Origin of the sequence: Variovorax sp. 3319 (assembly GCF_031456585.1) — a bacterium.
Classification (GTDB): domain Bacteria; phylum Pseudomonadota; class Gammaproteobacteria; order Burkholderiales; family Burkholderiaceae_C; genus Variovorax; species Variovorax paradoxus_P.
Window position 1 is genome coordinate 1 of sequence record NZ_JAVDUZ010000008.1, and the last position, 54,711, is coordinate 54,711.

At 66.0% G+C, this 54,711-nt stretch carries 56 protein-coding genes and 1 riboswitch (1 of these 57 only partly in view); of the genes, 39 read left to right on the forward strand and 17 right to left on the reverse strand.

Features of this window, described 5'->3' with window-relative positions:
• The coding region (locus tag J2X67_RS16625) for an AMP-binding enzyme (protein ID WP_409050510.1) at window positions 1-606 on the forward strand (606 nt) is incomplete at its 5' end.
• A 140-nt stretch (window positions 607-746) separates the two neighbouring features.
• Entirely contained in the window at window positions 747-1,247 is a 501-nt protein-coding gene (locus J2X67_RS16630; protein WP_309954456.1) for a LapA family protein, read from the forward strand.
• Here the strand turns inward: J2X67_RS16630 and J2X67_RS16635 are convergent, their stop codons facing one another.
• Window positions 1,248-1,553 (reverse strand): c-type cytochrome, encoded by a 306-nt coding sequence (locus J2X67_RS16635; RefSeq protein ID WP_309954457.1) that lies wholly within the window; start codon window positions 1,551-1,553, stop codon window positions 1,248-1,250.
• Between the two features lie 106 nt (window positions 1,554-1,659).
• On the opposite strand from J2X67_RS16635, the gene J2X67_RS16640 reads away from it, so the two are divergent.
• Window positions 1,660-1,908 (forward strand): TIGR04438 family Trp-rich protein, encoded by a 249-nt coding sequence (locus tag J2X67_RS16640; protein ID WP_309954459.1) that lies wholly within the window; start codon window positions 1,660-1,662, stop codon window positions 1,906-1,908.
• An 81-nt stretch (window positions 1,909-1,989) separates the two neighbouring features.
• Here J2X67_RS16640 and ilvD read toward each other — a convergent pair whose 3' ends face one another.
• Window positions 1,990-3,684, reverse strand: a complete 1,695-nt coding sequence (gene ilvD, locus J2X67_RS16645) for a dihydroxy-acid dehydratase (RefSeq protein WP_281151149.1) — start codon at window positions 3,682-3,684, stop codon at window positions 1,990-1,992.
• A 105-nt stretch (window positions 3,685-3,789) separates the two neighbouring features.
• Here ilvD and J2X67_RS16650 point away from each other — a divergent pair, with 105 nt between their 5' ends.
• The 7 genes from J2X67_RS16650 to J2X67_RS16680 all read left to right on the forward strand — a co-directional run bounded on the left by J2X67_RS16650 (window position 3,790) and on the right by J2X67_RS16680 (window position 11,302).
• A complete protein-coding gene (locus tag J2X67_RS16650) occupies window positions 3,790-4,728 on the forward strand; it encodes a LysR family transcriptional regulator (protein WP_309954461.1) in 939 nt (312 codons plus the stop codon).
• A 45-nt stretch (window positions 4,729-4,773) separates the two neighbouring features.
• The gene (gene lgt / locus J2X67_RS16655) at window positions 4,774-5,595 is read left to right on the forward strand and encodes a prolipoprotein diacylglyceryl transferase (protein WP_309954463.1); all 822 of its coding nucleotides are present in this window, start codon (window positions 4,774-4,776) and stop codon (window positions 5,593-5,595) included.
• 121 nt (window positions 5,596-5,716) lie between these two features.
• Window positions 5,717-6,385 (forward strand): GntR family transcriptional regulator, encoded by a 669-nt coding sequence (locus J2X67_RS16660; RefSeq protein WP_281151146.1) that lies wholly within the window; start codon window positions 5,717-5,719, stop codon window positions 6,383-6,385.
• Between the two features lie 49 nt (window positions 6,386-6,434).
• The gene (locus J2X67_RS16665; RefSeq protein WP_309954466.1) at window positions 6,435-7,907 is read left to right on the forward strand and encodes a malonyl-CoA decarboxylase; all 1,473 of its coding nucleotides are present in this window, start codon (window positions 6,435-6,437) and stop codon (window positions 7,905-7,907) included.
• 78 nt (window positions 7,908-7,985) lie between these two features.
• Window positions 7,986-8,975, forward strand: coding sequence for a tripartite tricarboxylate transporter substrate binding protein (locus J2X67_RS16670; protein WP_309954467.1), 990 nt, complete (start codon window positions 7,986-7,988; stop codon window positions 8,973-8,975).
• Window positions 8,975-9,754, forward strand: coding sequence for an enoyl-CoA hydratase/isomerase family protein (locus tag J2X67_RS16675; protein WP_309954469.1), 780 nt, complete (start codon window positions 8,975-8,977; stop codon window positions 9,752-9,754). The genes J2X67_RS16670 and J2X67_RS16675 overlap by 1 nt, the downstream gene beginning before the upstream one ends.
• Window positions 9,755-9,766: 12 nt before the next feature.
• Entirely contained in the window at window positions 9,767-11,302 is a 1,536-nt protein-coding gene (locus J2X67_RS16680; RefSeq protein ID WP_309954471.1) for a malonyl-CoA synthase, read from the forward strand.
• A 24-nt stretch (window positions 11,303-11,326) separates the two neighbouring features.
• Here J2X67_RS16680 and J2X67_RS16685 read toward each other — a convergent pair whose 3' ends face one another.
• Window positions 11,327-12,388 (reverse strand): phenylacetaldoxime dehydratase family protein, encoded by a 1,062-nt coding sequence (locus J2X67_RS16685; RefSeq protein WP_309954473.1) that lies wholly within the window; start codon window positions 12,386-12,388, stop codon window positions 11,327-11,329.
• A 16-nt stretch (window positions 12,389-12,404) separates the two neighbouring features.
• The gene (locus J2X67_RS16690; RefSeq protein WP_309954475.1) at window positions 12,405-13,451 is read right to left on the reverse strand and encodes a carbon-nitrogen hydrolase family protein; all 1,047 of its coding nucleotides are present in this window, start codon (window positions 13,449-13,451) and stop codon (window positions 12,405-12,407) included.
• A gap of 176 nt (window positions 13,452-13,627) precedes the next feature.
• On the opposite strand from J2X67_RS16690, the gene J2X67_RS16695 reads away from it, so the two are divergent.
• On the forward strand, window positions 13,628-14,596 hold the full coding sequence (locus tag J2X67_RS16695; RefSeq protein ID WP_309954477.1) for a helix-turn-helix domain-containing protein: 969 nt from the start codon (window positions 13,628-13,630) through the stop codon (window positions 14,594-14,596).
• Window positions 14,597-14,621: 25 nt separating this feature from the next.
• Here the strand turns inward: J2X67_RS16695 and J2X67_RS16700 are convergent, their stop codons facing one another.
• From J2X67_RS16700 to J2X67_RS16715, 4 genes are all read right to left on the reverse strand, one after another.
• A complete protein-coding gene (locus J2X67_RS16700; RefSeq protein WP_309954478.1) occupies window positions 14,622-15,047 on the reverse strand; it encodes a universal stress protein in 426 nt (141 codons plus the stop codon).
• Window positions 15,048-15,152: 105 nt separating this feature from the next.
• The gene (locus tag J2X67_RS16705) at window positions 15,153-15,974 is read right to left on the reverse strand and encodes a sulfite exporter TauE/SafE family protein (RefSeq protein ID WP_309954481.1); all 822 of its coding nucleotides are present in this window, start codon (window positions 15,972-15,974) and stop codon (window positions 15,153-15,155) included.
• Between the two features lie 282 nt (window positions 15,975-16,256).
• On the reverse strand, window positions 16,257-16,601 hold the full coding sequence (locus J2X67_RS16710; RefSeq protein WP_309954484.1) for a cell division protein ZapA: 345 nt from the start codon (window positions 16,599-16,601) through the stop codon (window positions 16,257-16,259).
• Window positions 16,598-16,822, reverse strand: a complete 225-nt coding sequence (locus tag J2X67_RS16715) for a DUF904 domain-containing protein (protein WP_093023459.1) — start codon at window positions 16,820-16,822, stop codon at window positions 16,598-16,600. Before J2X67_RS16715 ends, J2X67_RS16710 begins: the two co-directional genes overlap by 4 nt.
• A gap of 162 nt (window positions 16,823-16,984) precedes the next feature.
• A riboswitch (cobalamin riboswitch) is annotated at window positions 16,985-17,234 on the forward strand.
• Window positions 17,235-17,326: 92 nt separating this feature from the next.
• Between J2X67_RS16715 and J2X67_RS16720 the strand changes: the two genes are divergently transcribed.
• From J2X67_RS16720 to J2X67_RS16770, 11 genes are read left to right on the forward strand one after another with little or no spacing between them, the layout of a single operon-like run.
• Window positions 17,327-19,270, forward strand: a complete 1,944-nt coding sequence (locus J2X67_RS16720) for a TonB-dependent receptor domain-containing protein (RefSeq protein ID WP_309954487.1) — start codon at window positions 17,327-17,329, stop codon at window positions 19,268-19,270.
• A 51-nt stretch (window positions 19,271-19,321) separates the two neighbouring features.
• Window positions 19,322-19,906, forward strand: a complete 585-nt coding sequence (locus tag J2X67_RS16725; protein WP_309954488.1) for a bifunctional adenosylcobinamide kinase/adenosylcobinamide-phosphate guanylyltransferase — start codon at window positions 19,322-19,324, stop codon at window positions 19,904-19,906.
• A gap of 2 nt (window positions 19,907-19,908) precedes the next feature.
• A complete protein-coding gene (locus J2X67_RS16730) occupies window positions 19,909-20,775 on the forward strand; it encodes an ABC transporter substrate-binding protein (protein WP_409050514.1) in 867 nt (288 codons plus the stop codon).
• Between the two features lie 16 nt (window positions 20,776-20,791).
• A complete protein-coding gene (locus J2X67_RS16735) occupies window positions 20,792-21,802 on the forward strand; it encodes an iron ABC transporter permease (RefSeq protein ID WP_309954493.1) in 1,011 nt (336 codons plus the stop codon).
• Window positions 21,799-22,581: an ABC transporter ATP-binding protein gene (locus J2X67_RS16740; RefSeq protein WP_309954494.1), complete on the forward strand. Its 783-nt coding sequence runs from the start codon at window positions 21,799-21,801 to the stop codon at window positions 22,579-22,581. Before J2X67_RS16735 ends, J2X67_RS16740 begins: the two co-directional genes overlap by 4 nt.
• 24 nt (window positions 22,582-22,605) lie before the next feature.
• Complete coding sequence (gene cobO, locus J2X67_RS16745; protein ID WP_309954496.1) at window positions 22,606-23,175, forward strand: cob(I)yrinic acid a,c-diamide adenosyltransferase; 570 nt, start codon at window positions 22,606-22,608, stop codon at window positions 23,173-23,175.
• 4 nt (window positions 23,176-23,179) lie between these two features.
• Window positions 23,180-24,121, forward strand: a complete 942-nt coding sequence (cbiB, locus tag J2X67_RS16750; RefSeq protein WP_309954498.1) for an adenosylcobinamide-phosphate synthase CbiB — start codon at window positions 23,180-23,182, stop codon at window positions 24,119-24,121.
• Window positions 24,118-25,143 carry an aminotransferase class I/II-fold pyridoxal phosphate-dependent enzyme gene (locus J2X67_RS16755; protein WP_309954500.1) on the forward strand — a complete coding sequence of 342 codons (1,026 nt, stop codon included), beginning with the start codon at window positions 24,118-24,120 and terminating at the stop codon, window positions 25,141-25,143. Before cbiB ends, J2X67_RS16755 begins: the two co-directional genes overlap by 4 nt.
• Window positions 25,144-25,173: 30 nt before the next feature.
• A complete protein-coding gene (locus J2X67_RS16760) occupies window positions 25,174-25,527 on the forward strand; it encodes a CidA/LrgA family protein (protein ID WP_309954502.1) in 354 nt (117 codons plus the stop codon).
• Window positions 25,524-26,255 carry an LrgB family protein gene (locus J2X67_RS16765; RefSeq protein WP_309954504.1) on the forward strand — a complete coding sequence of 244 codons (732 nt, stop codon included), beginning with the start codon at window positions 25,524-25,526 and terminating at the stop codon, window positions 26,253-26,255. Before J2X67_RS16760 ends, J2X67_RS16765 begins: the two co-directional genes overlap by 4 nt.
• 53 nt (window positions 26,256-26,308) lie before the next feature.
• A complete protein-coding gene (locus tag J2X67_RS16770; protein ID WP_309954506.1) occupies window positions 26,309-26,776 on the forward strand; it encodes an OsmC family protein in 468 nt (155 codons plus the stop codon).
• Window positions 26,777-26,798: 22 nt separating this feature from the next.
• Here the strand turns inward: J2X67_RS16770 and J2X67_RS16775 are convergent, their stop codons facing one another.
• Window positions 26,799-27,713: a LysR family transcriptional regulator gene (locus tag J2X67_RS16775; protein WP_281151123.1), complete on the reverse strand. Its 915-nt coding sequence runs from the start codon at window positions 27,711-27,713 to the stop codon at window positions 26,799-26,801.
• Between the two features lie 181 nt (window positions 27,714-27,894).
• On the opposite strand from J2X67_RS16775, the gene J2X67_RS16780 reads away from it, so the two are divergent.
• The 10 genes from J2X67_RS16780 to J2X67_RS16825 all read left to right on the forward strand — a co-directional run bounded on the left by J2X67_RS16780 (window position 27,895) and on the right by J2X67_RS16825 (window position 40,836).
• On the forward strand, window positions 27,895-28,776 hold the full coding sequence (locus tag J2X67_RS16780) for an alpha/beta hydrolase (RefSeq protein ID WP_281151122.1): 882 nt from the start codon (window positions 27,895-27,897) through the stop codon (window positions 28,774-28,776).
• 151 nt (window positions 28,777-28,927) lie between these two features.
• Entirely contained in the window at window positions 28,928-30,178 is a 1,251-nt protein-coding gene (locus J2X67_RS16785) for an efflux RND transporter periplasmic adaptor subunit (RefSeq protein WP_309954508.1), read from the forward strand.
• A 40-nt stretch (window positions 30,179-30,218) separates the two neighbouring features.
• Entirely contained in the window at window positions 30,219-33,503 is a 3,285-nt protein-coding gene (locus J2X67_RS16790; protein ID WP_309954510.1) for an efflux RND transporter permease subunit, read from the forward strand.
• A gap of 18 nt (window positions 33,504-33,521) precedes the next feature.
• On the forward strand, window positions 33,522-35,021 hold the full coding sequence (locus J2X67_RS16795; RefSeq protein WP_309954512.1) for an efflux transporter outer membrane subunit: 1,500 nt from the start codon (window positions 33,522-33,524) through the stop codon (window positions 35,019-35,021).
• An 84-nt stretch (window positions 35,022-35,105) separates the two neighbouring features.
• Entirely contained in the window at window positions 35,106-36,545 is a 1,440-nt protein-coding gene (locus J2X67_RS16800) for a cobyric acid synthase (RefSeq protein WP_309954514.1), read from the forward strand.
• Entirely contained in the window at window positions 36,542-37,588 is a 1,047-nt protein-coding gene (gene cobT, locus J2X67_RS16805) for a nicotinate-nucleotide--dimethylbenzimidazole phosphoribosyltransferase (protein ID WP_309954516.1), read from the forward strand. The genes J2X67_RS16800 and cobT overlap by 4 nt, the downstream gene beginning before the upstream one ends.
• Before the next feature lie 5 nt (window positions 37,589-37,593).
• A complete protein-coding gene (locus J2X67_RS16810) occupies window positions 37,594-38,388 on the forward strand; it encodes an adenosylcobinamide-GDP ribazoletransferase (protein ID WP_309954518.1) in 795 nt (264 codons plus the stop codon).
• Window positions 38,385-38,936 carry a histidine phosphatase family protein gene (locus J2X67_RS16815; protein WP_309954519.1) on the forward strand — a complete coding sequence of 184 codons (552 nt, stop codon included), beginning with the start codon at window positions 38,385-38,387 and terminating at the stop codon, window positions 38,934-38,936. Before J2X67_RS16810 ends, J2X67_RS16815 begins: the two co-directional genes overlap by 4 nt.
• A 39-nt stretch (window positions 38,937-38,975) precedes the next feature.
• On the forward strand, window positions 38,976-39,890 hold the full coding sequence (locus J2X67_RS16820) for a helix-turn-helix domain-containing protein (RefSeq protein ID WP_309954521.1): 915 nt from the start codon (window positions 38,976-38,978) through the stop codon (window positions 39,888-39,890).
• Between the two features lie 49 nt (window positions 39,891-39,939).
• On the forward strand, window positions 39,940-40,836 hold the full coding sequence (locus J2X67_RS16825) for an SDR family NAD(P)-dependent oxidoreductase (RefSeq protein WP_309954523.1): 897 nt from the start codon (window positions 39,940-39,942) through the stop codon (window positions 40,834-40,836).
• A gap of 29 nt (window positions 40,837-40,865) precedes the next feature.
• Here the strand turns inward: J2X67_RS16825 and nth are convergent, their stop codons facing one another.
• Complete coding sequence (nth, locus tag J2X67_RS16830; protein ID WP_309954525.1) at window positions 40,866-41,513, reverse strand: endonuclease III; 648 nt, start codon at window positions 41,511-41,513, stop codon at window positions 40,866-40,868.
• A 140-nt stretch (window positions 41,514-41,653) separates the two neighbouring features.
• On the opposite strand from nth, the gene J2X67_RS16835 reads away from it, so the two are divergent.
• Window positions 41,654-42,841 carry a PLP-dependent aminotransferase family protein gene (locus J2X67_RS16835; protein ID WP_309954527.1) on the forward strand — a complete coding sequence of 396 codons (1,188 nt, stop codon included), beginning with the start codon at window positions 41,654-41,656 and terminating at the stop codon, window positions 42,839-42,841.
• 4 nt (window positions 42,842-42,845) lie between these two features.
• Here the strand turns inward: J2X67_RS16835 and J2X67_RS16840 are convergent, their stop codons facing one another.
• Window positions 42,846-43,073: a hypothetical protein gene (locus J2X67_RS16840; protein ID WP_309954529.1), complete on the reverse strand. Its 228-nt coding sequence runs from the start codon at window positions 43,071-43,073 to the stop codon at window positions 42,846-42,848.
• A gap of 61 nt (window positions 43,074-43,134) precedes the next feature.
• Between J2X67_RS16840 and J2X67_RS16845 the strand changes: the two genes are divergently transcribed.
• Window positions 43,135-43,458 (forward strand): DUF6172 family protein, encoded by a 324-nt coding sequence (locus J2X67_RS16845; RefSeq protein WP_309954532.1) that lies wholly within the window; start codon window positions 43,135-43,137, stop codon window positions 43,456-43,458.
• A 112-nt stretch (window positions 43,459-43,570) separates the two neighbouring features.
• On the opposite strand, the gene J2X67_RS16850 is transcribed toward J2X67_RS16845, so the two are convergent.
• Genes J2X67_RS16850 through mfd form a run of 3 tightly spaced genes read right to left on the reverse strand, consistent with a single transcriptional unit; the run spans window position 43,571 to window position 48,824 of the window.
• Window positions 43,571-44,638 carry an Ldh family oxidoreductase gene (locus J2X67_RS16850; RefSeq protein WP_309954534.1) on the reverse strand — a complete coding sequence of 356 codons (1,068 nt, stop codon included), beginning with the start codon at window positions 44,636-44,638 and terminating at the stop codon, window positions 43,571-43,573.
• Window positions 44,635-45,345 (reverse strand): phosphoserine phosphatase SerB, encoded by a 711-nt coding sequence (serB, locus tag J2X67_RS16855; RefSeq protein WP_309954535.1) that lies wholly within the window; start codon window positions 45,343-45,345, stop codon window positions 44,635-44,637. Before serB ends, J2X67_RS16850 begins: the two co-directional genes overlap by 4 nt.
• Complete coding sequence (gene mfd / locus J2X67_RS16860) at window positions 45,342-48,824, reverse strand: transcription-repair coupling factor (RefSeq protein ID WP_309954537.1); 3,483 nt, start codon at window positions 48,822-48,824, stop codon at window positions 45,342-45,344. Before mfd ends, serB begins: the two co-directional genes overlap by 4 nt.
• 116 nt (window positions 48,825-48,940) lie before the next feature.
• Here mfd and ispD point away from each other — a divergent pair, with 116 nt between their 5' ends.
• The gene (gene ispD / locus J2X67_RS16865) at window positions 48,941-49,654 is read left to right on the forward strand and encodes a 2-C-methyl-D-erythritol 4-phosphate cytidylyltransferase (protein WP_309954539.1); all 714 of its coding nucleotides are present in this window, start codon (window positions 48,941-48,943) and stop codon (window positions 49,652-49,654) included.
• Window positions 49,651-50,142, forward strand: coding sequence for a 2-C-methyl-D-erythritol 2,4-cyclodiphosphate synthase (gene ispF / locus J2X67_RS16870; RefSeq protein WP_309954541.1), 492 nt, complete (start codon window positions 49,651-49,653; stop codon window positions 50,140-50,142). Before ispD ends, ispF begins: the two co-directional genes overlap by 4 nt.
• A 12-nt stretch (window positions 50,143-50,154) precedes the next feature.
• Here the strand turns inward: ispF and J2X67_RS16875 are convergent, their stop codons facing one another.
• Together J2X67_RS16875 and ompR are read right to left on the reverse strand one after the other, a co-directional pair.
• The gene (locus J2X67_RS16875) at window positions 50,155-51,564 is read right to left on the reverse strand and encodes an ATP-binding protein (protein ID WP_309954543.1); all 1,410 of its coding nucleotides are present in this window, start codon (window positions 51,562-51,564) and stop codon (window positions 50,155-50,157) included.
• 76 nt (window positions 51,565-51,640) lie between these two features.
• A complete protein-coding gene (gene ompR, locus J2X67_RS16880) occupies window positions 51,641-52,372 on the reverse strand; it encodes a two-component system response regulator OmpR (RefSeq protein WP_126749638.1) in 732 nt (243 codons plus the stop codon).
• Between the two features lie 172 nt (window positions 52,373-52,544).
• On the opposite strand from ompR, the gene J2X67_RS16885 reads away from it, so the two are divergent.
• Window positions 52,545-52,901, forward strand: coding sequence for a hypothetical protein (locus tag J2X67_RS16885; protein ID WP_309954546.1), 357 nt, complete (start codon window positions 52,545-52,547; stop codon window positions 52,899-52,901).
• Between the two features lie 52 nt (window positions 52,902-52,953).
• Window positions 52,954-53,661: an SIMPL domain-containing protein gene (locus J2X67_RS16890; protein ID WP_309954548.1), complete on the forward strand. Its 708-nt coding sequence runs from the start codon at window positions 52,954-52,956 to the stop codon at window positions 53,659-53,661.
• A 55-nt stretch (window positions 53,662-53,716) separates the two neighbouring features.
• Here the strand turns inward: J2X67_RS16890 and J2X67_RS16895 are convergent, their stop codons facing one another.
• A complete protein-coding gene (locus J2X67_RS16895; RefSeq protein ID WP_309954550.1) occupies window positions 53,717-54,487 on the reverse strand; it encodes a 3-hydroxybutyrate dehydrogenase in 771 nt (256 codons plus the stop codon).
• 26 nt (window positions 54,488-54,513) lie between these two features.
• Here J2X67_RS16895 and J2X67_RS16900 point away from each other — a divergent pair, with 26 nt between their 5' ends.
• Window positions 54,514-54,711, forward strand: partial view of an alpha/beta hydrolase gene (locus J2X67_RS16900; RefSeq protein ID WP_309954552.1) — the start only. Its footprint extends 795 nt past the window's final position; the window shows 198 of its 993 coding nt (coding positions 1-198); its start codon is at window positions 54,514-54,516; its stop codon lies off the right edge, out of view.

Consider the following 54,711-nt stretch of genomic DNA (forward strand, 5'->3'; position numbering starts at 1 on the left):
GGCGCGGGCGGCATGCTGGTCATCAAGCGGCCCTGGCCCTCGATGATCCGCACCATCTGGAATGACCCGGAGCGCTTCAAGAAGAGCTACTTTCCGGAAGAGATGGGCGGCACCATTTACCTCGCCGGCGACGGCGCGGTGCGGTCCGCTGGCGGACCCTCCGGTTCCGGGGCCGACCGCGGCTACTTCCGCATCACCGGGCGCATCGACGACGTGCTCAACGTGTCGGGCCATCGGCTCGGCACGATGGAAATCGAATCGGCGCTCGTCGCCAAGACCGACCTGGTGGCCGAAGCGGCGGTGGTGGGCCGGCCGGACGACGTGACGGGCGAGGCGGTGTGCGCCTTCGTCGTGCTCAAGCGCAGCCGCCCGACGGGCGAGGAGGCCAAGCAGATCGCCAACGAGCTGCGTGCCTGGGTGGCCAAGGAAATCGGGCCGATTGCCAAGCCGAAGGACATCCGCTTCGGGGACAACCTGCCCAAGACGCGCAGCGGCAAGATCATGCGGCGCCTCTTGCGCAGCATTGCCAAGGGCGAGGCCATCACGCAGGACACTTCCACGCTGGAAAATCCGGCCATTCTGGAACAGTTGTCACAGACCAATTGATTCGATCTGTAGGACATGGCCGTTAGTGGAAAGCAGGAGCCTGTGCGGCTCACGGCCTGAGGTACAACCAGCGAAGTCGCCGTGCGCCGGGGTGTGCATGGCAGGTTCCGTTGTGTTCGATCTGTCCGAAGGAGGCCCCCATGGGTGTGAGATCTGCTTTCCTGTTTGCCATTCTGCTGCTGATCGCGGCCCTTGCCGCGCTCAACTGGGGCACGCTGTCGGCGCCCGTACCGGTCTCGCTGGGGTTCATGACCGTTTCAGCGCCGCTGGGCCTGATGATGCTGGGGCTCACCGTGGCCCTGGGCATCTTCTTCCTGGTTTATGTGCTGTACCTGCACAGCTCCGTGCTGCTGGACGCCAAGCGCCACAACAAGGAAATGCAGGTGCAGCGCGACCTTGCCGACAAGGCCGAGGCTTCGCGCTTTACCGAACTGCGCAATTTTCTGGAAGTGCAGGAAAACAAGCACATGGCGCATAACGCCGAGCGCCATGCCGCGTTGCTTGCGCGGCTGGGGCAGGTGGAGAGCGTGATCCGTCAGCGCTCCGAGCAATCGGACAACACCGTGGCCGCGCACATCGGCCAGCTCGAAGACCGCATCGAGCGCCGGCCGCTGCCCACGGACATCGATCCGCGGATTTGATCAGCGCGTTGTCAGCACCCAGGCCGCGAGCTTCTTGGCGTCTGCTTCGCTCACCTGGTTGTTGGCCGGCATCGGCACCGGCCCCCACACGCCAGAACCACCCTTGATGATCTTTGCCGCGAGCATGTCCGCAGCGCCGGCATTGCCCTTGTACTTGGCGGCCACGTCCTTGAACGCGGGGCCAAGCACCTTGCGGTCGACCGCGTGGCAGCTCATGCAGTTTTTCGACGTGGCCAGCGCCAGGTCGGCGAAGGCGGGCGCCGCCAGGCCAAGGCCCAGAAGCGCGAAGGACAAGAGTCTTTTCATGGGGCTTATTTCGTAATGGCTGGGTTACATTCGATCTAACGCGATTGTAGGTAACGCCGTGTACCGGCGTCCGGAAGCGCTTCCAATAAAACCCGAGGGATTCGCGATGCTTTTTCTGCTGTTGGGCCTGCTGGGCATAGGCCTGAAATACTTCGAAGTGGGCATGGTCGCCGGCTGGAGCTGGTGGATCGTGCTGTCTCCGTTTGCGCTCGCCGTGGCGTGGTGGGCATGGGCCGATTCGTCGGGCTATACAAAGCGCAAGGTCATCGAGCGCGAAGAGCGGCGCAAGCAGGCGCGAATCGATCGCCAGCGCAACAACATGGGCCTGCCGCCCAACAACCGCCCGAAGCGCTGACACTTCACGCGCGGCATCACCACCGCGTGAGTGTGCGGCCCGAGCCATGGGCGGGCCGGCCGCCCATGTTCGCCCGCTTATTCAGAACTTGTCGAGCACTGCGCCCGAGCTGGCGCTCGAAGCATTGAACGCGAACTTGGCCTGCACGCCACGCGTGTAGCGCGGAGCCGGCGGCTTCCAGCCTTCGCGACGCTTGGCAAGCTCTGCTTCGGGCACGTTGAGTTCGAGCACCAGCTTGTGCGCGTCGATGGTGATCGAGTCGCCTTCGTTCACGAAAGCAATGGTGCCGCCGGCCGCTGCTTCGGGTGCGACGTGGCCGACCACCATGCCCCAGGTGCCGCCAGAAAAGCGGCCGTCGGTGATGAGGCCCACGCTCTCGCCAAGACCCGCACCGATGAGCGCACCCGTGGGCGCCAGCATTTCGGGCATGCCCGGGCCGCCCTTGGGCCCCAGGTAGCGCAGCACCATCACGTCGCCCGCCTTGATCTTGCCGTCAAGAATGGCCTTGAGTGCCGACTGCTCGTCATCGAACACGCGCGCAGGGCCGGTGATCACGGGGTTCTTCAGGCCGGTGATCTTGGCGACCGCGCCTTCGGGCGACAGGTTGCCCTTGAGGATGGCCAGGTGGCCTTCTTCGTACATCGGGTTGTCGATGGGGCGGATCACGTCCTGGTCGGCGCGCGGCACGTCGGGCACGTCCTTCAGCACTTCGGCAATCGTCTGGCCCGTAATGGTGATGCAGTCGCCATGCAGCAGGCCCGCGTTCAGCAGCACCTTCATCACCTGCGGAATGCCGCCGGCCTGGTGCAGGTCGACCGCAAGGTACTTGCCCGAAGGCTTCAGGTCGCAGATCACCGGAACCTTCTTGCGCATGCGCTCGAAATCGTCGATGGTCCATTCGACTTCGGCCGCGTGCGCAATGGCCAGGAAGTGCAGCACGGCGTTGGTCGAGCCGCCCGTCGCCATGATGACGGCAACTGCGTTCTCGATGGCCTTCTTGGTCACGATGTCGCGCGGCTTCAGGTCTTTCTTGATCGCCTCGATCAGCACCTTGGCCGATTCCTTGGCCGAGTTGGCCTTTTCGTCGTGTGGATTGGCCATGGTCGACGAGTAGGGCAGCGAAATGCCCAGTGCCTCGAACGCGCTGGACATGGTGTTGGCCGTGTACATGCCGCCGCACGAGCCGGTGCCCGGAATGGCGCGCTTCTCGATCTCCAGCAGGTCTTCGTCGCTCATGTTGCCGGCGGCGTTCTGGCCTACGGCTTCGAACACGCTCACGATGTTGAGGTCTTGCCCCTTGTACTTGCCCGGCAGGATGGTGCCGCCGTACACGTAGATTGCCGGCACGTTGGCGCGGAGCATGCCCATGAGGCCGCCCGGCATGTTCTTGTCGCAGCCGCCAACCACCAGCACGCCGTCCATCCACTGGCCGCCCACGCAGGTCTCGATGCAATCGGAGATGACTTCGCGGCTCACCAGCGAGTACTTCATGCCTTCGGTGCCCATGGCCATGCCGTCGGAAATGGTGGGGGTGCCGAACACCTGTGCGTTGCCGCCTGCCTCTTCGATGCCCGCAATGGCTGCGTCGGCCAGCTTTTGGAGGCCCGAATTGCACGGCGTGATGGTGCTGTGGCCGTTGGCCACACCGACCATCGGCTTCTTGAAGTCGCTTTCTTGGTAGCCCATGGCGTAGAACATCGAGCGGTTGGGCGCGCGGCTCTTGCCTTCGACGATGTTCGCGCTGCGGCGGTTGATCTGGATTGGCTTGGTGTCCATGGTGGGTGTCTCTTCTCGTGGGAAATTCTCGGGGAAGCCCAAGTATCGGACTTCTCATTGATTCATTCCAATCCGTTTTTATGCGCAGATTGATATGCTCGGCATATGAAAGAAGCCTTGATCGACCTGCGTGCCTGGCGCCAGTTCGTGGCCGTGGCCGAAGAGCTGCATTTCGGACGCGCCGCCGAGCGCCTGCACATGACGCAGCCGCCCGTCACGCAGGCCATTGCCCAGCTCGAAAAGACATTGGGAGTGGTGCTGTTCGACCGGACGCGCCGGCGCGTGGCGCTTACGCCCGCCGGTGAGGCGTTGCTGCCCGACGTGCGCGAGCTGCTGGCCCGTGCGCAGGCGCTGCCCGAGAGGGCCCGCGCCGCGGCGGCGGGGCAGGTGGGCAGGGTTCGCATTGCTTTTGTCTCCACCATCGGCTTCGAGAAACTGCCGGCCTGGGTGCGCGAATTTCGCGTGCTGTGCCCCGAAGTGGCCCTGGAGCTTGTCGAGGCCACGGGCGACGTGCAGCTCGAAGCCTTCGGCCGCGGCGAGATCGATGCCGGACTCATGCTCCATTCGCCCGGAGCCGCGCCGCCCGGGCTGGCGCGGCTGCCGGTGGAGCAGGAGCCGCTGGTGCTGGCCATGCCGGCGCAGCATGCATTGGCGAGTGCAACCCCCGTGCCGTTGGCCCAGGTGCTGGCGGAACCGCTGGTGATCTTTCCGCGCCGCATCGTGCCTTCGCTGCACGACGCGATCTTCGGTCTTTATCACTCGGCCGGCCGTACACCGGCCGTGGCGCAAGAGGCCATCCAGATGCAGACCATCGTCAACCTGGTCTCGGGCGGCATTGGCGTGGCCTGGGTGCCGCACAGCGTGATGCAGTTCAGGCGTTCGGGCGTGGTCTACCGCCAGGCGCAAGAGTTCAAGGGGCCGGGCCGCGGCCGGGTGGCGCTGCCTGCGTGCGAAACCAGCCTGGTGTGGCCCGCGCACGCAATGCATCCGGCGCTTGCGCGGTTCGTGGAGTTCGTCCGCGAGCGGACACACACGCGAGGTTGACCGGGGCGCCGAGCAACGCCACATCGCCGGGGCACAATCTGCGCCATGCTCATGTACCCGCAGATCAATCCCGTCGCCCTGCAACTGGGGCCCGTTGCCATTCACTGGTACGGCCTTACCTACCTGGCCGCGTTCGCGCTGTTCTATTTTCTTGGCACGCGCCGCCTGCGGCACGAACCGTATCGCTCGCTCGTCGGTGCGGGCGCGTGGCAGCGCAAGGACATCGAGGACATTCTTTTTCTTGGCGTGATGGGCGTCATCGTGGGCGGGCGGCTCGGCTATTGCCTGTTCTACAAGCCCGAGTTCTATCTTTCGCATCCGCTCGAAATCTTTTATGTGTGGCAAGGCGGCATGAGCTTTCATGGCGGCCTGCTGGGTGTGATCGCCGCAATGATCTGGTTTGCGCGCTCTCGCGCCCGGCCGTTCTGGCAAGTGATGGACTTTGTCTCGCCCTGCGTGCCCACGGGCCTTGCAGCGGGCCGCGTCGGCAATTTCATCAACGGCGAACTCTGGGGCCGATTCAGCAGCCCCGACCTGCCATGGGGCATGGTGTTTCCGCAGAGCGGCTCGATGCTGCCGCGCCACCCCTCGCAGGTTTACCAGTTCCTGCTCGAAGGGCTGCTGCTGTTCGTCATCATGTGGCTGTACGCGCGCAAGGAGCGCAAAGAGGGGCAGGTGGCCGCGGTGTTTCTCATCGGTTACGGCGCGCTGCGTTTCATTGCCGAGTACTTCCGCGAGCCCGACGACTTTCTTGGCCTGCGTGCACTCAACCTGAGCCAGGGGCAGTGGCTCAGCGTGCCGATGGTGATCTTCGGCATCGGCCTGTGGATCTGGGCCGCGCGGCGCCCGCGGCCGGCTACGGCCTGATCGGCAAGCTCTCAGGGTAAGCCCGGGCCGCGCGTCGGATGCGCGGCCTTGCGCTGCATGGGTTGCGGGCCCACAATTATGCGTAATTACACGAAATTACGCTGCCTCGCAGCACCCCGCCATGCGCCTCGTTCCCAACTCGCTGCACGACGAAGTCGCCGCAACGCTCCGCGAGCAGATCTTCGCGGGCGACCTGGCGCCGGGCAGTTTCCTGGACGAAGCGGCGCTGTGCGAAAGGTTGTCGATTTCGCGCACCCCTTTGCGTGAAGCCCTCAAGGTACTCACGGCCGAAGGCCTGCTGCGGCACGAGCCGCGGCGCGGCTGCTTCGTGCGCGAGGTAACCGAGCGCGATCTCGACGAAATATTTCCGGTCATTGCCTTGCTCGAAGGCCGCTGCGCCTACGAGGCCGCGCGCAACGCAAGCGATGCCGAGCTGCACGAGCTCGATGCCCTGCATGAACGGCTGGTGCGCCATGCCAAGGCCAAGCGTATCAACGACTACTACGCCACCAACCACCTCATTCACGAAGCGATCATCCAGCTGGCCGACAACAAGTGGCTGGCACAGGTGATCGGCGACCTGCGCAAGATTCTCAAGCTCGCGCGGCTCCAGCAACTGCACGCACCGGGGCGGCTCGAGCAAAGCCTGTCGGAGCACCTGGCGGTTTTTGCGGCGCTCAAGGCACGCGACAGCGAAGGCGCGGATGCCGCCATGCGCACGCACCTTACGCGCCAGCGCGAGGCGTTGCGCGAGGTGGCGCGGCAACAAAAATCCAGGGTGATGTCATGAACAACACAAAAAGCGGCATCTCCCGACTCAACCGAATTGGAGTTTGCCGATGAGTGCGACCGAATGGTTCCAGGCGCGGCTGCGCTCTGGCGACAAGTCAGACAACAAGGTGCCCGTGGCGCCTGAGGGGGCCGCCCGCAGCGTGCCCAAGACGGCCGCAAAGCCCGCCGTGCGCTCGACAGCCGAGCGCATGCAGGCCACCTTGCGCAAGGCCGACGAGGCGTTGTCGCCGCGCGCCTTGCGCCGTGTGCTCACGGCGCTGCAATCGGTCATCGATCCGCGCGTGAGCGAGGTCGAGGGCGGCCGCAGGGCACATGCCATTGCGCGCGAATACGCTGCCGCCACGCCAGAGGAGCGCCGAGACTACTGGGCACTGATGAGCGAGCATTTCGCGGCCGATCCGCAAAAGCTCAAGTCCGCGCGCGACCAGCACCAGGCTGCCGTGGGCACACCCGACGAAGGGCAGGCCGAGCTGAAGCTGCGGCGTGCGCTGGTGTCGCCCCGCATGCGGCTGCTGCAGCGCTTTGCGGTCGAGCCGGAGGGCATGCGCTTCCTGGTCGACCTGCGCGCCGAGCTGCTGCCTTTTCTCAAGTCCGACAAGCGGCTGATTGCGCTCGATGCCGAGTTGGAGCACCTGTTCTCCACCTGGTTCGACGTTGCGTTTCTCGAACTGCGCCGCATCGACTGGCATTCGCCTGCCTCGCTCATCGAAAAGCTGATTCGCTACGAGGCCGTGCACGACATCAAGAGCTGGACCGACGTGAAGAACCGGCTCGACGACAGCGACCGCCGCTGCTATGGCTTCTTCCATCCGCGGCTGCCCAACGAGCCGCTGATCTTTGTCGAGGTTGCGCTGGTCGACCGCATCAGCGACGGCATCATGCCGCTGCTCGACGAAGCCGCCGTGCCCATTCAGCCCGCCAAGGCAACCACCGCGATCTTCTATTCGATCAGCAACACCCAGAACGGCCTGCGCGGCGTGAGCTTTGGCGATTCGCTCATCAAGCGCGTGGTCGAGACGCTGCAGGACGAATTGCCGCGCCTGAAGACCTTTGCCACGCTCTCGCCGATTCCCGGCTTTCGGGCCTGGCTCAACAAGAATGCGGCGGAGCTGCTGCCGCGCCTGGACGAAAAGCGCGAGGCCGAGCTTGGCCGCCTGGTCGGATCGCTGCCGCCCACGGCCGACCGCCTGCTTGCGGCGGTGGACGGCGCGGCTGCGCTCGATGCAAAGTCGCCGCTGCGCCAATGGCTGCTGCAGGCCGCGGCCGAGTATTTGGGCCACACGCTGATCGACGGCACGCCGGCCGACCCTGTGGCACGCTTTCACCTGGGCAACGGCGCCCGCGTGGAGCGGCTCAACTGGGCCGGCGATCCGTCGCCCAAAGGGCAAAAACAGTCTTATGGCCTCATGGTCAATTACCTCTACGATCTCAAGCGGCTCGACAAGCATCGCGCATGGTTGGCCGAGGGCAAGGTGGCAGTTTCGGGAGATGTCGAAAGCCTGTTCTTCAAAAAAGGCTGAGTTCTGAAAGAAAAAGTCCGGCGCGCGAGGTGCCGGCGGCCGCATGGGGCGGCATTCCACAACGACAGGAGATGACAGATGACTCAGGGTTTTCAACGACGCGACGTGCTGCGTCTGGGCGCAGCCGGTGCCGCCGTTCTGTGCGGCGGTGCGGGTGCGCAGGGAGGTAACTGGCCCACTCGGCCGGTGAACATGGTCGTGCCGTTCCCGGCCGGCGGCGGCACCGATGCGTTCGCCCGTCCGCTCTCGGCCCAGTTTGCCAAGGTAGCAGGCCAGACACTGGTCATCGACAACCGCGGTGGCGCCGGCGGCACCGTCGGCGCGAGCATCGCCTCCAAGGCGCAGGCCGATGGCTACACGCTCTTCATGGGCGCGGTTCACCATGCCATTGCGCCGTCGATCTATCCCAGGCTCGACTACGACATCGAGAAGGATTTTGTGCCGCTGATGCTGCTGGCCAACGTGCCGCAGGTGGTGGTGGTCAATCCCAAGCGCGTGACGGCCAATACGCTCCAGGAGTTCGTGGCCGCGGCCAAGCGCAATCCGGGCAAGCTCAACTACGGTTCTGCGGGTTCGGGCACCTCGCATCACCTGGCGGGCGAACTGTTCAAGCTGCAGACCGGCACCTTCATCACCCACATTCCGTACCGCGGCGCGGGCCCGGCGTTGTCCGACCTGATTGCGGGCAACGTCGACCTGATGTTCGACGGCCTGGGCTCCTCCGCCCAGCACATCAAGGGCGGCCGCATCAAGGCGCTGATGGTGGCCGGCAGCAAGCGCAACCCCGCGTTCCCGGACGTACCGTGCGCAGCAGAGGTCGGCCTGCCCGACTACACGGTTACCACGTGGTACGGCCTGTGGGCGCCCAAGGGCACGCCTGCCGATTTGCAGGGGCGCATCGTCGACGACATGAAGAAGGCGCTTGCCACGGACGAGCTCAAGGCCATCTGGGCCCAGAACGGCTCCGAAATTCCGAGCCTCACCATGGCCTCGTACGGCGGCTTCGTCAGTTCCGAGATCAAGCGCTGGGCCGCTGTGGTCAAGGCCTCGGGCGCCAAGCTCGAGTAATGAGCCAAAGCACCGTTTCGTTGCGCCGCGAGGGCGCCGTTGCGTTCGTCACTTTGTCGAACGCGGGGCGCCTCAATGCGATGACGCGCGCAATGTGGCGCGAACTGCGCGCGGTGTTCGACGGTATCGCCCGCTCGAGCGATGCCGGGCTTCGAAGCGTGGTCGTCAGCGGGGAGGGCGGTGCCTTCTGCGCGGGCGGCGACATTTCGGAATACCCGTCATTCCGTTTCGAAGAAGCCAGCCTGCGCGAATTTCATGAGAACGAAGTCTGGGCTGCATTGCAGGCCATGCTCGATTGCCCGGTGCCCCTGGTCGCGCAGATCGAAGGCGCATGCATGGGCGCCGGCATCGAGATTGCAAGCTGCTGCGACATCCGGCTGGCAGGCGACTCCGCAAAGTTCGGCGCACCCATTGCAAAGCTTGGCTTTCCCATGGCGCCGCGAGAGGCGGCGCTGGTGCATGGCGCCATTGGCGACGTGCTCGCGCGCGACATGCTGCTGGCCGCGGGAGTGCACGGCGCACAGCGCCTGTACGACGCCGGCTTCTTGCTGCACGTGCTGCCCGACGGCGAAGTGGCTGCAGCCGCGCAGGCCCACGCCGCGCGCATCGCCGCACTGGCGCCGCAGGCCGCCCGGCTCCACAAGCGCACCTTCGCCATGCTGAAGGCCGGCCCGCAAGCGACCCAGAACCTGCTCGAAACCGCCTACGACTACGCCGACTCCGCCGAGCACCGTGAAGGCATTGCCGCCTTTCTTGCCAAGCGCACACCGAATTTCTGAAGACCCTGCCCGATGAAGACGAAAGCCAACCCCAATCTGTTTGCCGCCTTGCGTGCGGCCTTTCCCGCCGACCTCGACGGCATTGCCGTTGAAACCGACAACGGCCTGTTCTACTCGTGGCGGGATCTTGACCGTGCCAGCGCAATGATCGCCAACCTGCTGGATGCGCTGGGCCTGGAAGAAGGCGCCCGCATCGCGGTGCAGGTCGAGAAATCGGTCGAGGCGATGATTCTTTATCTCGCCACGCTGCGCGCCGGCTATGTGTTCCTGCCGCTCAACACCGCCTACCAAAGCGCCGAGATCGAATACTTCATCGGCAACGCCGAGCCGGCCGTTGTGGTGTGCACCAGCCGCAATGCATCGTGGGTCGGGCCTATTGCCAATGCGGCGGGCACCCGGCATGTGTTTACGCTGGACGACAACCGCACCGGCACGCTGCTCGAAGTGGCTGCGCAGTGCAGCGACCAGCATGCGGTCGCCCAACGCAAGGCCGACGACCTGGCCGCCATTCTCTACACCAGCGGCACCACCGGCCGGAGCAAGGGCGCCATGCTGACGCACGGCAACCTGCTGTCCAACGCCGAGGTGCTGAAGGACTACTGGGGCTGGACAAAAGGCGACGTGCTGATCCACGCGCTGCCCATCTTCCACGTGCATGGCCTTTTTGTTGCAATGCATGGCGCGTTGCTCAACGGCAGCAAGATGATCTGGCTGTCCAAATTCGATCCCAGGCGCGTGGTCGAGAAGTTGCCTGAGGCCACGGTGTTCATGGGCGTGCCCACGCTGTATGTGCGCCTGCTGGCAGAACCCGGCCTTACGCGCGAGGCGGTACGCAACATGCGGCTCTTCGTTGCGGGCTCGGCGCCATTGCTCATCGAAACCTTCGACGAATGGCGCGAGCGCACCGGCCACACCATTCTCGAGCGCTACGGCATGAGTGAAACGGTAATGCTCACCTCCAACCCATACAGCCCGGCACAGGGCGAACGCCGCGGCGGCACGGTGGGCTTTGCACTACCGGGCGTGCAGCTGCGCGTGCGCGACGACAGCGGCCGCGACTGCACCACCGACGAGATCGGCAACATCGAGGTGAGTGGCCCCAACGTGTTTGCGGGCTACTGGCGCATGCCCGAGAAAACCAAAGAAGAATTCACCGCCGACGGTTTCTTCAAGACCGGCGACGTGGGCAAGATCGACGGCCGTGGCTACATCACCATCGTCGGGCGCAGCAAGGACCTGATCATCAGCGGTGGCTACAACGTCTATCCCGCCGAGATCGAGGGCTACATCAACGAGTTTCCCGGCGTGGCCGAAAGCGCGGTAATCGGCGTGCCGCACCCCGACTTCGGCGAGGTGGGCGTGGCCATCGTCATTCCCAAGGCGGGCGGCACGCTTGACGCCGATGCCATCGTGGCAGAACTCAAGTCGAAGCTGGCGAACTTCAAGATACCGAAGCGCTGCTTCGTGGTGAACGAACTTCCGCGCAACACAATGGGCAAGGTGCAGAAGGCGCTGCTGCGCGCAGAGCACAAGGGCTTGTTCGCCTAGGCGCCGGTCTTTCGCCCGGCCTGTTCAGGTCGGGTGCAACCCGTTCATCAGCCCGCTGCGCGGGTGGCAGTTGATGTACTCGTAGCTTTGTTCGTCGGCCTTCAGCACCGACACCTCGTGGTACACGCGCAGCTGCAGCTGGAAGTTCAGCGCCTGCACATAGCGCATGAAGCTTCCGAAGATCGCGACGTGCGTGGGGTGCGACTCGGCCCAGCGCTCCATGTCGGCAAGCGAATGCCAGAAGCTCAGGCCAAACGACTTCTCGAGCGGCGCGCCCTTGCCGTCGAGGTGGCGCATGTAGCGGTTGACGTAGCACCCGATGCCCACGCCCTGGTCGCGCAAAAAGTCCATGCCATTGCGCAATACCGGCTCCATCTCTTCCAGGTAGAGCTTGCGTTCCTGGCCGGTGGTGTCCGTCCATTCCTGGCCGGAGCGGATCATTGCGATGTTCTCGTGGCCCGCAACGCGCACGCGCTGTCCGTGCGCCGGCACGCCGGCAATCACCGCGCGTGTGCCGGAAGGCGCCATGGCGTCGGTCTGCGAAAGCGGAATGCGGTCTCGCATGGAACCCCAGTAGCCGTGCTCCTGCACTTCGCCGCTCACACCGCCCATGATCGCGCCCACGCCTTCGAGGCGGTCCGGCGTTTTGAACATGGTCTCGAAGTGCTCGGCGCGCGGCGAGACGATCTCGCGAAAATAGCCCAAGCCGTCCGAGAGCCTTTCCGCAGAGCGCCACCACCCGTCGATCTCGGGTGTCGCGCACCAGCGGGCATGGGCGGCAGGGTCGTCCCAATAGGCGATGGCGATCATGTTGTCGTAGCCATCGGCATCGACATGGTGTGCAAAGTCATGATGGGCAGGCCCGTCGCGTAGCGCAAAGCCGGCCGCGATTTTCATCAGCGCGCCGCAGGCGCGGCCCTGCATATCGGTGCCGCGCGACTGCACGCCGAAGTAGCCCATGACCACCTGCCTGACCGCAGCATGTGCGCGCGCAGACCAGGCTGGGTAGGGCGGCGCATAGTCGTCCTCCACGCGGCGATGGCGCGTGCGCGGGCATTTCAGGTGGTCGGCAATGGCGGATTCCATGTTGCGGCTCCGGTGGTCAGGCGGCCAACTGCTGGCGTGCCGCGGCGGTGGGCTCTGGCGTGGCAACGATGGCTTCGAAGGCGCCGCCCTCGACCTCGGGCGCGCGCTGCAGCACCACCGGTTCGCGCTTTGTCTTGTTCAACAGCAACTGCGTGACGTCGGGGCGCGAGTAGTGGCCGCTCGGATCGGCCGCGGCCTTGGCGAGCGCAATCATTCCAAGGTCGATGTCGGCAATCACCAGTCCTTCCTGGTCTTCGGCCAGAGGCGTCCCAAGCGGCGAGCCGTCGGGCGCGTAGATGCGTGCAAAGCCGCCGCCCACGCGCAGCAACTGCTGCTTGCCTGCATCGGTGCACATCAGCTCGCTCATCGCCTGCGAAACCGTGGCGCACGGTGCAACGACGAAGCACTGGCCCTCCGCCGCATACACCTGGCTGGCCGCATTGTTGAGCTCGGGGCCAAGGGCGAAGGCCGCGCCGCGGTAGAGCGAAAAGCTGGGCCACGCGCCGCAGTGGATCTGCTCGTTCTGCGCATACATGGCGTATTTGCTGAGGGGCTGCAGGTGCTCCCAGCAAGAGAGCGACCCAACGTTGCCGATGGGCGTCTCGGCCACCGCAAGGTCGGAGCCGTCGCCTTCGCCGAAAACGGTGCGCTCCACGTGGGTGGGCTTGAGCTTGCGTCGCGTCTGTACCGTGTTGCCCTGGTCGTCGATCAGCGCCTGCGCAATGTAGAGGCTGCCGGCGGCCTTTTCGCTGTAGCCCAGCGAAACCCAGATCTTGTGTTTGCGCGCGGCATCCCGGATGCGGTCGAACTCGCCCGAACCGACGACCAGTGAGTTGTCGTGATAACGCTGCACAAACTGCATGCCCCAAGCCGGCGAGTCGAGCCAGATCCACCAGGGATAGCCGGGCACCCAGGTTTCAGGAAAGGCGATGAGCTTCACGCCCTGGTCGGCCGCCTCGGCCATGAGATCGATGGTCTTGTCGATCGTGCCGTCGAGATCGAGGAACACAGGCGCGGCCTGCACGGATGCAACGCGAAGCTTGGGGTGAACGGTGGCGGGCATGGGGGCTCCAGAACGGGTTGGTGAAACAACTTCGCACACCTTGCACCGGGTTTGCGCGGTGGCATGCGGGTTGCTTCAAGCGTAGATTCGCCGCCGCGAAACGCCTTGACCATGACTTGCGGCGTTCTTGCTTCAGCGTTGCATGCCGGCTTTTCAGAAAAACCGAGAAACCCCAGATGAACCAGTTGCTCAGCACAGAAGCCGTTCCGCGCAACCAGCGGCTGGCCTACTGGACGGACATGATCTGCAACGTGTACGTGCAGCTTGGGTGCGATGCGGTGCACGATGGTGCCGCGGGCGATTTCGAGGGCAGCATTCGCCAGCACACGCTGCCGGGCCTGGACGTGTCGGTGGTCACGTCGGCGGCGCAAAGGGTCATGCGCACGCCGGGGCACATATCGCGGTCGGGTGACGATTGCTTTCTTGTCAGCATCCAGGCGCGCGGCCAGGGCGTGGTGCGCCAGGACGGGCGAGACGCCGTGCTGGCGGCGGGCGACTTTGCGCTGTACGACAGCACCCGGCCCTATGAATTGCTGTTCGACAAGGCTTTCGAGCAGATCGTGCTCAAGCTGCCGGGTGAGCGCCTGCGCAGCGAACTGCACGACACCGAAGCACTGACCGCCACCACAGTGTCCGGACGCGAGGGTGCGGGGCACCTGCTGCTGGGAATGATCCGCACGCTGCGAGAAGACATCGACACCTTGCAGCCCGCCTCGGCGCTTGCGGTGGCCAATGGCGTACAGAGTATTCTGGTTGCGGGTTTGCAAACGCTGCCCGCGGCGCGCGCCCCGGGCCTCAGCAACCTCACGGCCTACCACCTGGCTCGCGTGAAGCGCCGCATCGACGAGCAACTGGCGGACCCGTCGCTCTCGGTGGGGAGCCTTGCGGCAGAGTTGGGTGTTTCAGCAAGCCACATTCACCGCGTTTTCAAGAGCGAGCCGCTCACGCCTTCGCAGTACATCTGGGAGCGCCGGCTCGAAGCGTGCAGCCGCGACCTGCTCGAGCCGCGCCTTGCCGGCCGGCCGGTGGCCGACATTGCCTACGGCCGCGGCTTCAACGATGCGGCGCACTTCAGCCGCGCATTCCGCGAACGCTTCGGCTGCTCGCCGCGCGAGTGGCGGCAGCAACGCGTTCAACAGCAATGAAAAAAAGGCGCGGCCTTCGCCGGGTTTATTGAACCAGCAGCACCGAGGTGTCGGTTTCGGAAATGACCTTGGTGGCTACCGAGCCCATCAGCGCACGGCCGAAAATGCCGTGGCCGTGGGTGCCGAGCACGATCAGTTGGGCATGCGTGGCCGTTGCCGACTTGAGGATTTCCTCGGCCGCATGGCCGTGGCGCTTGTCGATGGTGAAGTTGCTCACGTTGTTCTGTGCAAGCAATGCCTTCACGGGGTCGAGCACCTTGGCGCTTTCTTCGGCGTAGTAGTCGTCAACCACCTGCTTGCTGAGGTGGCGCGCCACGTGGCCGTGCACGCCGGTGCACACATGCACGATCACCAGCTCATGCCCGTCCACGAACATGGCGCGGTTGGCGAGCAGGTAGTTGAGCGCCTTTTGCGTGTAGGCGCTGCCGTCGACTGCGATGAGGATTTTCATCAGGCCGGTTATACGGCCCGCGCCTTGCTGCCGCAACGAGTCTCACCCGGCGCCCAAGGGACATTCGCTCGCACAGCCGCGCAGTGTGCGAAGCTGCTCGATGGCTCAGCCTTGCAGGCCCTTCCAGAGCATGTAGGCGGCAAGCAGGTACAGGATGCTCGCGAACACGCGCTTGAGCTTTTTTACCGGCAGGTTGTGCGCGGCCTTGGCACCCAAGGGCGCGGTGAGCACGCTGCACAGCGCAATGACGACAAGAGCGGGCAGCCAGATGTAGCCGAACGAACCGGCCGGAAGGCCTTGCACCGACTGGCCGCTCACCACATAACCCAGCACGTTGGCCACCGCAATCGGAAAGCCGAGTGCGGCGCTGGTGGCCACGGCGTTGTGGATCGAGATATTGCACCAGGTCATGAACGGCACGCTGACGAAGCCGCCGCCCGCGCCCACCAGGCCCGAGATGAAGCCGATGGCGCCGCCGGCCGAAAGCTGGCCCGCCGTGCCCGGCATCTGGCGCGTGGGCTTGGGTTTGCGGTCAAGAAACATCTGCGTTGCCGAAAAGCCCACGAACAGCGCGAACACAATGGCCAGTACCGTGCCCTTGAGCAGCGAGAACACGCCCAGGCTGCCCAGCAGGCTGCCAATGACGATGCCGGGCGCCAGGCGCCGCACGATGTCCCAGCGAACCGCGCCGCGCTTGTGATGCGCGCGCACGCTGGACACCGAGGTGAAGATGATCGTTGCCATCGAGGTGGCAATGGCCATCTTGACGGCAAGATCGGAGGCAACCCCGCGGTGCCCCATGATGATTGTGATGAACGGCACCATGAGCATTCCGCCCCCAATGCCGAGCAAGCCCGCCAGAAAACCGGTGCCCAGGCCGAGTGCGGCCAATTCGGCGATCAAGAGGGGGTCGAGCAGGGAGTTCACGCAGCGGAGCCTTGAAAAAAAGCAACGGCCCCGTGCAGCGCATGCCGGGGCCGTATGAAGGGAAAAAGGTGTCTGCAAGTGGGCGCCGAACCCGCATCCTGAACCAGGGTTCAGGTGGGCGAGGGCAGCAAGGCTTCGGGTTCATCTGACGCGAGATGATCACGCCCGCCAAGCGATGTACCAAGCCCGGCTCCGGAGAGCATTGGAACAAGGAAATATTAAGCCCGACGCGCACCGCAGACAGTTCGGATTTTACGCCTCCGACGGGCCGGGCGCTTCTCTTCAGAGTAAATGGTCATCGCCCGCAAGGGCTTGATCGAGTTTCTGAATGAGTTGGGCGGCCTTGGCGTCGTCTTCGCCGGTGCCCGCCGCCGATGCCGTGGCAACCGGGGTGGCAGCCGGTGCGGGAGCGGCCGCTGCGGCCGCCTGCTGCGCCGCCAGGTCGAAGGCCAGGTTGAGCGACGCGAGCACCGCAATTCGGTCGCGGGCCTTTACCTTGCCCGCATCGCGGATCTTGCACATGGCAGCGTCCACGCGGTCGACGGCGTCGCGCAATTGCGCCTCGCCGCCCTCGGGGCAGCCGAGCAGATAGCTCTGGCCCATGATCTGAACTTCAATCTGCTTCATGCGGGGGAATCTTCGGAAGGTGGTTCGGCCGGCAGCCGCTCGAGCAGGGCGTCGAGGCGGGTGCGCGCCGCGGCAAGCCGCGACTTCAGCGCGTCGCGCTCGCGCGTGAGCGCTTCGACCTGCTCCTGCAGCAGCGCATTGGTGCGCTGCACCTCTTCATGACGCACGAGCAGGCGTTCCACACGCTCGGCGATCTGGTCGATGGGGCTGGAAGCGGGCATGGTTGGCGATTGTAGTTTCCCAGGGAGGCGGTCCCCCGGGGCGCCGGGCGCAGCGTAGGACCGGGACGGATTCTGCGGCCTGCACCTTGCTCTTTCCAAACTTTCCGATGCGATGTGAACAACAGTCGGCGCAACTTTTGGCTTACTGCCCCGGCCAGAGGCCCTAGAATCCCGCCCGTTGGTGCCTGCGTCGTGGTTCACACGCCGCGGTTCAACGGGAAGCAGGAGTGAACGCCCCCCGTAAATGGGACAAGGCCGAAGCCGCCTGCGCTGCCCCCGCAACGGTCAAGCAGTCGACGCCATGCGCGTCAACCTCATCCATCAAGCCACTGGGCGCCCTGAAACAGGCGCCTGGGAAGGCGGTGAGGCCGCACTGCCAGCCCGGATACCGGCCAACAAGGCGGCTGCCGCATGTGCGATCGATTCCACGCGCATGAGCAGCCATTGCGCCCAAACGCTGGCGGGGAGGCCGGCGACGGGCATAGACGTTCGTTCGGTCCATTCATGATTTCCTGCGTTTCCGTTTCCCTCGGCCGTGTTTCCACGCGCCGTCGCCGCCTTGCCTGCCTGCCGCTCGCATTGGCCTCCGCATTCGGCGGCCTCGCGCTGGTCCAGTTGCCTTCGACGGCGCATGCCCAGCAAGAGGCGCCCGCCCTCGGCGAAACGGTGGTCACGGCCAACCGCACGCCGCAGCCGCTGTCCGACCTTGTGGGCGACGTGTCCATCGTCGACCGCCAGACCATCGAGCGCAGCGGCGCGGTGGGCGTGGCCGACGTGCTGGCGCGCCTGCCGGGCATCGAGATCACGCGCAACGGCGGCCTGGGCAGCACCACCAGCCTTTTCATCCGCGGTGCGGAAACGCGCTTTACGGCCGTGTACATCGACGGCGTGCGCGTCGATTCGCAATCGACCGGCGGTGCCGGCTGGGAGGGGATTCCGCTTGCGCAGATCGACCGCATCGAAGTGCTGCGCGGCCCTGCCGCAGCGGTGTACGGCTCCGACGCCGTGGGCGGCGTGATCCAGCTCTTTACCCGGCGCGGCGAAGAAGGCGTGGCACCCTACGCAGGCGTCGGCTTCGGCAGCCATGGGCTTCGCAAGGCAGAGGCGGGCGTGAGCGGAAAGTCGGGCGCACTCGACTATTCGCTGGGCGTTGCACATGAAGAGAGCAAGGGCTTCAATGCGCTGCCCATCGAAAAGCGCACGCCTTCCAGGGACGGCCTGACGAATCCCGATCGCGACGGATACCGCAGCGATTCCGGCAACGTCCGGCTTGGGTACCAGTTCACTCCCGACCAGCGGCTCGAGGCCACGGTGCTGTTCAGCGACACCGAAGCGGGCTACGACTCTCCGGTGAGCACCCGGACCCGGCCGCCGATTCTTTTTTCGAACGACGTTTCGCAGAACACGCTGCGCACGGCCGGGCTTTCGTGGTCCGCCAAGTGGAACGACATCTACAGCACGCGCGTGCAGATTACCGATTCGCAGGCGGCCTACAAGACGCAGCCTTCGTTCTACCGCACCGAGACGAATCTCCGCGGCTACCTGTTCCAGAACGAGTTCCGCTTCGGCTCGCACCTTGTGACCGCCACGCTCGAACGGCGCGAAGACGCGCTCGAGAATGCGCCGACCACCTTCACCGACCTGCTTTCGCGCAAGCGCTCGCAAGACGCGGTTTCGCTGGGCTACGGCTTCGTGCAGGGCGCGCACTCGTTGCAACTGCACGTGCGCCACGACGACGACAGCGAGTTCGGCGGCAAGACCACCGGCAGCGCCGCCTACGGCTACGCCATCACACCCAAGCTGCGTGCCACCGTGTCGGCCGGCACGGCATTTCGCGCGCCCACGCTGTACCAGCGCTTCAGCGAATACGGCGCCCCCGATCTCAAGCCGGAGTCGAGCCGCAACGTCGAGTTGGGCCTGCGGTATGCGGATGGCGACACGCATGCGGGCATCGTCGTTTACCGCAACCGCGTGAACGACCTGATCGTGTTCGACGGCGGCGCCACGGGCTGCGGCTCGGGCTTTGGCTGCTATGCGAGCACGGCGCGTGCGCGCTACCAGGGCATTACCCTGTCGGGCGGCCACCGCATCGGCGACGTGACGCTGCGCGCGTCGGTGGACTTCCAGGATCCGCGCGACCTGGAAACCGACAACCTGCTCGCACGCCGTGCGCGCCGCCACGGCACCCTGGGAGCCGACTGGCGCGTTGCAGGCTGGACGCTGGGGGCAGAGGTGCAGTCGTCGAGCAAGCGGTTCGACGATGCGGCCAACACCCGCACGCTGAGCGGCTACACCGTGTTGAATCTGGTAGCCAGCACGCAGATTACGCGCGACATCGGGCTGGTGGCTCGCGTGGACAACGTGGGCGACAAGGACTACACGCTGGCACGCGGCTACGCTACCGGCGGCCGCAATGCCTATATCGGCCTGAAGTGGACGCCGCAATAGTTGCCGCAGTAATCGGTAGACTTTGCCGCCAGGGAACCCGAAGGAAGAAAAATGCCCACGACCATTGCGCATGAATTCATCCTCGGGGGCCAGAAGAGCGGCAAGTCGCGTCGCGCCGAGCAGCGTGCCATCGACTGGATGGCCGAAGCCCCCGCAGCGCGGCGCGCCGTGCTGATAGCCACTGCGCAGCCATTCGATGACGAAATGCGCGAGCGAATCACGCGCCACCAGGCCGACCGCGCGCGGCGCGTGCCGGCCATGCGAACCGTCGAAGAGCCTGTGGAACTGGCCCGCGCGATTGTTTCCGAGAGTGCGCCCGAAACGCTGGTGGTGGTCGACTGCCTCACGCTGTGGCTCACCAACCTGCTGATGCCGCTGCGCTCGGAGGGCGCAAGGCCGGCCACGCGCACGCCCTCGGCGCACGTTGCCATGCTGCTCATCGCGTTGCGCGAGGCGCGCGGGCCGGTGGTGCTGGTGGGCAACGAAATCGGCCTGGGCGTGATTCCGCTGGGCCGGGAAACGCGCGCCTTTGTCGATACGCTGGGCCGCATGAACCAGGACGTGGCGGCCGCATGCCACCGTGTCACGCTGATGGCGGCCGGGCTGCCGTTGACCTTGAAGGCACCTGCCGCATGACCATGAACCACCGGATTCGATTTTTTCTCGCGGCTCTGGGCCTTGGCATTCTTTCGCTGGCTGCGCATGCACTCGAGGTGAAGGACGAGCGCGGCGTCACCGTGAGCCTGCCGCAGCCGCCCCAGCGCATTGTCTCGCTGCTGCCTTCGCTGACTGAAGGTGTCTGCGCACTCGGCGCCTGCTCGCGGCTGGTGGGTGTCGACAACTATTCCAACTCGCCGAGTGCGGTGCGCACCTTGCCGCAACTGGGCGGCGGGATCGATCCCAACGTAGAGGCCATCGTGGCCCTGCGGCCCGACGCGGTGCTGCTTGCCAAGTCGTCGCGCGTCACGCAGCGGCTCGAAGCGCTGGGCCTCAAGGTGATCGTGCTCGAACCCAAGAGCCATGCCGATGTGCGCCGTGTGCTCGACACGCTCGACCAGGTGCTGGGCACCCGCGAGGCGCCGAATGTGTGGCGTGTGATCGATGCCAGCGTTTCGGCGGCGGCGCAATCGCTGCCGGCCCGCGCGAAGGGGCTGCGCGTGTACTTCGAGGTGAACAGCGCGCCTTTTGCGGCCGGGGAGTCTTCGTTCATCGGCGAAACGCTCACCCGGCTGGGCGCGAAGAACATCGTGCCGGCTTCGCTGGGGCCGTTTCCCAAGCTCAACCCCGAATACGTGGTGCGCGCCAATCCCGATCTCATCATGGTCAGCGTGCGCAGCGCGCAGGGCATGGAGCAGCGGCCGGGCTGGGGCGGTATTCGCGCAGTGCGCGAAGGCCGAATCTGCCGCTTCAGCGCCGACGAGTCCGATGTGCTCGTGCGCCCCGGTCCGCGCATGGACGAGGCCGCAAGGTTGATGGCGCGCTGCCTTGCGGACAAGGCCGGCTGAGCCTCAAGAACGCTTCATGCACACGCACCATCAGCGCAGGGTCTGGCTCTTCGGCATTGCCCTGCTGGGCCTGGGCGTTGCATTCGCGCTGCTCGGCCTGGGCATCGGCAGCACCGGCTTCGAAAGCCTGCTGGCGGCATCGCGCGATCCGGTGGCATTGCAGATCGTGTGGGACATCCGGCTGCCGCGCACGCTTGGTGCGTGGCTCGCAGGCGCGTTGCTCGGGCTTGCCGGCGCGGTTGCGCAGGGCCTCTTTCGCAATCCGCTGGCCGATCCTTATCTGCTTGGCAGCGCATCGGGCGCATCGCTTGGCGTGGCGGTGGCGCTCATGCTGTTCGGTGGCTCGGTTGCCAGCATGCAGTGGGTATTGCGCCTGGGGCTTACCGGTGCGGCATTCGTCGGCGCGGTGCTGGCGGTCATGCTCACGCTTGTTCTTGCGCGCGGCGTGCAGCAGACGCTGAGGCTGCTGCTGGCGGGCGTGATCGTCGGCGTGGTGCTCGGTGCCGCCAAAGACCTGATCACCATTGCTTCAGCCGATGTCTTGCAGGCGATCCAGGGCTTCATTCTCGGCAGTACTGGCCTGGTGGGCTGGAGCGCTTGTGCCGTCATGGCGGCCGTGGGCGCCGTGTGCCTTCTTTCGGGTTGGGCGCTTGCACCCGTGCTCGACGGGCTTTCGCTCGGGGAAGCGACTGCAAGGAGCCTGGGCTTGCCACTGGGCGCCATGCGCGCTGCGCTGGTGGTGGTGCTCGCGCTGGCCACCGGCGCCGCCGTGGCGCAGACCGGCCTCATCGCATTCGTTGGCCTGGCCTCGCCGCACCTGGTTCGCTCCGTGGTCAAGACCACGCATGCCGGGCTTATCGTTCTGTCGGCGGCGATGGGCGGCTTGCTGCTGATGTCGGCCGACCTGGCGGCACGTTGGCTCATTGCCCCGCAAGAGCTGCCGGTGGGCGTTCTCACGGCCGTGCTCGGCGGCAGCTACCTGCTGTGGCTGATGCACCGCCGCAGCGCGCGGGGCGGTGTGGCATGAGCGGCCGCATGCCGGCCATCGAAGCACGCGGCGTGAGCGCCACGCTCGGCGGCACCGAGGTGCTGCACGGCATCGACCTGAAGCTGGGTGCCGCGCGCTGGACCAGCATCGTCGGCCCCAATGGCGCGGGCAAGTCGACGTTGCTCAAGGCGCTTGCGGGCCTGCTGCCGCACCGTGGCGAGGTTTTCCTGTTTGGCGAGGCGGCTGAAAAAGTGCCGGGCCGCATTCGCGCGCAGCGCCTGTCCTGGCTGGGCCAGAGCGGCGCGGCGGGCGAGGGCAGCGCCGACGACCTGATGGTGTACGACATTGCGATGCTCGGCCGCCTGCCGCACCAGCGCTGGCTTGCAGCGCCGAGTGCGGCGGACCGGCAGGCCGTGGAGCGCGCATTGCGCAGCACCCAGGCCTGGGAATGGCGCGAGCGTCCGCTGGGGCAGCTATCGGGCGGCGAACGCCAGCGCGTGCTGATGGCGCGTGCGCTCGCGGTCGAGGCCGAGTTGCTGCTGATGGACGAGCCGCTCGCCAATCTCGACCCGCCCCACCAGGCCGACTGGATGCAGACCGCGCGTGCATTGGTGGCCGAAGGGCGCACCGTGGTCAGCGTGCTGCATGAACTGCCGATGGCACTTGCGGCCGACGAGCTGGTCGTGATGAATCATGGTCGCGTGGTGCACCACGGGGGCAACAGCGACCAAGCCACCCACGCCGCACTCGAACAGGTGTTCGACCATCGCATTCGTGTGCACCGCGTGGCCGACCAGTGGATTGCCCTGCCGAATTGACGACAACAAAACAGCCGCGACACCATGCAGATTGAAACTCCCCCCAGCGACAAGCCTTACGACAAACCCGAGGGCGAACGCCGCGGCATCGTCATCGTCAACACCGGCGACGGCAAGGGCAAGAGCACCGCGGCCTTCGGCCTGGCGCTGCGCGCACACGGACGCGGCAAGGCCGTGAAGATCTACCAGTTCATGAAAGTGCCCTCGGCGCGTTTTGGCGAGCACCGCATGTTCGAGCAGATCGGCATTCCGATCGAAGGGCTGGGCGACGGCTTCAGCTGGAAGAGCCAGGACCTGGAGCGTTCGGGCCAACTGGCACGCGACGGCTGGGAAAAGGCCAGGGCGGCCATTCTTTCGGGCGAGTTCTTCTTGGTGGTGCTCGACGAGATCACCTATCCGCTGATCTACGGCTGGCTGCCGCTCGAAGGCGTGCTCCAGACCCTGCGCGAGCGGCCGAAGCATGTGCATGTGGTGCTCACCGGCCGTCGCTGCCCGCCCGAGATCGTCGAGCTGGCCGACACCGTGACCGACATGGCCATGGTCAAGCACGCATTCAAGGCCGGTATTCCCGCTCAGCGGGGCATCGAGGACTGATCCGTTGGCAGCCGCGGCCGCCTTGTGGCTCGCGCTGGCCATCGATCGCTGGCTGGGCGAGCCTTCGGTGCGCTGGCATCCGGTGGTATGGATGGGGCACTACCTCGGCTGGATTGGTCGCCGCATGGCACCGGCGGCAGTGGATGCAAGGCCGCGCGATCTGCCGCTGTTTCTGAAGGGCGCGCTGGCGTGGAGCGCTGGTGCGATGGTCGTCGGTGCGGTGGCCCTGGCGGTGCAGGCAACCGCGGTGCAATGGCTACCCGCCTGGGCGACCGCCGTGGTGCTCGCTTTCGCGCTGAAGCCGCTCTTCGCATGGCGCATGCTGCGCAGTGAAGTGCTTGCAGTCGAGGCGGCGCTCGCCGTGTCGCTGGACGCGGGCCGTGCGCAGCTCGCCCGGCTGGTAAGCCGGGACGTCTCCACACTCAGCGAAAGCGAAGTGCGCGAAAGCGCCATCGAATCGCTGGCCGAAAACCTCAACGATTCGCTCGTGGCGCCGGTGTTCTGGTTGGTGCTGCTGGGGCTGCCGGGTGCGGCGGTCTATCGCTTCGCCAACACGGCCGATGCCATGTGGGGCTACCGCGGCGAACGCAGCGGGCGCGACTGGACGTGGTTCGGCAAGTGGGCCGCACGTGCGGACGACGTGCTCTCCTGGCTGCCGGCGCGGCTTACCGTGCTGCTGCTGGCGTTCGCGGCGTGGCGATGGCCGCACGGGCTAGCGCGGCAGGCGCGCCGTACGCCTTCGCCCAACAGCGGCTGGCCCATGGCGGCGATGGCATTGCTGCTTGGCGTGCGCCTCGCCAAGCCGGCGGTGTATACCCTGAACGCAGATGGGCGACTTGCCACCGCGGACGACACTCAGCACGCAGCGCAGTTGGGCGGCAGGGCCGCGCTGGCATTGGCCGTGTGTGCATCATTGGCCATCTTCGCCATTGCGAGATGGGCATGACACAGGAACGAACGACATCGAGCCATTCGCTGCATGGCGGTCCAGACGAGGCCGGCGCGGCGCAGCACGACTTTTCAACCAACAGCAACGCGGTGGGCCCATGCCCATCCGTTCAGGCCGCGCTGCGTGCAGCCGATGCAACGCACTATCCAGACCCAGGCTACACATCGCTGCGACGTGCGCTGGCAGCTTTTCACGGCGTTGCGGCCGAACGCGTGGTGATCGCTGCGAGTGCAAGCGAATTCATCCACCGCATCAGCGCAGCCTGGGCGCAAGGTGGCGGGCAGGACGTCTGCCTGCCCGCGCACAGCTATGGCGACTACGAACGCGCCGCATCGGCCCGAGGCTTGCATGTGTCGCGCAACGCCGCGCCACGAGATGCGGCGACCCTGCGCTGGCTGTGCGAGCCCTCCAGCCCACTGGGCCAGCCCGAGGGCGGTCTTGAATCGCAATCGAAGCCCATCGACGCCTGCGTGCTCGACATGGCCTACGAGCCGCTGCGCCTCGAAGGCCGACCATCGTTCGACGGGGCGCAGCGCAACCGCGTCTGGCAGCTGTGGACGCCGAACAAGGCGATGGGCCTGACAGGCGTTCGTGCCGCCTATGCCATTGCTCCGGAAAGCGACGAGGCCGCGGCGCTGCAGCTGCGCCTCGAACAACTTTCGCCCTCATGGCCCATCGGCGCGCATGGCGTGGCATTGCTCGAAACCTGGATCGGCGACGAAGCGCAGTCCTGGCTCGTGCAAAGCCTGCATACCCTGCGAGCATGGAAGGCGCAGCAGCGCACCCTTTGCGAATCGCTGGGTTGGCAGTGCCTGCCGAGCGATGCCAACTTTTTCTGCGCGCGCACCGGTGTGCCGTATCCGAAGCTGGCCGCAGAATTGCGCGCCGCGGGCGTCAAACTGCGAGACTGTGCATCCTTCGGCCTGCCTGGCTACGTGCGGCTGGGCGTCTTGCCGCCGCAGAGCCAACAGGTGCTGAAAGAAGCCTGGACACGCGCGGCCGTTGCCGCTGAACATTGAACGGAAGCAAGCAAGAATCCACCGCCCACCATGCTCTACGCCATCACCACGCTCTTTCTTTGCCAACTGGCCGGCGAACTGCTCGTGCAGTGGCTGGGCCTGCCGATTCCAGGGCCGCTGATCGGCATGCTGCTGCTGTTTGTCGCACTGCTGGTGCGCGGCGGCGTGCCGGAAGCACTGGGCGAAACATCCGGCCATTTGCTGCGCAACCTCATGCTGCTGTTCATCCCGGCGGTAACGGGCGTCATGCTGCACTTTGAACGGGTAGGGCGCGAGTGGCTGCCGTTTCTTGCGGCCGGCATCGTGGGCGCGGCTTTCACCATGGCGGTGACTGCGCTCACCCTGCGGTGGATGATCCGCATCACTGGCAAGGAGGCGGAATGACCGCGCCTGCAAAGCTGTCAGAGATCTGGGTCTTCCTTGCGCAGTCGCCGCTGCTCTGGCTGTCGCTCACGCTGCTGGCCTACCTGGGCGCTCTGTGGCTGCACAAGCGCAGCGGCAACCGGCCGCTGGTCAACCCGGTGCTGGTGTCGGTGGTTGTCATCGTGACGGTGCTGCTTGTGACGCGCACACCTTACGACACGTATTTCGAGGGCGCCAAGTTCGTGCACTTTCTCATCGGGCCGGCGACCGTGGCGCTGGCCGTGCCGCTTTACGGCCAGCTCGGGCGGCTGCGCCGGCTGTGGCTGCCGATCGGCGTGGCGCTGCTGGTGGGCTCGGTGGCGGCCATTGTCTCGGCCATCGGCATCGCCTGGGCGCTGGGCGGCTCGCATGAGTTGATGATGTCTCTCGCACCCAAGTCGGCCACCATGCCCATTGCGATGGGCGTGGCCGAAAAGATCGGCGGGCTGCCCTCGCTCGCCGCCGTGGCGGCGGCCGTCGCGGGCATCTCCGGCGCCATCATGGCAACTGGCTTGCTGAACCTGCTGCGCATCGAGGAGCCCGCGGTGCGCGGCTTTGCCGTGGGTATGGCGGCGCATGGCATCGGCACTGCGCGCGCCATCCAGGTGAATGAAACGGCAGGCGCCTTCTCGGCCCTGGCGTTGGGACTGAACGGCATTGCCACGGCGCTGCTGGTGCCGTTGCTGGTCAAGCTGCTGGGCGTTTTCTGACCCGGGTTTTTCTGACGCAGAATGGCGCTCCCATCGACCTTGGAGCGCACGGCATGGCCCACTACACGGCAGAAATCCTCTGGCAGCGAGGCGACCAGGACTTTCTCGGCAACACCTACAGCAGAAGGCATTCGATGCGCTTCGACGGCGGCACGGAGGTGCCGGGCTCTTCGTCTCCGCATGTGGTGCCGCTCCCGCTTTCAGATGCCGCGGCGGTCGACCCTGAAGAAGCTTTCGTCGCTTCGCTGTCGAGCTGCCACATGCTGTGGTTTCTCACCATGGCCGTCAAGCGCAAGTTCATCGTCGACCGCTACTTCGACGCGGCAAGCGGCATCATGGAAAAGAACGCCGACGGCAGGCTCGCGATGACGGTGGTCACGCTTCGCCCGCAGGTCACGTTCTCCGGCGCCAACCTGCCCACGCGCGAGCAGATCGAGCACCTGCACCACCGGGCGCATGAAGAGTGCTTCATTGCCAACTCGGTCAGGACCGAGGTGCGCTGCGAGCCGGTGTTCGGCTGAAGCAAGCCGAGCGCGGAGCGGCTCAGCGCCGCTGCAGCCGCGGGTTCTTCGCAAACAGTTCGGCCGCCCAGTCCACAAAGGCCCGCACCTTGGCGCTCAGGTGGCGGTTGGGCGGGTAGACGACGTGAATCGGCAGCGGGTCGCGGTGCCAGTCGGACAGCACCTCGATCAGTTCGCCGCTCTCCAGCAGCGGTTCGGCCATGAAGGTGATGCACTGCGAAATGCCAAAGCCGCCGAGCACCGCTGCCATGTGGGCATTGCTCTCGTTCACCGACACGCGGTACGGCCCATTGAGCTCGATGGTCTCGTCGCCTTTCTTGAACTCGTGCGGGTAGATGCGCCGCGTGCTGCCCGAAAAGTAGCTCACCACGTGATGCCGCTTCTCGATGTCGTTGGGGTGCTGTGGAATGCCGTATCGCTTGATGTAGGCGGGCGACGCCACCGTCACGAAGTGCAGGGTGCCGATGCGCCGCGCCACCAGCGACTGGTCGCTCAGCTCGCCGGCCCGGATCACGCAGTCGACGTTGTCGGTAATGAGGTCCACCGTGCGGTCGCTCACGCCCAGGTCGACCTGGATCTCCGGGTAGCGGTCGCAGAAGGTGGCCAGCGCCGGCAAGATGACCAGCCGCGCCACCGAGGTGCCCACGTCGATGCGTAGCCGCCCCGTGGGGTTGGCCTGTGCATTTGTCATGCTGGCTTCGATGTCGTCGAAGTCGTTCAGGAGGCGGGCCGCCCGTTCGTAGTAGGCCGCGCCGTCGGGCGTGACGGTCACGCGCCGCGTGGTGCGGTTGAGCAGCTTCACCCGCAGGCGCGATTCGAGCGCCTGGATCTGCTTGGTGACCGTCCCCTTCGGCAGGGCGAGCGAATCCGCAGCCCGGGTGAAGGTGCCTGCTTCCACCACGCGGACAAAGATCCGCATTGCCTGGATTTGATCCATTGATGACTGTTCCTGGGAACCCGGCCCTTGCCGAGGGGAGCGGATTCTCACACAAGGTGACAATCCCTATCGTTTCCCGGATTGTTCGCCGTTTGGAAACAGAGTAGGGGCAGGTTGCCTGTTTAACACCACACTGGCCGCCTTATATTTCGACTATCGCCAATCCTCCTGAGGTTGCCCCATGTCACCCCGTCCGTCGTCCCGCTCTGCCGAAGCTGCTGCTCTTGCCGCGGCGCAAGGCGTGGAAGCCGATCTTTCGATCGAGCTTCCCGGCCGTGCGCCGGTGGATGCCCGGGTGTACGGGCAACGCCCGCGTGGCGAAACGGTGCCCCTGGTGCTGCATTTCCATGGAGGCACCTTCGTCTGCGGCAACCTGGACAACGGACGCAACGTGGCCCGGCTGCTGGCTGGCGCGGGTGCGGTGGTGGTTTCGGTAGCCTATCCGCTGGCACCTGAATCGCCGTTTCCTGAACCCATCGAGGTGGGTTATGCGGCGCTCGAGTGGTTGTACAAGCAGCGCGTCAAGCTCGGCGGCAAAGGCGCCCAGGTGTACCTGGCCGGTGAAGAAGCCGGGGGCAACCTGGCCGCCGGGGTGGCGCTGATTGCCCGAGACCGGGCGCATCCCCCGCTGGCGGGGCAGATCCTTCTCTCGCCCATGCTCGACCCGTGCGCCGGCACCGCGTCGCTGCGCAAGGCCACCAACGACGAAGCCGAATGCCGCTGGGCCAAGGGCTGGGAAAAGTACCTGAGCTGCCCCTCGAACGCGACGCATCCCTACGCCGTGCCGAGCGGATCGCTCCGGCTCGGAGCGCTGGCACCCGCGCTGGTGCTGGTGGGCGCCGACGATGCCATGCGCGACGAGGCGCTGACTTTTGCCGGCCGCCTGCGCGCAGCCGGCATCGACGTGACGAGCAGCGTGCTGCCTGGCGCCGCCAACTGGCCCAAGGCGCTGTACGACCCCGAGCCCTCGGGCTGCAAGGCATGCGAAGCCAGCGTGCAGCAGCACTTCCGCGAATTTTTCAGTGCCACCACGCCGCCCCCGGTAGCACCCAAGCCCAGCTAGGTGGGCCGGTCGCGGCAGCCCAGCTGACGTCGCGACGCCACTCATCGGCCCACCGGTAACCCCGGTCATTTTTAGAAATCCGCCTCCTGGCGCCAAAAGCGCCGGGGTGGCCTGTTGCATCCCAAAAAGTCATCGAGAAGGACGAACCATCATGTCGAACAACAAGCAAAAACTGTCTTCCGTCGCCCGCAAGGGCCTGTGGCCCACAGTGACCGGGCTTACCGCACTGCTGGCAGTGGCCGCCGCAGTGCTGGGCATGCACAGCTTCAAGGCCGAGGCCACGGCACCTGCCGCGGCGCAACAGGGCACCCCGGTATCGGTGGCCACCGTGGCGCAGAGCGAAATCAACGCCTGGGACGAGTTCTCGGGCCGGCTCGAAGCCGTGCAGCGCGTGGATGTGCGCTCCCGCGTGGCGGGCGCCGTGCAGGCGGTGCACTTTCGCGAAGGCGCACTGGTGAAGCAGGGCGACCTGCTGATCACCATCGACCCCGCGCCGTACGCCGCCGAAGTGGAGCGTGCCGAAGCCCAGGTGGCATCGGCCCAGGCTCGCCAGGCTTTCAGCCGCAGCGAGCAGGAGCGCGCCAAGCGCCTGTGGGACCAGCAGGCCATTGCCCAGCGTGAATACGACGAGCGTGTGAACGCCAGCCGCGAAGCCGATGCCAACCTGCGTGCCGCGCAAGCGTCGCTGCAATCGGCTCGCCTGAACCTGGGCTATACGCAGGTGCGTGCACCCGTGTCTGGCCGCATCGGCAAGCTCGAAGTGACGCAGGGCAACCTGGTGGCTGCAGGCCCCGGTGCGCCGGTGCTGACCACGCTGGTGTCGGTGAGCCCGATCTACGCGAGCTTCGATGCCGATGAGCAAGTGATCACGCGCGCCCTCAAAGACCTGCCGAGCGGCGCCAGCGCACGCGGCCAGATCGAGAGCATTCCTGTGCAGATGGGTACGTCGGGCTTCGACGGCACGCCCTTCATCGGCAAGCTGCAGCTGATCGACAACCAGGTCGACGCCCGCAGCGGCACGGTGCGTGTGCGTGCCTCGTTCGACAACAAGGACGGTTCGCTCATTCCGGGCCAGTTTGCCCGCATCCGCATGGGCCAGGCACGCAACGACTCGGCACTGCTCGTGAGCGAACGCGCCATCGGCACCGACCAGAACAAGAAGTTCGTGATGGTCGTGGGCGAAGACAACAAGGCCATGTACCGCGAAGTGACGCTCGGCGCATCCATCAACGGGCTGCGCGTGGTGAGCAAGGGCCTGAAGGCCGGCGACCGCGTGGTGGTCAATGGCCTGCAGCACATCCGCCCCGGCGCATTGGTGGTGCCGCAGACCGTGACGATGGACGCCAAGGCCGACACCAAGCAACAACAACCGGAACGCGTCGCGGAAGCCGCGAAGTCCTGAACTCGGAGGGGAGCGCGTTTGCGCTCGCCGGAGAAACAACATGAATCTCTCTAAATTCTTCATCGACCGGCCGATCTTTGCCGGCGTGCTGTCGCTATTGATACTGATAGCCGGCCTGATCGCGCTGCGCGGGTTGCCGATTTCGGAATACCCCGAAGTCGCGCCGCCCTCGGTGGTGGTGCGCGCCCAATACCCGGGCGCCAACCCCAAGGTGATTGCCGAAACCGTTGCCACGCCGCTCGAAGAGCAGATCAACGGCGTCGAAGGCATGCTCTACATGGGCAGCCAGGCCACCACCGACGGCGTCATGACGCTGACGGTGACCTTCCGCCTCGGCACCGATCCCGACAAGGCACAGCAGCTGGTGCAGAACCGCGTCTCGCAGGCCGAGCCGCGCCTGCCTGAAGAGGTGCGGCGCCTGGGCATCACGACCGTCAAGAGCGCACCCGACCTGACGATGGTGGTTCACCTCGTCTCGCCGAACAACCGCTACGACATCAACTACCTGCGCAACTACGCGGTGCTGAACGTGAAGGACCCGCTCGCACGCATCGAAGGCGTGGGCCAGGTGCAGATCTTCGGCGGTGGCGACTATTCGATGCGCGTCTGGCTCGACCCGCAGAAGGTTGCGCAGCGCGGCTTGTCGGCAAGCGACGTGGTGGCTGCGATCCGCGGCCAGAACGTGCAGGCCGCGGCCGGTGTGGTCGGCGCTTCGCCGGGCCTCTCGGGCGTGGACATGCAGCTGTCGATCAATGCGCAAGGGCGCCTGCAGAGCGAAGAAGAGTTCGGCGACATCATCGTGAAGAGCGGCACCGACGGCGCCGTGACCCGCCTGCGCGACATCGGCCGCCTTGAAATGGGCGCCGCCGACTACTCGCTGCGCTCGCTGCTGAACAACGACCCGGCCGTGGGCATGGGCGTGTTCCAGGCGCCGGGCTCCAACGCGCTCGACATCTCGTCGAACGTGCGCAAGACGATGGCCGAGCTCAACAAGAACATGCCGGAAGGGCTGGAGTACCGCATTGCCTACGACCCGACGCAGTTCGTGCGGGCATCGATCGAATCGGTGATCCACACGCTGCTCGAAGCCATCCTGCTGGTGGTGCTGGTCGTGATCCTGTTCCTGCAAACCTGGCGTGCATCGATCATTCCTCTGCTGGCAGTGCCGGTGTCGGTGATCGGTACCTTCGCGGTGCTGCACGTGCTGGGCTTTTCCATCAACGCGCTGAGCCTGTTCGGGCTGGTGCTGGCCATCGGTATCGTGGTGGACGACGCCATCGTGGTGGTGGAAAACGTGGAGCGCAACATCGAGGCGGGGCTCACGCCGCGCGAAGCGACCTACCGCGCAATGCGCGAAGTGTCGGGGCCCATCATCGCGATTGCGCTGGTGCTGGTGGCCGTGTTCGTTCCGCTGGCTTTCATCAGCGGCCTCACAGGCCAGTTCTATCGCCAGTTCGCGGTGACCATCGCGATCTCGACGGTGATCTCTGCCATCAACTCGCTCACGCTGTCGCCTGCGCTTGCCGCACTGCTGCTGCGCGGCCACGACCAGCCCAAGGACGCGCTCACCCGCGGCATGGACAAGGCCTTCGGTTGGCTGTTCCGCGGCTTCAACAAGCTCTTCAGCCGCGGCTCGGAAGCCTACAGCGGCGGCGTCAAGAGCGTGATTTCGCGCAAGACGCTGATGCTGGTGATCTACCTTGCGCTGATCGGCGTGACCTTCGGCCTCTTCAAGGCGGTGCCCGGCGGCTTTGTGCCGGCGCAGGACAAGCAATACCTGATCGGTTTTGCCCAGCTGCCCGACGGCGCCACGCTCGACCGCACCGACGAGGTGATCCAGCGCATGGGCGAGATCATGAAGAAGAACCCGAACGTGGAAGACGCCATCGCCTTCCCGGGCCTGTCGATCAACGGCTTCACCAACAGCTCGAACTCGGGCATTGTGTTTGCCACGCTCAAGCCCTTCGACCAGCGCAAGCGTGCCGACCAGAGCGGCGGTGCGGTGGCTGGCCAACTCAACGGCGCGTTCGCCAGCATCCAGGATGCGTTCATCGTGATGTTCCCGCCGCCGCCGGTGGCCGGCCTGGGCACCACGGGCGGCTTCAAGCTGCAGCTGGAAGACCGTGCATCGGTGGGCTACGACCAGATGGACGCAGCGGTGAAGGCCTTCATGGCCAAGGCCTATGCCGCGCCCGAACTCACGGGCATGTTCACGAGCTGGCAGGTCAATGTGCCGCAGCTGTATGCGGACATCGACCGCACCAAGGCGCGCCAGCTCGGCGTGCCGGTGACGGATATCTTCGACACCATGCAGATCTACCTTGGCAGCCTGTACGCGAACGACTTCAACAAGTTCGGCCGCACGTACAGCGTGCGTGTGCAGGCCGATGCGCCTTACCGCGCCCGTGCCGAAGACGTGGGCATGCTGAAGGTGCGCTCGACCACGGGCGAGATGGTGCCGCTGTCGGCGCTCATGAAGGTGAATTCGACCTTCGGCCCGGAACGCGCCATGCGCTACAACGGCTACCTTGCAGCCGACATCAACGGCGGTCCGGCTCCCGGCTATTCGTCGGGCCAGGCGCAGGACGCGATCACCAAGATTGCGGCCGAGACGCTGCCCAAGGGCGTGAGCTTCGAGTGGACCGAGCTGACCTACCAGGAAATCCTGGCCGGCAACTCTGCCTTCCTGGTGTTCCCGCTGGCCATCCTGCTGGTGTTCCTGGTGCTGGCCGCGCAGTACGAAAGCCTGACGCTGCCTATTGCCATCATCCTGATCGTGCCCATGGGCATCCTGGCTGCGATGACGGGTGTATGGATATCGGGGGGTGACAACAACGTCTTCACGCAGATCGGGTTGATCGTGCTGGTGGGGCTGAGTGCGAAGAACGCGATCCTGATCGTGGAGTTTGCGCGGGAGCTCGAGTTTGCCGGCCGCACGCCCATCCAGGCCGCAATCGAAGCCAGCCGCCTGCGCCTGCGCCCGATTCTCATGACCTCGCTGGCCTTCGTGATGGGCGTGCTGCCCCTCGTGCTGTCGACCGGCGCGGGTTCTGAAATGCGCAAGGCGATGGGCGTGGCGGTGTTCGCCGGGATGATCGGCGTGACGGCTTTCGGCCTGTTCCTGACGCCGGTGTTCTATGTGCTGATGCGCCGCCTTGCGGGCAACCGCCCACTCAAGCTGCACGGCGACGTGCCGCACGGGGAAGACTTCGTTTCGGCGGCCCACCCGGCTGCACCGGCACCGTCGTCCCACGGTGGTTCCGGCGGTGGCGGGCTGCACCCGCTGCCTGCTGCGCCGCGTCCTTCGCACGGCTCGCATGACTGATCGAGAAGAAAGCTCATCATGAAATTCTCAGTACAACCTTGGGTCAAGCCGCTTCGCACCGCCTTGCTGCCGCTGGTGGCAGCCCTGGCGCTGGCAGGCTGCGCGACCGTGCCCTCCGGCGTGCCGGAGATCCAGACCACGGCCCAGTTCAAGGAGCAGGGCGCCGCCCCGCCCGCGGGCTGGACGCGTGCCGTGCCTTCCGAAGCACAGGCCCGCGGCGCCTGGTGGCTGGCGTTCAACGACCCGGTGCTCAACGCGCTGGTCGAGAAGGCGGACGTCAACAACAACAACATCCAGGCCGCCGCCGCCCGGCTTGCGGAAGCTCGCGCCCTGGCGCGCAGCGCCCAGGCCGACCGCCTGCCGCAAATCGGCCTGGGCGCCGGTGCCAACCGCGGCGCGGGCCTCGACAAAGCCACGGCGAGCACCAGGCCCGCCACCATGACCAACATCGGCGCCACGTTCTCGTACGAGGTCGACCTTTTCGGCCGGCTCTCGGGCGCGAGCAATGCGGCCAAGCTCGATGCGGCCAGCCGCGAAGCGCTGCTGCAAAGCACCCGCCTCGCAGTGCAGGCCGAGGTGGCGCAAACCTACCTGCAGCTGCGTGCCCTGGACGCCGAACGCGCCCTGGTGCGCGAGCAGGTCGAGGCCTACCGCGACACGCTGCGCCTGACGCAGCGCCGCCAGCAGGCCGGCGACATTGCAGAGCTCGACGTGGCGCGCGTGCAAACCGAGGTGTCGTCCACAGAATCGGACGCGCTTGCGCTCGACCGCCAGCGTGCACAGGTGGAGCATGCGCTTGCAGTGCTAGTGGGCGACTCGGCCTCCAGCTTCGGCCTCCGTGTGGACGAATGGGCTACCGCGCTGCCGTCGGTTCCGCCCGGCGTGCCGGCCACGGTGCTCACGCGCCGCCCGGACGTATCGGCGGCGCAGAACGCCGTGCTCGCGGCGCAGGCGCGCGTGGGCGTGGCACAGGCTGCATGGTTTCCGGACATCTCGTTGACCGGTGCGGCCGGCTACGCGTCACCGGAAATCGGCGACCTGTTCAAGTGGTCGGCCCGCTCGTGGGGCGTGGGTGCGCTGCTCTCGCTGCCGATCTTCGACGGCGGCCGCCGCGAAGCCGGTGTGCAGGGCGCCAATGCGCAGCTCGATGGTGCGCTTGCCAACTACCGCAGCCAGGTGCTGGTGGCCTTCCAGGAAGTGGAAGACCAGCTCTCCGCCATCCGCATCCTGCAGGAACAGTCGGCCGTGCAGGCGCAGGCCGTTACTTCGGCCCAGCGCGCGACCAGTTTGTCCGACACGCGCTACCGCAACGGCTACATCAGCCAGCTCGACCTGCTCGACGCCCGCCGCAGCGAACTGCGCAACCGGCGCCAGGCGCTGCAGGTGAAGTCGGCGCAATACCAGGCGGCCGTGGGGCTGATCCGCGCCATTGGCGGCGGTTGGGAAGTGCCTGCTGCCACTGCGCAAGCGCAGCCTCGGCCCGGCGCTCCGGGCGCGGTACAAACCGCGGCACGCTGAAACACAAAAGGGGCGCAAGCCCCTTTTTCTTTGCAGCCTTCATGCTTCAGTGGAGGGTGTGCGGCAACGACGGACAATAGCCGCATGACAACCCGATGCGTGATGGTTCTGGGCACGACCAGTGGCGCCGGCAAGAGCTGGCTGGTCACTGCGCTGTGCCGCTGGTATGCGCGGCAGGGCCTCAAGGTGGCGCCTTTCAAGGCGCAGAACATGAGCAACAACGCCCGCGTGGTGGAGGGCGGCGAAATCGGCAGCGCGCAATACTTTCAGGCGCTGGCGGCGCGCGCCGTGCCGCACGTGCGCATGAACCCGCTGCTGCTCAAGCCCGAGCGCGACACCCACAGCCAGGTGGTGCTGATGGGGCAGGTGAGCGAGGAGCTCACGTCCATGCCGTGGCGCGGCCGCAGCGAGCGCGTGTGGCCGCAAATCGCGCAGGCATTCGACGAACTCCGCGCCGACAACGACGTGGTGGTGATCGAAGGCGCCGGTTCCCCCGCGGAGATCAACCTGATGGCCAGTGACATCGTCAACCTGCGAGTGGCCCGCCATGCAAATGCCCGCTGCCTGCTGGTGACCGACATCGACCGCGGCGGCGCCTTTGCGCATCTCTACGGCACCTGGGCGTTGATGCCCGAGAGCGACCGCGCGTTGCTGCGCGGCTTCGTGCTCAACAAGTTCCGCGGCGATGCATCGCTGCTGGCCCCGGCGCCGGCGCAGCTTCAGGCGCTGACCGGCGTGCCCACCGTGGCCACGCTTCCCATGTGGTGGCAGCACGGCCTGCCCGAAGAAGACGGCGTGTTCGACGACCGGAGCCGCTCGAGCGGCGCGGTGACGCGCACGGTGGCGGTGGTGGCGTATCCGCGCATCAGCAATCTCGACGAGTTCCAGCCGCTCAAGAACGTGCCGGGCCTTCGCCTGGTGTGGGCGCGCGCCCCGGCGGACCTGGCCGGTGCCGACTGGATCGTGCTGCCCGGCTCCAAGCACACGAGCGGCGACCTGGCGTGGCTGCGGGCGCAGGGTTTGGACAGCGCCATTGCCGCGCATGCTGCCCGCGGCGGCGCCGTGCTCGGCGTTTGCGGCGGCTTGCAGATGCTGGGCGAGGCGCTGGTCGATCCTCACGGCATCGACGGCAATGCGCCCGGACTGGGGCTGCTGCCGCTCGTTACCGTGTTCGAACGCGAGAAGACCGTGCGGCACCGGGCCGCCGTCTTCGGTGAACTGCGCGGGCAATGGGCTTCGCTTTCGAACGTGCCGGTGGCGGGCTATGAAATTCATCACGGCCATACCGCCATACACCCGCAGATGGCGCAGGACGGCCATGCCGTGATGCCCGAAGGCCTGGCCTGGCAGAACGCGCGCGGCAATGTGCTGGGCCTGTACCTGCACGGCCTGTTCGAAGACGCGGCGGTGTTGCATGCGCTCTTCGGCGCCGCGGCGCCCACTCTCGAATCCACCTTCGACGGCCTGGCCGACTTCATCGACAACCACTTCGAGGCCGGCGTATTGCACGGCCTGCTCGCATGACCGACAAGAACACCATTCCTTCCATCTCCGACATCCGCGACGACGCGCTTGCGGCACGGCTGCAGGGCGCGCTCGACAACAAGACCAAGCCGCTCGGCGCGCTCGGCCGCCTTGAAGGCCTGGCCCTGCGTATCGGCCTGATCCTTGGCAGCGAAGCGCCCATGCTCGAAGCGCCGCAGATGCTGGTGTGCGCGGGCGACCATGGCTTGGCGGCACGCGGCGTTTCAGCGTTTCCAAGCGACGTGACCTGGCAGATGGTCGAGAACTTTCTTGCAGGCGGCGCGGCCGTGAGCGTGCTGGCGCGCCAGCACGGCTTGGCATTGACGGTGGTCGATTGCGGCGTGCGGCGCGACTTTCAGGCACGGCCAGGGCTGGTGTCGCGCCGCATCGCAGCGGGCACTGCTGATTCATCGGCTGGCCCTGCGATGACGGCAGAGCAATGCGCACAAGCGATTGCGAACGGCCGCGAGGTGGTGCGCGCGCTCCCCGGCAATGCCTTGCTGCTCGGCGAAATGGGCATCGGCAACAGCTCGGCGGCGGCAATGCTGCTTGCGCGCTTGGCGGGCCTCGACATCGACGCCTGCACCGGCGCGGGCACGGGGCTCGACGCCGCCGGCCTGGCGCGAAAACGCACGGTGCTGCGCGAGGTGCTGGCCCTGCACGCATCGGCCGTTGCACCGCTGGATGCGTTGGCCGCGTTCGGCGGCTTCGAAATTGCCACCCTGGTGGGCGCGGTTCTGCAGGCGGCAGAAGAGCGGCGCGTGATCGTTGTCGATGGATTCATCGCGAGCGCGGCCGTGCTCGTGGCGCAGGCATTGCAGCCGCACGTGGCGCAGCGTTGCGTGGCCGCGCACAGCTCGGCGGAACCGGGACATGCACTGCTGTTGAAACACCTTGGGCTGGAGCCATTGCTGAACTTGGACTTGCGCCTGGGAGAAGGCTCGGGCGGCGCGCTGGCCTGGCCACTGCTCGAATCGGCCTGCCGCATCCTGCGCGACATGGCGAGCTTCGAGGCGGCGGGCGTGTCGCGCAAAGACAGCTGAACTCCATGAACGGCGTTCGCCACTACCTGTTGGCCCTTCAATTCTTCACGCGCGTGCCGGTGACGGGCCGGCTTGCCGAATGGGTCGGGTTCAGCCCGCAGATGCTGCGCGCAAGCGCGGCGCATTTTCCGGGTGTCGGCTGGATCGTCGGGGGCGTGGGGGCGGCTGTCTTCGTGTTGGCGCTGCAGGGCCTGCCGGGCCCGTCTGGCGCGTTGGCAGCGGCGCTGCTGAGCATGGTGGCGACCGTGCTGCTCACCGGCGCCTTTCACGAAGACGGCTTGGCTGACGTGGCCGACGGGCTTGGCGGATCGGCCGACCGCAGCCGTGCCTTGGAGATCATGAAGGACTCGCGCATCGGTGCCTTCGGAGCCATTGCGCTGGTGCTGGCGCTCGGCCTGAAGGCCGCGCTGCTTGCTTCGGTGGCGGGGCAGGGCGTGCAGGCGGCGGCCGGAGCCATCGTCGGCGCGCATGTGCTGTCCCGGCTGGCGCCGCTGTTCCTCATTCGCTGGTTGCCGTATGTGGGCGATGCCGGTGCGAGCAAGGCCAAGCCGCTGGCCGATGCGATCGGCGGCGGTGCATTGCTGGTGGGCGTGCTCTGGTCGGTGCCTGCCCTTGCGCTGGTGCTTGTGATGCAGGGCCCCGCACGAACGGCGGCCATGCTCGCGGCCTGCGCCATTACGGCGCTGGTGTTGGCGCGCATGTTCCGTCGCCGGCTGCAGGGCTTTACCGGTGACGGGCTCGGCGCGACGCAGCAGGTGTGCGAGCTTGCGAGTTATCTTGCTCTGGCGTGGCAGGCATGAAGCTGTGGCTCGTCCGTCACGCGCAGACCGACGCCGCGCCGGGCCTTTGCTACGGGGTTACGGATGTATGCGTGCCTGCGGAGGCAACGCTGGCGGTTGCGCGCGCCGTGCAGGCCCGCATACCCGCCGGCACCGCGGTCGTGCATTCCCCCCTGCGGCGCTGTGCGGAACTGGCGCAGGCAATGTGCACGCTGCGTCCCGACCTTGCATCGCGGGCAGACGCGCGCCTGGCCGAGATGGACTTCGGCATCTGGGAAGGCCGGCCATGGGCTTCCATTCCCCTTGCCGACTTCGATGCATGGATCGGCAATTTTGCCGAGGGTCTTCCGGGCGAGTACGGCGAGAGCACGGCCAGCTTCTTGCAGCGCACGGGCGCTGCTTTCGACGAGTGGCGCGCGTCGGGGCAAGACGCAGTGTGGGTCACGCATGCGGGCGTGATGCGCGCGGTGCAACTGCTGCACCGCGGTGTGCGGCGCGTGGAGGCCGCAACGCAGTGGCCATCGGGCCCCATTGACTACGGGGCGTGCCTGCTGATCGAATGCAGCTGAGGGGCGGCTGCGTCCGCCATTTCATTGCCCATCCGCGCCATGCCCGCACAGCCTTTACACGAGCGCCTGTACGTTCGACTCGACGAAGACCCGTTGCACGGTCCCGAGGTTGCAATGCCCGCCGGCTCGCTGCAGGCGTTTCCGGTCGCGGCGCCGCTGCGCGCGCATGTCGCGCACATCTTGCTTTACCGCGAAGCGCTGCCCGAGGGGCGTGAAGTGCTCGAGCGCGTGCTGCCGGACGGCGCGGTGCGGCTGGTCTTCAACCTTGGCGATGCGCCCTCTGCCGGCGATGGTGCCGGCCAGCCCGTCGAGGCAATCGGCGCTTCGGCTGCACCGGCTTTGGTGCGGCTGCGAGGCAAGGTCGAGGGGCTGTCGGTCACGTTGCGCCCGGGCGCGGTTGCTGCGCTGTTGGGCATGCCCGCCAGCGAAATTGCCGGCACCGCGGTGCATCTCGATCAACTCTGGCGCGGCGAGGGTGCTGAACTGCGCGAGCGCATGGCAGCGGCACCTGACGATGGCTCGCGCGTTGCGGTGCTTTGCGCCATGCTCGGGCAGCGGCTGGCGCAGGCCGATGCGGCGCTGCACCCTGCGGCCTCGAGGGGCGCGACGAGGGCCGCGACGAGGGCGGCGCAGCTGATCGCAGGGTCGGGTGGTCGGCAATCGCTGCGCGAGGTGGCCGCGGCAGTCGGCATCGGCGAGCGCCGGTTGCAGCAGCTGTTCCAGCAGCAGGTGGGCCTCTCGCCGCGCACCTGGGGCAGGCTCGCGCGGCTGCATGCCTGCCTGCGCGCCCTGCGGCAGCCGAGGCCGCGCATGCCGGGCTGGGCAGAGTTGGCGCTCGATGGCGGCTTCTACGACCAGTCGCACCTGGTCAACGAGTTCAAGGCGCTGAGCGGCCTGACGCCGACGGAGTTTCTCGGCCGCGCAGTTTCGGTTTCTTCCAATACGGCGGCGTGAGTCGGCAGTACCTTCGGGCTTCGAACTCGGAGAAAAAGGAAAGAACGCGATGCAAGACGAAGAAGCCAAAAAGCCGCTGAAGGGCCGCGTGGCCGTGGTGACCGGTGCCAGCCGGGGCGCCGGCCGCGGCATTGCCCTGGAGCTGGGCGCGGCGGGCGCGACCGTGTACGTGACCGGACGCAGCACGCGCGCGCAACCGGCCGAAAGCTACAGCCGCATTCTCGCGCTCTCGGAACTCGAAGCCCTGCCAGGCAGCATCGACGAGACGGCCAACGAACTCACGCGCATGGGCGGCCACGGCATCGCGGTGCGCTGCGACCACACGCAGGAGGACGACGTAGCAAGCCTCTTCGCACGGGTGCGGCGCGAGCAGGGGCGCCTTGATTTGCTGGTGAACAACGCCTGGGGCGGGCATGAAACCTTCAACGGCGTTTTCGAGGCGCCGTTCTGGGAACACCCGCTCTCTCACTGGGATTCGATGTTCGACCGCGGCGTGCGCAACCACCTGCTGGCGAGCCGGTTCGCGGCCCCGCTCATGGTGGCGCAAAAGAGCGGCCTGATCGCAATCACCAGCTTCTGGGACCGCGACAAGTACATGCGCGGCAACCTGTTCTACGACCTCGCCAAGTCGGCGATGAACCGGTTGGCCTTTGGCATGGCAGAGGAACTGCGCCCGCACGGAGTTGCGTCGCTCGCGCTCTCACCGGGCTGGATGCGAACCGAGTTCGTGCTGGCCGGGCACAAGACAGACGAGGCGCATTGGCATGAACGCCCGGCGCTCGCAAGAACCGAGTCGCCGCGCTATCTTGGCCGCGCCGTCGCTGCCCTGGCTGGCGATGATCGGGTGATGGAGAAAAGCGGCGGCGTGCACCGCGTGGCCGACCTCGCTCGTGAATACGGCTTTACAGACATCGACGGCCGCCAGCCGGCAGCGTTCGAGCTCTAGCCTGGAAGAGGGCCCCCATCAGTCCCACATCAGGCCGACTTGGGCCGCGGCGTCTTCGGCTTGTAGTCGCAGTAGGGCGCTACTGCGCATTCCCAGCACTTTGGCGTGCGCGCCACGCAGATGTAGCGCCCGTGCAAGATGAGCCAGTGGTGCGCATGCAGGCGAAACTCGAAAGGCACGCGCTTCTCCAGCTTGAGCTCCACTTCGAGCGGGTTCTTGCCCGGCGCCAGCCCGGTGCGGTTGCTGACGCGAAAGATGTGCGTGTCGACGGCAATCGTCGCCTCGCCGAACGCCACGTTGAGCACCACGTTGGCGGTCTTGCGCCCAACGCCGGGCAGCGCCTCGAGCTCGGCGCGCGTGCGCGGCACTTCGCCGCCGTGCTGCTCCACAAGAATGCGGCAAGTCTCGATCAGGTGCTTGGCCTTGCTGCGGTAGAGCCCGATGGTCTTGATGTATTCCTCCAGCCCCTCCACGCCCAGCCTCAGGATGGCTTGCGGCGTGTTCGCCACCGGAAAGAGCTTGCGCGTGGCCTTGTTCACGCCCACGTCGGTGGCCTGGGCAGAAAGCAGCACTGCGGCCAGCAACTCGAAAGGCGTGGCGTATTCGAGCTCGGTCTCAGGGGTCGGGTTTGCCGCCTGCAGGGTGGCAAAGAAGAGGGGAATATTGTCTTTTTTCATGGAGCTGTAAGCGCGGCGCCCGCCCTTCGCAGGGGGCAGGCGGGCGGCAGTTGCAATATATCGTCGAAAGGCTATGGCCTTACGCAGCTTTATTGCCCTCGGCTTTCGCCACAATAGCGCTTCAGAAAGTGAGACTCCCCATGCAATTCGCTTCCCGCCTCGACAATGTCGAAACCTCCGCCATCCGCGAACTCTTCAAGCTGCTGGGCAAGCCCGGCATCATCAGCTTTGCGGGCGGATTTCCCGACAGCGCCATGTTCGACGTCGAGGGCCTGAAGGAGGCGAGCCAGAAGGCGCTGACCGAAGAGCCCGGCGGCGCGCTGCAATACGGCGCCACCGAGGGCTACGAGCCGCTGCGCACGCAGCTTTCTGCTTTCATGAAGACCAAGGGCGTCGACGTCGACCCGAGCGGCCTCATCGTCACCACCGGCAGCCAGCAGGCGCTCGACCTGCTGGGCAAGACCATGATCTCGCCCGGCGACAAGGTGATCGTCGAAGGCCCGACCTTCCTGGCGACCATCCAGTGCTTTCGTTTGTACGGCGCGCAGCTCATCAGCGCGCCCATCGACGCCAACGGCGTGAAGACCGACGAGCTCGAAAAGCTCATTGCCGAGCACAAGCCCAAGTTCGTCTACCTGATTCCCACCTTCGGCAACCCGAGCGGCGCCATGCTGAGCCTGGAGCGCCGCAAGAAGGTGCTCGAGCTTGCCGTCAAGTACCAGACACTGATCGTCGAGGACGACCCCTACGGCGACCTTTATTTTGGCGAGGCGCCGCCGCCTTCGATCATGGCCCTCAGCAAGGACGTGCCTGGCAGCCGCGAGCTGCTGGCCCATTGCGGCAGCCTCAGCAAGGTGCTGAGCCCGGGCCTGCGCATCGGCTGGATGATCGCCCCCGCCGAGCTCCTGGCCAAGGCCACCATGTGCAAGCAGTTCAGCGATGCGCACACCAGCACCTTCTCGCAAGCCACCGCCGCGCAATATCTCAAGAGCGGTCGCATGCCGGCCACGCTCGCGCACGTGCGCGAGGTGTACGGCCAGCGTGCACAGGCCATGGGCGCCGCGCTCAAGCGCGAGTTGGGTGATGCGGTGAGCTTTACCCAGCCGCAGGGCGGGTTGTTCTTCTGGGCGCGGCTCACGGGTGCCAACGGCAAGCTGGCCGATGCAAGCGAGCTGGCCAAGCGTGCCATCGAGCAACTGGTGGCCTTTGTGCCGGGCGCGCCGTTCTATGCCGAGAAGCCCGATCCGGCGACGCTGCGGTTGAGCTTTGCGACGGCCGACGTGGCGAAGATCGAAGAAGGCGTCAAGCGCCTGGGCCAGGCGCTGTAGATTCTCAGGGCGAGCGGTGCAGCCGCGGCGCCGCCAGCAGCGCCAGGTTGTCCTCGACGGCCGCATCCACATTGGGGTAGCGGCCTTTCATTTTCGATAGCGTCATGATGGTCTGGAGCGCCTTCAGGTCCTTGACCGAAGGCGCAACCTTGATCTGCGCGATGGCCGCCGATGCGTTGCCGCCGTTGACCAATGCCATTACCTTGCTTGCCCAGTCGTTTGCGCGCGCCATGTCTTTACCTGCTTTCCATTGAACCGCCGACTGTACACAGCGCGGCGCGTTACGATCACCCATGAGAAAAACCTTTCAGCTTCAGGTCGAGGGCAAGCACCCCGACCGTCTCCTCGAAGCCATCAAGCACGAGATTCGCAAGTACATCAAGCGCGAGCGCCGGCGCGTCCTGCCCGAGGGCGCGGACTTCTGGGACTTCGACTGCAAGTTCGGCACCTCGGCGGAAACTGCCGAAGTTGTGCACCTTTCGGCGATCACTGGCCTGATCGACGGTGTCGTCAAGGAGGCCGGCAAGCAGTTCTATGTCGAGATCCTGGCCAAGCCTGGCAAGCGCGCACCGCGCCCCGCTGGGGAGCGTACGGAAGAGCCTCCCGAAGAAGACTGATTTCTGCGCGTCTTGCGTGCTCGGAGCGAGGTCGTTCAGGGGGCGGGCAAAGGCCACCGGGTGCGCGCCCTGAACGGAACAGCGCAACGTCAAATAGACAGCAGACTGCTTCCTAGATCAGCGCCTGCGCGAGTTGCAGCCCGTAGCGCTGCTCCGCATCCTGCAGCGCACGCGCAATCGACGGGTGTAGCCGCACTCCGTTTTTCGATTGGGTTTCACGGCGCTTCAAGCCGCCTTCGCCAGGCAGGCGCACCGGCTTGGCGGGGTCGATGGGCGCATTGTTGCGACATTGGACTGCCACGTGGTCCATCTGCCGCAAGAAGGCTTCCTTGCCGCCGAACGCGTGCAGATCGTGCAGCGTGATGTGTACCGTTGCACCCCAGCCCTCGGGCGGATCGGCCCGGCCATGGCCTGCGAGGCCGGCGGTCAGCGTTTCGACCAGCAGCGCCATTCCGTAACCCTTGTGGCCATGGCTCAGGCCGCCTACCGGCAGCAGCGTGCCGGGCGGCTGGTCGAACAGCACCTGCGGGTTGTTCGTTGGCTTGCCCGCGGCGTCGATCAGCCATTCTTCGGCAAAGGTCTCGCCGGCCGCGCGCTTGCGGTTGCTCATGCCGTTGGTGGTGATGGAAGCCGAAATGTCGACCATCACGCCGCCCTGCGACAGCGGAAAGCCCATGGCCAGAGGATTGGGCGTGAACACCGCCTGCGTGCCGCCGAAGGGCGCGACGCTGGCCGTGTTGGGGTCGGAGCAGGCGAGCAGCATCAGCATGTCTTCCTGCAGCGCGCGCAGCATGTACACGGCCAGGCAGGCGATGTGATGGCTGCGGCGGATCACGAGCGAGGCGGTTCCGAGCTCACGGGCGCGCGGGAACAGCATGTCCATGCCCTGGTCCATGAGCCAGGGGCCGGGCAGGCGCTTGCCGTCCCACAATACGGCGGCGGGCCGGTCCGACAGCACCTCGGGGGCTCCCTCGCGCATCATGCCGCCGGATTCGATCTCTTTCACGTAGCCGGCCAGCAAGGCGAGGCCGTGGGTGTCGTGGCCCAGCAGGTCGCCTTCGACCAATGTGCGCGCAACGCTATCGGCCATCGCGGCGGCAAGCCCGGCTTTTTGCAGCAATGCGCTGCCGTAGTCCCTGAGTGCGTCTGCGCTGTAGAGCGGGGCGGTTGCGTCAGTCATTTCAGGATCTCCAGCAGTCTGTCGAGGCCGCCTTCATTGATGGCAACCATGGCTTGCTCGCGCACCTTCGGCTTGGCGTGGTAGGCCACGGAGAGGCCGGCCTCGCCCATCATCGGCAGGTCGTTGGCGCCGTCGCCCACGGCAATGGTCTCCTGCGGCGAAATGCCCATGAGCGATGCAAGCTCGAGCAGGGTGCGGCGCTTCTCGGCGCCGTCGCAGATGTCGCCCCAGCTTTGTGTCACCACCTGGCCGGTGAGTTGGCCGTTGGCTTCGTCGAGCAGGTTGGAACGCGCAAAGTCGATGTCCAGGCGGTCCTTCACGCGGTTCGCAAAGAAGGTGAAGCCGCCCGACACCAGCAGCACCTTGAGCCCGGCCGCTTTACAGGCCGCTACCAGTTCCGCCGCGCCCGGGTTGAGCTTCAGCCGCTGGTCGTACACCTGCTGCAGCGCCTCCACAGGCACACCCTTCAGGAGCGCCACTCGGCGTCGCAGGCTTTCCTTGAAGTCCTTGATCTCGCCGCGCATCGTGGCTTCGGTGATGGCGGCCACCTCTGCTTTCTTGCCCACGGCATCGGCAATCTCGTCGATGCACTCGATGTTGATCAGCGTCGAATCCATGTCGAACGCAATCAGCTTGAAGTCGGCAAGCTTCAGCGGCGGTTTCACGCGCTGGATAACCAAGCCGGGAGAAATTTCTGAGGCGCTCATGCGGGTGCAGTTTCCTTGACGATGGGTTGGCCGAGGCTGCGCAGCACGTCGCGCACCATCTGCGCACGGTCCTTCGGCTCTTTCAGTTCGCGCTCGATGCGCAGCTTTTCGTTGCCGGCAAGCTTGATGTGCTTGTTCTTCTGGATCAGGTGGATGATGGCCATCGAATCGACCGGCGGGTCTTTCTTGAAGGTGATGTGGATCACGCCCGGCGCCGCATCGACCTTGACCACGCCATACGGGCGCGCCAGCACGCGCAGCCGGTGCGTGTCGATGAGCGTTTGCGCCTGCGGCGGCAGCTTGCCGAAGCGGTCGACGATTTCTTCCAGCAGCGTGTCGATCTGCTCGGGCGTTTTTGCGGTGGCCAGCTTCTTGTAGAACGAGAGGCGCAGGTGCACGTCGCCGCAATAGTCGTCAGGCAGCAGGGCGGGCGCGTGCAGGTTGATTTCGGTCGTGACCGAGAGCGGCGCAAGCAGATCTGGCTCTTGACCGGCCTTGAGCGCGCGCACGGCTTCGCTCAGCATCTCGTTGTAGAGCTGGAAGCCGATCTCCATCATGTTGCCGCTCTGGTTCTCGCCGAGCACTTCGCCCGTGCCGCGAATTTCCAGGTCGTGCATCGCGAGATAAAAGCCGGAGCCCAGCTCTTCCATCTGCTGGATGGCATCGAGCCGCTGCGCCGCCTGCTTGGTCAGGCCTTCGGTGTCCGGCACCATCAGGTAGGCGTACGCCTGGTGGTGCGATCGCCCGACACGTCCGCGCAGCTGGTGCAGCTGCGCCAAGCCGAACTTGTCGGCGCGGCTCATCACGATGGTGTTGGCGGTCGGCACATCGATGCCGGTCTCGATGATGGTCGAGCACAGCAAGAGGTTGTAGCGCTGCGCCACAAAGTCGCGCATCACGCGCTCGAGTTCGCGCTCGGGCATCTGGCCGTGGGCCACGGCAATGCGAGCCTCGGGCAATATCTCCTCGAGCTTCTGGCGGCGGTTCTCGATGGTCTCGACCTCGTTGTGCAGAAAGTACACCTGCCCGCCACGCTTCAGTTCGCGCAGCACGGCTTCGCGGATGACGCCGGTGCCTTCGTTGCGCACAAAGGTCTTGATGGCCAGGCGCCGCTGCGGTGCGGTGGCAATCACGCTCAGGTCGCGCAGGCCTTCGAGCGCCATGCCCAGGGTGCGCGGAATGGGCGTGGCCGTGAGCGTCAGCACGTCGACCTCGGCGCGCATGGCCTTCATCGCCTCTTTGTGGCGCACGCCGAAGCGGTGTTCCTCGTCGATGATGAGCAGGCCCAGGTTCTTGAACTTGACCGATTGCGAGAGCAGCTTGTGCGTGCCGACGACGATGTCGACCGTGCCTTCGGCAATGCCTTTGGCCGCCGCGGTAATTTCCTTGGCTGAGCGGAAGCGGCTCATTTCGGCCACCTTGACCGGCCACTTGGCGAAGCGGTCGACCAGCGTCTGGTAGTGCTGCTCGGCCAGCAGCGTGGTGGGTGCGAGAAACGCCACCTGCTTGCCGCCGGTGATGGCGATGAACGCCGCGCGCAGCGCCACTTCGGTCTTGCCGAAGCCCACGTCGCCGCAGACCAGCCGGTCCATCGGCTGCGGCGAGATCATGTCTTGCACCACCGCGTGGATCGCTGCCTTCTGGTCGGCCGTTTCCTGAAAGCCGAAGTCGTTGGCGAACACTTCGTAGTCGGCGGCCGAATAGCGGAAGGCGTGGCCTTGCCGCGCGGCGCGGCGCGCATAGATGTTGAGCAGTTCGGCGGCAGAGTCGCGCACCTGTTCGGCGGCCTTGCGCTTGGCTTTTTCCCACTGGCCGGAGCCCAGCTTGTGCAGCGGCGCCTCGTCGGCGCTCACGCCGGTGTAGCGGCTGATCTGGTGCAGCTGCGAAACGGGCACGTAGAGCGTGGCCTTGTCGGCGTACTCCAGGTGCAGCATTTCCTGCAGCAGCGGCTTGCCTTCGGCATCCACGCCCTGGCCCAGGTCCATGTGGATGAGCCCGCGGTAGCGGCCGATGCCGTGGGCGGTATGGACCACAGGGTCGCCGACGTTCAGCTCGGAGAGGTCCTTGATCAACGCCTCGACGTCGCTGACCTGTTCCTGCTTCTTGTTGCGGCGGCGGGTGGTTGGCGCGGTCGCGAAGAGTTCGGTTTCGGTGACAAGGTCGATGCCCTGTTCGCGCCATGCGAAGCCAGAGGCCAATGCAGCGGTGGCAATGCCTATTTTTTCGTCGGTCGAAGCCTCGAACTCGGCCAGCGAGTCGAAAGCCGGCGGGCTCACGCCGCTGGCACGGAGAAAGTCGAGCAGGCTTTCACGCCGGCCTTCGCTTTCGGCAATCAGCAGCACGCGGTGCGGCGTTGCCTTGATGTGGGCCTTGAGGCCGACCAGCGGGTCTTCGGCGCCGCGCACCACTGCGAACGGCGGCAGCTTGTCGAATTCTGCGTACGGCGTTTCGGCGGCGATGTCGCCTCGGATCGCCAGTTGCGCGTGCGGCTTGGCCCGTTGGTAGAACTGCTCGGCGTTGAGAAACAGTGCCTCGGGCGGCAGCGCGGGCCGTTCGGGATCGCCGCGCACCAGGCGGTACCGCTCGTTGGTGTCTTGCCAGAAATGCTGGAACGCGGGCTCGAGGTCGCCATGCAGCACCACGGTGGCATCGGGCCCGAAGTAGTCGAACACCGTGGCCGTCTCATCGAAGAACAGCGGCAGGTAGTACTCGATGCCGGCGGTGGCCACGCCGTTGCCCATGTCCTTGTAGATACGGCTCTTGGTCGGATCGCCCTCGAGCAGTTCACGCCAGCGGCTGCGAAATCGCGCCCGGGCGTCGTCGTCCATCGGAAACTCGCGGCCCGGCAGCAGGCGCACTTCGGGCACGGGGTAGAGGCTGCGCTGGGTGTCGGGATCGAAGGTGCGGATGGAATCGATCTCGTCGTCGAACAGGTCGACACGGTAGGGCACGAGCGAGCCCATGGGGAACAGGTCGATGAGGCCACCGCGCACCGCATATTCGCCGGGGCTCACCACCTGGGTTACGTGGCTGTAGCCGGCAAGGGTGAGCTGGGCCTTGAGCTTCGATTCCTCGAGCTTCTGCTTGGCCTTGAAGTGAAAGGTGTAGCCGGCCAGGAAGCCGGGCGGCGCCAGCCGATACAGGGCGGTGGTGGCGGGCACCAGCACCACGTCGGCTTCTTTCTGGCTGATGCGCCAGAGCGTGGCCAGCCGCTCGCTGATCAGGTCCTGGTGGGGAGAAAAGCTGTCGTAGGGCAGAGTTTCCCAGTCGGGAAACAAGGCGCAGCGCAGGTCTGGCGCAAAGAACGCCATTTCGTCGATCAGGCGCTGCGCATCGTTCGCGTCCGCGGTGAACACCGCGGTGGCGCGGCCCGCGGTTTTTTCGCGCATGCCCAGTTGCGCCAGCAGCAGGGCGTCGGCCGATAGAGGAGGACGCGGCAGCGTGAATCGCTTGCCCGCCGTGAGGTGGGGGAGGTCCATTGAGCGCTTCTGAAAATGCACGACACCCCGCGCCGGCTGGGGAGGGGTGTGAAGCTGTCGATTCTAGAATGGCGGCCCCTTATTCGCTTGCCGGCCCTTGCCCGGTGCCGGACCCCATGTCTTCCTCCCGACTTTTCGTGCTGATTCCTTGCGCCGGCTTCGGCCACCGGGCCGGTGGCGCGCAGCCCAAGCAATATCAGCGGCTCGCGGGGGCATCGATGGTGGCCCATACGGTCGAGGCTTTCCGCGCGCTGGCCGGCCGCTTCGCCGGACTGGCGGTGGTGGTGTCGCCCGAAGACCGCGACATTCAGGCGGCGTTGCCGCGCTTTCCGGCAACGGGCGAATTCCTGCTGCATGTGGGCGGCGTGACGCGCGCGGCCACAGTGCGCAACGGCTTGGCGGCGCTGCGGCACAAAGGCGCCGGAGCGCACGACTGGGTGCTGGTGCACGACGCGGCACGCTGCCTGGTCACGTCGAGCCAGATCGAGGCGCTGATCGCGGCTTGCGAACACGATGCCGTCGGAGGGCTGTTGGCGCACCGGCTGGCGGACACGCTGAAGGTTTCTTCAGGCGACAGCCGGGTGTCGCAGACGCTGCCGCGCGCCGACAAATGGCTGGCGCAAACGCCGCAGATGTTTCGCATTGGCATGCTGCTCGATGCATTGGAGCGCGCCGGCGACGCGGTAACGGACGAAGCCGGCGCCATCGAGGCGATTGGCCTCTCTCCGCTGCTGGTGCCGGGCAGCGCACAGAACTTCAAGGTGACTTTTCCCGAAGATTTTGCGCTGGCCGAAGCGGTTCTGCTTGGCCGCAAGAAGGGCTCGGCATGACGGCGCCGTTCAATATTCGCGTTGGCGAGGGTTGGGACGTCCACCAGCTCGTGGCCGGACGCAAGCTGATTCTGGGCGGTGTCGAGGTGCCGCACACCACCGGTTTGCTGGGGCATTCGGATGCAGATGTGCTGCTGCATGCCATTACCGATGCCCTGCTCGGTGCGGCGGGGCTGGGCGACATTGGGCGGCATTTCCCAGACACCGACGCACAGTTTCGCGGCGCAGATTCTGCAGTGCTGCTTGGCGAGGCAGCACGGCGTGTGCGTGCGGCCGGCTGGGAGATCGGCAATGTCGACAGTACCGTGATTGCGCAGGCGCCCAAGCTCGCACCGCATATTCCTGCAATGTGCCGGCGCATCGCCGAGACACTGGGGCTTGCGCCCGAACAGGTCAACGTGAAAGCCAAGACGGCCGAAAAGCTCGGCCCTGTTGGCGAGGGCCGAGCCATGGAAGCACGCGCCGTGGCGCTGCTTTACCGCCGCTGATTTTCGGCTGGCTCAGGCCCGTCGGCTGGGCGCTTCGGAGGGCTTCTGGACCGGCATGGCGCGCGGCATGCGGATGTGCGCCGCAAGGCCGCGCCCCGGCGTGCTGGTGAGCGCGAAGGTGCCGCCCATGCGCTCGATGTTCTTGGCGACGATCGACAGGCCGAGGCCGGCACCGGCCGCAGAGGTGCGCGCCACGTCGCCCCGGAAAAACGGCTTGGTCAACTGCGAAAGCAGGGCGGGTTCGACGCCCGCGCCGTGGTCGCGCACCTTGATCAGCACCGCATCGTTGTTTGCCTGTGCCTGGATCACCACGTCGGCCACGCCGGTGGAAGGTGTCTTGCCGTAGCGACGGGCGTTTTCCACGAGGTTGGAAATGACGCGGGTGAGCTCGACCTCGTCGCCCAGCACGCGCAGATCGGGCGGCACGTCGACGCGGATGTTCATTTCTTCGTAGTCCTGAACGGCATAGGTGCAGGCATCGACCACGTCGCGCAGGAGCACGGGCTTGGGGTCGACATGGTCGGGACGCGCGTAGTCGAGGAATTTGTCGATGATCGCGTCGAGCTGGGCAATGTCGGCCGCCATGTGGTCGCGCGCATCTTCGTCGGCCACGCTCATTTCGGTTTCGAGCCGCAGCCGCGCCAGCGGTGTGCGCAAGTCGTGCGAGATACCCGCCAGCATGATGGCGCGGTCCTGTTCGATCTTGGCCAGCTGGTCGGCCATGCGGTTGAAGCCGATGTTGACCGCGCGGATCTCGTTGGTGCGGGCGCGTTCGTCAAGGCGGTGCGCCTCGTACTCGCCTTCTCGCACCTGCATGGTGGCGCGCGAAAGCTGCTTTAGCGGCAGGTTGATCAGCCGCGTGATGAGCGCCGCGCCGGCCAGCGAAAGGGCCATGGCCGTGCTGAGCCACACCAGCCAGGTGCGGCCGCCCACGCGGCTGAAGCGGGTCGGGTCGAGCAGCAGCCAGTAGGCATCGCTCTCGATGGTGAAGCCGATCCACAGGCCCGGCTCGTCGTTGACCCGGCTGGCAACCGTGGTGCCCTCGCCGAGCTGGTCGATCAACTCTTCAGTCACCCGCTGGTCGAGCGCGCCGCTGGTGTAGGGCTGGAAGCGGTCGTTGGGCTCGCGCGGGAGAATGCGCACGCCCTCCTGGTCAGCCAGCGTCTTGATGAGCGACACCCGCGTGATCGCGTCCGAATACACCAGCGCCGCGCGCGTGAGGTTCACGAGCGAGGCGATCTGGTGCGCGGTCTGGATGGCGCGGGGCTCGTATTCGAGCGAGCGGAAAGTCTGCAGCCAGGCCACCGTACAGCCGATCAGCAGCAGGGCGAGCAGGAAGAATGTGCGCCAGAAAAGGCTGAAGCCAAGCTTCAGGCCCGGTCGCCGGTCACGCTGGCCAGTGCCCTCGAGCGGGCTTGGCATCGTGACCTGGGCGCCGTCCTCCTGGGCTGGGCTGGGTCTGGCAGATTGCAGGCCGATGGCCACCTCTGAACGTCGTTCAGGCCGCGCCGTCCGGCACGAACACGTAGCCCACACCCCACACCGTCTGGATGTAGCGGGGTGCCGCGGCGTCGGCTTCTACCAGCTTGCGCAGGCGGGAAATCTGCACGTCGAGGCTGCGGTCGAATGGCTCGAACTCGCGTCCGCGGGCCAGCTGGGCCAGCTTTTCGCGCGACAGCGGCTGGCGCGGATGGCGAACCAGCGCCTTCAGCATCGCGAATTCGCCGGTGGTGAGCGAAAGCTCCTCGCCGTCCTTCTTGAGCGTGCGCGAGCCGAGATCGAAGGCAAAAGGCCCGAAGGTCACGGTTTCATTCTCGGTGGAAGGAGCGCCCGGTGCCTCGAGCGGCGGACGGCGGCGCAGCACCGCGTGCACGCGGGCGAGCAGTTCGCGGGGGTTGAACGGCTTGCCAAGGTAGTCGTCGGCGCCGACTTCGAGGCCGACGATGCGGTCGACGTCTTCGCCTTTGGCGGTGAGCATGATGATGGGCGTGCGGTCGTTGGCGGCGCGCAGGCGTCGGCAGACCGAAAGGCCGTCTTCGCCGGGCATCATCAGGTCGAGCACGATCAGGTCGACCGTGTCGCGCAGCAGGATGCGGTTGAGCGCCTTGCCGTCCTCGGCCACGATCACTTCGAAACCTTCCTGGGTAAGGTAGCGGCGAAGCAGGTCGCGGATGCGGGCGTCGTCATCGACGATCACGATCTTGTCAGTGCGAGCGGGAACTTGAGTCATTTCTACAACGTTGAATTTGTAACAGCGCCGATTCTGAAGGCGTTAGGCCCTCGTTGAGCCGGTTTTACTTATGGTTTGACACTAAGTTACAAAACTTGCGGTCGCTCGCGGTCTAGTCATCCGACGTTAGCTCGGCGGTGGCAAAGTCCACCTTACTGATGACTTTTGTTCAATGAGAACTCTTCTTTCCGCGTTTCCGATCGTCGTTGCCTGCGGCTGTGGCCCTGCGTTGGCGCTGGCGGGCGACTTTCTCAAGGTGGGGGACGTGCGCCGAAGCGAGGTGCGCGAAGCCGTTGCCGCCCACCGCGCGGCCCAGCGCGACGAGATCCGGCGGGAGGAGGCCGCAGCCGGCCGGCGCCTGACAGCAGCCGAGCTCTTTGAGTTGCGGCAGCAGGTGCGAAGGCAGTGGACGGCGCCCGGCGCCCCACCGGCGCCGAATTCGGCAGAATCGCAGCCGGCAGAGCGAATCACGCCGGCGCCTATTTCGGCCAGCCGCGCCTTGACCTTGCCACGCAGCCAGCGCCGCTGAGGCGTACGGCGCGTTCGGCGTCTCGAGTACCAATTCCAGGGAGTATTTCGTCTTGAAAAAAATCAAACTTATTGCGGCTTGCGTCGCCTTGGCCGCGGCTGGGGCCGCTGGCACTGCCGTGGCCCAGAACATGGCGCCGCCACAGAACGTGCTGCAGCTCACTGCATCCGGCACGGTCGAGGTGCAGCAGGACCTGCTGAGCATGACGCTCACCACCACCCGCGACGCCACCGATGCCGCCACGGTTCAGTCGCAACTCAAGGCCGCGGTGGATGCAGCGCTGTCCGAAGCCAAGAAAAACGCGCAGCCGGGTCAACTCGATGTGCGCACGGGCAACTTCAGCCTGTCGCCGCGCTACACGCGCGAAGGCAAGATCAACGGCTGGCAGGGCTCTGCTGAAATGGTGCTCGAAGGCCGCGACTTTCCTCGCATTACCCAGACCGCAGGTCGCATCACTACGCTGAACGTCGGCAATGTGGGTTTTGCGCTGAGCCGCGAGCAGCGTGCCAAGAGCGAGACCGAGGCGCAGACGATTGCCATCGAGAACTTCAAGCAGAAGGCCACGGAGCTGGCCAAGGGCTTCGGCTTTGGCGGCTACACGCTGCGCGAGGTCTCGGTGAACGCGAACGACAGCGGCCCGATCCGCCCACGTGCCATGGCGGCCTCGGCCAAGTCTTTTTCTGCCGATGCGCCGGTGCCGGTCGAGGCCGGAAAAACCAGCGTGGTCGTGAACGTGTCGGGGTCGGTGCAGCTCAAATAAAGAGAACGGGGCAAGAGGCCTCGGCAACGCGACAGGCCTCTTGCTGCGAGCTGGGCTACTGAGCCGTCCAGCCGCCGTCCATTTGCCAGGCCACGCCGCGCACCTGGTCGGCGGCCGGCGAACACAGGAACACCGCCAGGCCACCGAGTTGTTCAACGGTGGTGAATTGCAGCGAAGGCTGTTTTTCACCTAGCAATTCGTTCTGCGCCTGTTCGGCCGAAATGCCTTCTCGGGCCGCGCGGTCGTCGATCTGCTTCTGAACCAATTGGGTCAAGACCCAGCCCGGGCAGATTGCATTGCTGGTGATGCCGGTGGTTGCGGTTTCGAGCGCAACCGACTTGGTGAAGCCGACGATGCCGTGCTTGGCCGCCACATAGGCCGACTTCTGCGCCGAGGCGACCAGCCCGTGGGCCGAAGCAACGTTGACGATGCGTCCCCAGTTGGCTTCGCGCATGGCGGGAATTGCGAGCCGCGTTGTATGAAACGCGCTGGTGAGGTTGATTGCGATGATGGCATCCCAACGTTCTGGCGGAAAGTCTTCGACCTTTGCCACATGCTGGATGCCGGCGTTGTTCACGAGGATGTCGACGCGGCCGAACCTGGCCGCGGCGAACTTCATCATGTCTTCGATCTGGTCGGGTTTGCTCATGTCGGCGCCGTGGTATTCGGCGCGCACGCCCAGTGCCTCGATCTGGGACTTGGGGGCTTCGGCATCGCCAAAGCCGTTGAGCACGATGTGTGCGCCTTGTTGTGCAAGAGCCTGGGCAATGGCAAGGCCAATGCCGCTGGTGGACCCCGTGACAAGCGCGGTTTTGCCTTTGAGCATGAAGATCAATCTCCGGATGAATTAGGATGCGACGAGACCATTATCCGCACCAGGACGACTTCGTTTCCATGACCGACCCGACGCTTCATTACGTGGCGTGCGATGACGCCCAGGGCGGCCATCGCATGGCCTATTGGCAATGGGGCGACGCGCGCAGCGCGCATGTGGTGATGTGCGTGCACGGGCTTACCCGCCAGGGCCGCGATTTCGATGTGCTGGCCGAG

Bases quoted from the DNA above. Each gene is read 5' to 3' on its own strand.
- J2X67_RS16630 (WP_309954456.1), top strand. From the start codon at position 747: ATGGGTGTGAGATCTGCTTTCCTGTTTGCCATTCTGCTGCTGATCGCG.
- J2X67_RS16635 (WP_309954457.1), bottom strand. From the start codon at position 1,553: ATGAAAAGACTCTTGTCCTTCGCGCTTCTGGGCCTTGGCCTGGCGGCG.
- J2X67_RS16640 (WP_309954459.1), top strand. From the start codon at position 1,660: ATGCTTTTTCTGCTGTTGGGCCTGCTGGGCATAGGCCTGAAATACTTC.
- ilvD (WP_281151149.1), bottom strand. From the start codon at position 3,684: ATGGACACCAAGCCAATCCAGATCAACCGCCGCAGCGCGAACATCGTC.
- J2X67_RS16650 (WP_309954461.1), top strand. From the start codon at position 3,790: ATGAAAGAAGCCTTGATCGACCTGCGTGCCTGGCGCCAGTTCGTGGCC.
- lgt (WP_309954463.1), top strand. From the start codon at position 4,774: ATGCTCATGTACCCGCAGATCAATCCCGTCGCCCTGCAACTGGGGCCC.
- J2X67_RS16660 (WP_281151146.1), top strand. From the start codon at position 5,717: ATGCGCCTCGTTCCCAACTCGCTGCACGACGAAGTCGCCGCAACGCTC.
- J2X67_RS16665 (WP_309954466.1), top strand. From the start codon at position 6,435: ATGAGTGCGACCGAATGGTTCCAGGCGCGGCTGCGCTCTGGCGACAAG.
- J2X67_RS16670 (WP_309954467.1), top strand. From the start codon at position 7,986: ATGACTCAGGGTTTTCAACGACGCGACGTGCTGCGTCTGGGCGCAGCC.
- J2X67_RS16675 (WP_309954469.1), top strand. From the start codon at position 8,975: ATGAGCCAAAGCACCGTTTCGTTGCGCCGCGAGGGCGCCGTTGCGTTC.
- J2X67_RS16680 (WP_309954471.1), top strand. From the start codon at position 9,767: ATGAAGACGAAAGCCAACCCCAATCTGTTTGCCGCCTTGCGTGCGGCC.
- J2X67_RS16685 (WP_309954473.1), bottom strand. From the start codon at position 12,388: ATGGAATCCGCCATTGCCGACCACCTGAAATGCCCGCGCACGCGCCAT.
- J2X67_RS16690 (WP_309954475.1), bottom strand. From the start codon at position 13,451: ATGCCCGCCACCGTTCACCCCAAGCTTCGCGTTGCATCCGTGCAGGCC.
- J2X67_RS16695 (WP_309954477.1), top strand. From the start codon at position 13,628: ATGAACCAGTTGCTCAGCACAGAAGCCGTTCCGCGCAACCAGCGGCTG.
- J2X67_RS16700 (WP_309954478.1), bottom strand. From the start codon at position 15,047: ATGAAAATCCTCATCGCAGTCGACGGCAGCGCCTACACGCAAAAGGCG.
- J2X67_RS16710 (WP_309954484.1), bottom strand. From the start codon at position 16,601: ATGAAGCAGATTGAAGTTCAGATCATGGGCCAGAGCTATCTGCTCGGC.
- J2X67_RS16715 (WP_093023459.1), bottom strand. From the start codon at position 16,822: ATGCCCGCTTCCAGCCCCATCGACCAGATCGCCGAGCGTGTGGAACGC.
- J2X67_RS16720 (WP_309954487.1), top strand. From the start codon at position 17,327: ATGATTTCCTGCGTTTCCGTTTCCCTCGGCCGTGTTTCCACGCGCCGT.
- J2X67_RS16725 (WP_309954488.1), top strand. From the start codon at position 19,322: ATGCCCACGACCATTGCGCATGAATTCATCCTCGGGGGCCAGAAGAGC.
- J2X67_RS16730 (WP_409050514.1), top strand. From the start codon at position 19,909: ATGAACCACCGGATTCGATTTTTTCTCGCGGCTCTGGGCCTTGGCATT.
- J2X67_RS16735 (WP_309954493.1), top strand. From the start codon at position 20,792: ATGCACACGCACCATCAGCGCAGGGTCTGGCTCTTCGGCATTGCCCTG.
- J2X67_RS16740 (WP_309954494.1), top strand. From the start codon at position 21,799: ATGAGCGGCCGCATGCCGGCCATCGAAGCACGCGGCGTGAGCGCCACG.
- cobO (WP_309954496.1), top strand. From the start codon at position 22,606: ATGCAGATTGAAACTCCCCCCAGCGACAAGCCTTACGACAAACCCGAG.
- J2X67_RS16755 (WP_309954500.1), top strand. From the start codon at position 24,118: ATGACACAGGAACGAACGACATCGAGCCATTCGCTGCATGGCGGTCCA.
- J2X67_RS16760 (WP_309954502.1), top strand. From the start codon at position 25,174: ATGCTCTACGCCATCACCACGCTCTTTCTTTGCCAACTGGCCGGCGAA.
- J2X67_RS16765 (WP_309954504.1), top strand. From the start codon at position 25,524: ATGACCGCGCCTGCAAAGCTGTCAGAGATCTGGGTCTTCCTTGCGCAG.
- J2X67_RS16770 (WP_309954506.1), top strand. From the start codon at position 26,309: ATGGCCCACTACACGGCAGAAATCCTCTGGCAGCGAGGCGACCAGGAC.
- J2X67_RS16775 (WP_281151123.1), bottom strand. From the start codon at position 27,713: ATGGATCAAATCCAGGCAATGCGGATCTTTGTCCGCGTGGTGGAAGCA.
- J2X67_RS16780 (WP_281151122.1), top strand. From the start codon at position 27,895: ATGTCACCCCGTCCGTCGTCCCGCTCTGCCGAAGCTGCTGCTCTTGCC.
- J2X67_RS16785 (WP_309954508.1), top strand. From the start codon at position 28,928: ATGTCGAACAACAAGCAAAAACTGTCTTCCGTCGCCCGCAAGGGCCTG.
- J2X67_RS16790 (WP_309954510.1), top strand. From the start codon at position 30,219: ATGAATCTCTCTAAATTCTTCATCGACCGGCCGATCTTTGCCGGCGTG.
- J2X67_RS16795 (WP_309954512.1), top strand. From the start codon at position 33,522: ATGAAATTCTCAGTACAACCTTGGGTCAAGCCGCTTCGCACCGCCTTG.
- J2X67_RS16800 (WP_309954514.1), top strand. From the start codon at position 35,106: ATGACAACCCGATGCGTGATGGTTCTGGGCACGACCAGTGGCGCCGGC.
- cobT (WP_309954516.1), top strand. From the start codon at position 36,542: ATGACCGACAAGAACACCATTCCTTCCATCTCCGACATCCGCGACGAC.
- J2X67_RS16810 (WP_309954518.1), top strand. From the start codon at position 37,594: ATGAACGGCGTTCGCCACTACCTGTTGGCCCTTCAATTCTTCACGCGC.
- J2X67_RS16815 (WP_309954519.1), top strand. From the start codon at position 38,385: ATGAAGCTGTGGCTCGTCCGTCACGCGCAGACCGACGCCGCGCCGGGC.
- J2X67_RS16820 (WP_309954521.1), top strand. From the start codon at position 38,976: ATGCCCGCACAGCCTTTACACGAGCGCCTGTACGTTCGACTCGACGAA.
- J2X67_RS16825 (WP_309954523.1), top strand. From the start codon at position 39,940: ATGCAAGACGAAGAAGCCAAAAAGCCGCTGAAGGGCCGCGTGGCCGTG.
- nth (WP_309954525.1), bottom strand. From the start codon at position 41,513: ATGAAAAAAGACAATATTCCCCTCTTCTTTGCCACCCTGCAGGCGGCA.
- J2X67_RS16835 (WP_309954527.1), top strand. From the start codon at position 41,654: ATGCAATTCGCTTCCCGCCTCGACAATGTCGAAACCTCCGCCATCCGC.
- J2X67_RS16840 (WP_309954529.1), bottom strand. From the start codon at position 43,073: ATGGCGCGCGCAAACGACTGGGCAAGCAAGGTAATGGCATTGGTCAAC.
- J2X67_RS16845 (WP_309954532.1), top strand. From the start codon at position 43,135: ATGAGAAAAACCTTTCAGCTTCAGGTCGAGGGCAAGCACCCCGACCGT.
- J2X67_RS16850 (WP_309954534.1), bottom strand. From the start codon at position 44,638: ATGACTGACGCAACCGCCCCGCTCTACAGCGCAGACGCACTCAGGGAC.
- serB (WP_309954535.1), bottom strand. From the start codon at position 45,345: ATGAGCGCCTCAGAAATTTCTCCCGGCTTGGTTATCCAGCGCGTGAAA.
- mfd (WP_309954537.1), bottom strand. From the start codon at position 48,824: ATGGACCTCCCCCACCTCACGGCGGGCAAGCGATTCACGCTGCCGCGT.
- ispD (WP_309954539.1), top strand. From the start codon at position 48,941: ATGTCTTCCTCCCGACTTTTCGTGCTGATTCCTTGCGCCGGCTTCGGC.
- ispF (WP_309954541.1), top strand. From the start codon at position 49,651: ATGACGGCGCCGTTCAATATTCGCGTTGGCGAGGGTTGGGACGTCCAC.
- J2X67_RS16875 (WP_309954543.1), bottom strand. From the start codon at position 51,564: ATGCCAAGCCCGCTCGAGGGCACTGGCCAGCGTGACCGGCGACCGGGC.
- ompR (WP_126749638.1), bottom strand. From the start codon at position 52,372: ATGACTCAAGTTCCCGCTCGCACTGACAAGATCGTGATCGTCGATGAC.
- J2X67_RS16885 (WP_309954546.1), top strand. From the start codon at position 52,545: ATGAGAACTCTTCTTTCCGCGTTTCCGATCGTCGTTGCCTGCGGCTGT.
- J2X67_RS16895 (WP_309954550.1), bottom strand. From the start codon at position 54,487: ATGCTCAAAGGCAAAACCGCGCTTGTCACGGGGTCCACCAGCGGCATT.